General features: G+C 68.6%; 60 protein-coding genes and 1 tRNA gene (2 of these 61 cut by a window edge). 31 read left to right on the forward strand and 30 right to left on the reverse strand.

What is annotated here, in order from left to right:
• The 3 genes from AB0K73_RS06820 to AB0K73_RS06830 form a co-directional block, all read right to left on the reverse strand.
• A protein-coding gene (locus tag AB0K73_RS06820) for a DNA polymerase Y family protein (RefSeq protein WP_360511933.1) crosses the window boundary here: on the reverse strand, positions 1-307 show its beginning. 1,238 nt of this gene lie to the left of the window's left edge; 307 of the gene's 1,545 nt are visible here — the first part of the coding sequence; its start codon is at positions 305-307; its stop codon lies off the left edge, out of view.
• Positions 304-1,038, reverse strand: a complete 735-nt coding sequence (locus AB0K73_RS06825) for a hypothetical protein (protein WP_360511935.1) — start codon at positions 1,036-1,038, stop codon at positions 304-306. The genes AB0K73_RS06820 and AB0K73_RS06825 overlap by 4 nt, the downstream gene beginning before the upstream one ends.
• Positions 1,039-1,171: 133 nt before the next feature.
• Positions 1,172-1,255: transfer RNA gene (locus AB0K73_RS06830), tRNA-Leu, on the reverse strand.
• A gap of 114 nt (positions 1,256-1,369) precedes the next feature.
• On the opposite strand from AB0K73_RS06830, the gene AB0K73_RS06835 reads away from it, so the two are divergent.
• Complete coding sequence (locus AB0K73_RS06835) at positions 1,370-2,695, forward strand: M20/M25/M40 family metallo-hydrolase (protein ID WP_360511937.1); 1,326 nt, start codon at positions 1,370-1,372, stop codon at positions 2,693-2,695.
• 37 nt (positions 2,696-2,732) lie between these two features.
• The gene (locus AB0K73_RS06840) at positions 2,733-3,560 is read left to right on the forward strand and encodes an undecaprenyl-diphosphate phosphatase (RefSeq protein WP_360512296.1); all 828 of its coding nucleotides are present in this window, start codon (positions 2,733-2,735) and stop codon (positions 3,558-3,560) included.
• Between the two features lie 47 nt (positions 3,561-3,607).
• Here AB0K73_RS06840 and AB0K73_RS06845 read toward each other — a convergent pair whose 3' ends face one another.
• Positions 3,608-4,549 carry a PAC2 family protein gene (locus AB0K73_RS06845; RefSeq protein WP_360511939.1) on the reverse strand — a complete coding sequence of 314 codons (942 nt, stop codon included), beginning with the start codon at positions 4,547-4,549 and terminating at the stop codon, positions 3,608-3,610.
• 75 nt (positions 4,550-4,624) lie between these two features.
• On the opposite strand from AB0K73_RS06845, the gene AB0K73_RS06850 reads away from it, so the two are divergent.
• The 9 genes from AB0K73_RS06850 (at position 4,625) to lnt (ending at position 14,739) form a co-directional block, all read left to right on the forward strand.
• Positions 4,625-5,299, forward strand: coding sequence for an HAD family phosphatase (locus AB0K73_RS06850; RefSeq protein ID WP_360511942.1), 675 nt, complete (start codon positions 4,625-4,627; stop codon positions 5,297-5,299).
• On the forward strand, positions 5,296-6,381 hold the full coding sequence (locus AB0K73_RS06855) for a tRNA (adenine-N1)-methyltransferase (RefSeq protein WP_360511945.1): 1,086 nt from the start codon (positions 5,296-5,298) through the stop codon (positions 6,379-6,381). Before AB0K73_RS06850 ends, AB0K73_RS06855 begins: the two co-directional genes overlap by 4 nt.
• 43 nt (positions 6,382-6,424) lie before the next feature.
• Positions 6,425-7,360, forward strand: coding sequence for an FKBP-type peptidyl-prolyl cis-trans isomerase (locus tag AB0K73_RS06860; RefSeq protein WP_360511948.1), 936 nt, complete (start codon positions 6,425-6,427; stop codon positions 7,358-7,360).
• A gap of 50 nt (positions 7,361-7,410) precedes the next feature.
• The gene (locus tag AB0K73_RS06865) at positions 7,411-8,439 is read left to right on the forward strand and encodes a WYL domain-containing protein (RefSeq protein ID WP_360511950.1); all 1,029 of its coding nucleotides are present in this window, start codon (positions 7,411-7,413) and stop codon (positions 8,437-8,439) included.
• Entirely contained in the window at positions 8,439-9,506 is a 1,068-nt protein-coding gene (locus AB0K73_RS06870; protein WP_360511952.1) for a WYL domain-containing protein, read from the forward strand. The genes AB0K73_RS06865 and AB0K73_RS06870 overlap by 1 nt, the downstream gene beginning before the upstream one ends.
• 98 nt (positions 9,507-9,604) lie before the next feature.
• Positions 9,605-9,868, forward strand: a complete 264-nt coding sequence (gene tatA / locus AB0K73_RS06875; RefSeq protein ID WP_360512298.1) for a twin-arginine translocase TatA/TatE family subunit — start codon at positions 9,605-9,607, stop codon at positions 9,866-9,868.
• Positions 9,869-9,933: 65 nt separating this feature from the next.
• Positions 9,934-10,686: a twin-arginine translocase subunit TatC gene (tatC, locus tag AB0K73_RS06880; RefSeq protein WP_360512300.1), complete on the forward strand. Its 753-nt coding sequence runs from the start codon at positions 9,934-9,936 to the stop codon at positions 10,684-10,686.
• 25 nt (positions 10,687-10,711) lie between these two features.
• Entirely contained in the window at positions 10,712-13,141 is a 2,430-nt protein-coding gene (locus AB0K73_RS06885; protein WP_360512302.1) for a DEAD/DEAH box helicase, read from the forward strand.
• Positions 13,142-13,170: 29 nt separating this feature from the next.
• Entirely contained in the window at positions 13,171-14,739 is a 1,569-nt protein-coding gene (lnt, locus tag AB0K73_RS06890; protein ID WP_360511954.1) for an apolipoprotein N-acyltransferase, read from the forward strand.
• Here lnt and AB0K73_RS06895 read toward each other — a convergent pair.
• From AB0K73_RS06895 to AB0K73_RS06915, 5 genes are all read right to left on the reverse strand, one after another.
• A complete protein-coding gene (locus AB0K73_RS06895; protein WP_360511956.1) occupies positions 14,696-15,058 on the reverse strand; it encodes an RNA polymerase-binding protein RbpA in 363 nt (120 codons plus the stop codon). The genes lnt and AB0K73_RS06895 overlap by 44 nt on opposite strands.
• A gap of 86 nt (positions 15,059-15,144) precedes the next feature.
• Complete coding sequence (locus AB0K73_RS06900; protein WP_360511958.1) at positions 15,145-15,897, reverse strand: glycerophosphodiester phosphodiesterase; 753 nt, start codon at positions 15,895-15,897, stop codon at positions 15,145-15,147.
• Between the two features lie 9 nt (positions 15,898-15,906).
• The gene (locus AB0K73_RS06905; RefSeq protein WP_360511960.1) at positions 15,907-16,872 is read right to left on the reverse strand and encodes an SPFH domain-containing protein; all 966 of its coding nucleotides are present in this window, start codon (positions 16,870-16,872) and stop codon (positions 15,907-15,909) included.
• A gap of 30 nt (positions 16,873-16,902) precedes the next feature.
• Positions 16,903-17,382: an NfeD family protein gene (locus AB0K73_RS06910; protein WP_360511963.1), complete on the reverse strand. Its 480-nt coding sequence runs from the start codon at positions 17,380-17,382 to the stop codon at positions 16,903-16,905.
• A gap of 67 nt (positions 17,383-17,449) precedes the next feature.
• The gene (locus tag AB0K73_RS06915; protein WP_360512304.1) at positions 17,450-17,920 is read right to left on the reverse strand and encodes an NfeD family protein; all 471 of its coding nucleotides are present in this window, start codon (positions 17,918-17,920) and stop codon (positions 17,450-17,452) included.
• A gap of 146 nt (positions 17,921-18,066) precedes the next feature.
• On the opposite strand from AB0K73_RS06915, the gene AB0K73_RS06920 reads away from it, so the two are divergent.
• A complete protein-coding gene (locus tag AB0K73_RS06920) occupies positions 18,067-18,834 on the forward strand; it encodes an SDR family oxidoreductase (RefSeq protein ID WP_360511965.1) in 768 nt (255 codons plus the stop codon).
• A gap of 126 nt (positions 18,835-18,960) precedes the next feature.
• Here AB0K73_RS06920 and AB0K73_RS06925 read toward each other — a convergent pair whose 3' ends face one another.
• Complete coding sequence (locus tag AB0K73_RS06925; RefSeq protein ID WP_360511967.1) at positions 18,961-19,569, reverse strand: DUF308 domain-containing protein; 609 nt, start codon at positions 19,567-19,569, stop codon at positions 18,961-18,963.
• A gap of 182 nt (positions 19,570-19,751) precedes the next feature.
• Between AB0K73_RS06925 and AB0K73_RS06930 the strand changes: the two genes are divergently transcribed.
• From AB0K73_RS06930 to AB0K73_RS06940, 3 genes are read left to right on the forward strand one after another with little or no spacing between them, the layout of a single operon-like run.
• A complete protein-coding gene (locus tag AB0K73_RS06930; RefSeq protein WP_360511969.1) occupies positions 19,752-20,201 on the forward strand; it encodes a helix-turn-helix transcriptional regulator in 450 nt (149 codons plus the stop codon).
• 4 nt (positions 20,202-20,205) lie between these two features.
• A complete protein-coding gene (locus tag AB0K73_RS06935; RefSeq protein ID WP_360511972.1) occupies positions 20,206-20,616 on the forward strand; it encodes a VOC family protein in 411 nt (136 codons plus the stop codon).
• A gap of 2 nt (positions 20,617-20,618) precedes the next feature.
• Positions 20,619-22,967: an excinuclease ABC subunit UvrA gene (locus tag AB0K73_RS06940; RefSeq protein ID WP_360511975.1), complete on the forward strand. Its 2,349-nt coding sequence runs from the start codon at positions 20,619-20,621 to the stop codon at positions 22,965-22,967.
• 16 nt (positions 22,968-22,983) lie between these two features.
• Here AB0K73_RS06940 and AB0K73_RS06945 read toward each other — a convergent pair whose 3' ends face one another.
• The 6 genes from AB0K73_RS06945 to AB0K73_RS06970 form a co-directional block, all read right to left on the reverse strand.
• Positions 22,984-24,549 (reverse strand): FAD-dependent monooxygenase, encoded by a 1,566-nt coding sequence (locus tag AB0K73_RS06945; protein ID WP_360511977.1) that lies wholly within the window; start codon positions 24,547-24,549, stop codon positions 22,984-22,986.
• On the reverse strand, positions 24,546-25,046 hold the full coding sequence (locus tag AB0K73_RS06950) for a hypothetical protein (RefSeq protein ID WP_360511979.1): 501 nt from the start codon (positions 25,044-25,046) through the stop codon (positions 24,546-24,548). Before AB0K73_RS06950 ends, AB0K73_RS06945 begins: the two co-directional genes overlap by 4 nt.
• 201 nt (positions 25,047-25,247) lie before the next feature.
• Positions 25,248-25,691, reverse strand: a complete 444-nt coding sequence (locus tag AB0K73_RS06955) for a hypothetical protein (protein WP_360511982.1) — start codon at positions 25,689-25,691, stop codon at positions 25,248-25,250.
• A gap of 114 nt (positions 25,692-25,805) precedes the next feature.
• The gene (locus AB0K73_RS06960; protein ID WP_360511984.1) at positions 25,806-26,960 is read right to left on the reverse strand and encodes an epoxide hydrolase family protein; all 1,155 of its coding nucleotides are present in this window, start codon (positions 26,958-26,960) and stop codon (positions 25,806-25,808) included.
• 70 nt (positions 26,961-27,030) lie between these two features.
• A complete protein-coding gene (gene dgt, locus AB0K73_RS06965; RefSeq protein ID WP_360511986.1) occupies positions 27,031-28,545 on the reverse strand; it encodes a dGTP triphosphohydrolase in 1,515 nt (504 codons plus the stop codon).
• Positions 28,546-28,693: 148 nt separating this feature from the next.
• Positions 28,694-30,178 carry a PLP-dependent aminotransferase family protein gene (locus AB0K73_RS06970; protein ID WP_360511989.1) on the reverse strand — a complete coding sequence of 495 codons (1,485 nt, stop codon included), beginning with the start codon at positions 30,176-30,178 and terminating at the stop codon, positions 28,694-28,696.
• Here AB0K73_RS06970 and AB0K73_RS06975 point away from each other — a divergent pair.
• The 3 genes from AB0K73_RS06975 to AB0K73_RS06985 are packed head-to-tail and all read left to right on the forward strand — an operon-like array spanning position 30,177 to position 32,260.
• Positions 30,177-31,100, forward strand: a complete 924-nt coding sequence (locus AB0K73_RS06975; protein WP_360511992.1) for a DMT family transporter — start codon at positions 30,177-30,179, stop codon at positions 31,098-31,100. The two genes, AB0K73_RS06970 and AB0K73_RS06975, sit on opposite strands and share 2 nt — an antisense overlap.
• 39 nt (positions 31,101-31,139) lie before the next feature.
• Positions 31,140-31,769 (forward strand): GntR family transcriptional regulator, encoded by a 630-nt coding sequence (locus AB0K73_RS06980; protein WP_360511994.1) that lies wholly within the window; start codon positions 31,140-31,142, stop codon positions 31,767-31,769.
• Positions 31,766-32,260: an OsmC family protein gene (locus AB0K73_RS06985; protein ID WP_360511996.1), complete on the forward strand. Its 495-nt coding sequence runs from the start codon at positions 31,766-31,768 to the stop codon at positions 32,258-32,260. Before AB0K73_RS06980 ends, AB0K73_RS06985 begins: the two co-directional genes overlap by 4 nt.
• Before the next feature lie 27 nt (positions 32,261-32,287).
• Here the strand turns inward: AB0K73_RS06985 and AB0K73_RS06990 are convergent, their stop codons facing one another.
• The 3 genes from AB0K73_RS06990 to AB0K73_RS07000 form a co-directional block, all read right to left on the reverse strand.
• Positions 32,288-33,265: a serine hydrolase domain-containing protein gene (locus AB0K73_RS06990; RefSeq protein ID WP_360511998.1), complete on the reverse strand. Its 978-nt coding sequence runs from the start codon at positions 33,263-33,265 to the stop codon at positions 32,288-32,290.
• A 20-nt stretch (positions 33,266-33,285) separates the two neighbouring features.
• Complete coding sequence (locus AB0K73_RS06995; RefSeq protein ID WP_360512000.1) at positions 33,286-33,867, reverse strand: CGNR zinc finger domain-containing protein; 582 nt, start codon at positions 33,865-33,867, stop codon at positions 33,286-33,288.
• 319 nt (positions 33,868-34,186) lie between these two features.
• A complete protein-coding gene (locus AB0K73_RS07000) occupies positions 34,187-34,435 on the reverse strand; it encodes a hypothetical protein (RefSeq protein ID WP_360512002.1) in 249 nt (82 codons plus the stop codon).
• 22 nt (positions 34,436-34,457) lie between these two features.
• Here AB0K73_RS07000 and AB0K73_RS07005 point away from each other — a divergent pair, with 22 nt between their 5' ends.
• Entirely contained in the window at positions 34,458-34,931 is a 474-nt protein-coding gene (locus AB0K73_RS07005) for a MarR family transcriptional regulator (RefSeq protein ID WP_360512005.1), read from the forward strand.
• A gap of 131 nt (positions 34,932-35,062) precedes the next feature.
• Here AB0K73_RS07005 and AB0K73_RS07010 read toward each other — a convergent pair whose 3' ends face one another.
• Positions 35,063-35,377, reverse strand: coding sequence for an NIPSNAP family protein (locus tag AB0K73_RS07010; protein WP_360512008.1), 315 nt, complete (start codon positions 35,375-35,377; stop codon positions 35,063-35,065).
• A gap of 196 nt (positions 35,378-35,573) precedes the next feature.
• Between AB0K73_RS07010 and AB0K73_RS07015 the strand changes: the two genes are divergently transcribed.
• Positions 35,574-36,341: an SDR family oxidoreductase gene (locus tag AB0K73_RS07015; protein ID WP_360512010.1), complete on the forward strand. Its 768-nt coding sequence runs from the start codon at positions 35,574-35,576 to the stop codon at positions 36,339-36,341.
• A gap of 111 nt (positions 36,342-36,452) precedes the next feature.
• Here the strand turns inward: AB0K73_RS07015 and AB0K73_RS07020 are convergent, their stop codons facing one another.
• The 3 genes from AB0K73_RS07020 to AB0K73_RS07030 all read right to left on the reverse strand — a co-directional run bounded on the left by AB0K73_RS07020 (position 36,453) and on the right by AB0K73_RS07030 (position 38,772).
• Positions 36,453-37,058 (reverse strand): dihydrofolate reductase family protein, encoded by a 606-nt coding sequence (locus AB0K73_RS07020; protein ID WP_360512013.1) that lies wholly within the window; start codon positions 37,056-37,058, stop codon positions 36,453-36,455.
• Entirely contained in the window at positions 37,055-37,897 is an 843-nt protein-coding gene (locus AB0K73_RS07025) for a metalloregulator ArsR/SmtB family transcription factor (RefSeq protein WP_360512015.1), read from the reverse strand. Before AB0K73_RS07025 ends, AB0K73_RS07020 begins: the two co-directional genes overlap by 4 nt.
• Before the next feature lie 245 nt (positions 37,898-38,142).
• Positions 38,143-38,772, reverse strand: a complete 630-nt coding sequence (locus tag AB0K73_RS07030; protein WP_360512017.1) for a TetR/AcrR family transcriptional regulator C-terminal domain-containing protein — start codon at positions 38,770-38,772, stop codon at positions 38,143-38,145.
• 57 nt (positions 38,773-38,829) lie between these two features.
• Between AB0K73_RS07030 and AB0K73_RS07035 the strand changes: the two genes are divergently transcribed.
• Positions 38,830-39,633, forward strand: a complete 804-nt coding sequence (locus tag AB0K73_RS07035; RefSeq protein ID WP_360512019.1) for an alpha/beta hydrolase — start codon at positions 38,830-38,832, stop codon at positions 39,631-39,633.
• A gap of 75 nt (positions 39,634-39,708) precedes the next feature.
• Here AB0K73_RS07035 and helR read toward each other — a convergent pair whose 3' ends face one another.
• A complete protein-coding gene (gene helR / locus AB0K73_RS07040) occupies positions 39,709-41,853 on the reverse strand; it encodes an RNA polymerase recycling motor ATPase HelR (RefSeq protein WP_360512021.1) in 2,145 nt (714 codons plus the stop codon).
• Positions 41,854-42,041: 188 nt separating this feature from the next.
• Between helR and AB0K73_RS07045 the strand changes: the two genes are divergently transcribed.
• Together AB0K73_RS07045 and AB0K73_RS07050 are read left to right on the forward strand one after the other, a co-directional pair.
• Complete coding sequence (locus AB0K73_RS07045) at positions 42,042-42,392, forward strand: metalloregulator ArsR/SmtB family transcription factor (RefSeq protein WP_360512024.1); 351 nt, start codon at positions 42,042-42,044, stop codon at positions 42,390-42,392.
• A gap of 2 nt (positions 42,393-42,394) precedes the next feature.
• On the forward strand, positions 42,395-43,006 hold the full coding sequence (locus tag AB0K73_RS07050) for an SRPBCC family protein (protein ID WP_360512027.1): 612 nt from the start codon (positions 42,395-42,397) through the stop codon (positions 43,004-43,006).
• A 51-nt stretch (positions 43,007-43,057) separates the two neighbouring features.
• Here AB0K73_RS07050 and AB0K73_RS07055 read toward each other — a convergent pair whose 3' ends face one another.
• Positions 43,058-43,447, reverse strand: a complete 390-nt coding sequence (locus AB0K73_RS07055; protein ID WP_360512030.1) for a VOC family protein — start codon at positions 43,445-43,447, stop codon at positions 43,058-43,060.
• Between the two features lie 101 nt (positions 43,448-43,548).
• Here AB0K73_RS07055 and AB0K73_RS07060 point away from each other — a divergent pair, with 101 nt between their 5' ends.
• Positions 43,549-44,490: a WYL domain-containing protein gene (locus AB0K73_RS07060; protein ID WP_360512033.1), complete on the forward strand. Its 942-nt coding sequence runs from the start codon at positions 43,549-43,551 to the stop codon at positions 44,488-44,490.
• A 3-nt stretch (positions 44,491-44,493) separates the two neighbouring features.
• Here AB0K73_RS07060 and AB0K73_RS07065 read toward each other — a convergent pair whose 3' ends face one another.
• On the reverse strand, positions 44,494-44,826 hold the full coding sequence (locus AB0K73_RS07065; protein WP_360512036.1) for a hypothetical protein: 333 nt from the start codon (positions 44,824-44,826) through the stop codon (positions 44,494-44,496).
• 67 nt (positions 44,827-44,893) lie between these two features.
• Between AB0K73_RS07065 and AB0K73_RS07070 the strand changes: the two genes are divergently transcribed.
• Positions 44,894-45,199 (forward strand): SDR family oxidoreductase, encoded by a 306-nt coding sequence (locus AB0K73_RS07070; RefSeq protein WP_360512038.1) that lies wholly within the window; start codon positions 44,894-44,896, stop codon positions 45,197-45,199.
• 22 nt (positions 45,200-45,221) lie between these two features.
• Here AB0K73_RS07070 and dhaM read toward each other — a convergent pair whose 3' ends face one another.
• From dhaM to dhaK, 3 genes are read right to left on the reverse strand one after another with little or no spacing between them, the layout of a single operon-like run.
• A complete protein-coding gene (gene dhaM, locus AB0K73_RS07075) occupies positions 45,222-45,965 on the reverse strand; it encodes a dihydroxyacetone kinase phosphoryl donor subunit DhaM (protein WP_360512041.1) in 744 nt (247 codons plus the stop codon).
• Position 45,966: 1 nt separating this feature from the next.
• Positions 45,967-46,614, reverse strand: coding sequence for a dihydroxyacetone kinase subunit DhaL (dhaL, locus tag AB0K73_RS07080; RefSeq protein ID WP_360512044.1), 648 nt, complete (start codon positions 46,612-46,614; stop codon positions 45,967-45,969).
• Positions 46,615-46,623: 9 nt separating this feature from the next.
• Positions 46,624-47,625, reverse strand: coding sequence for a dihydroxyacetone kinase subunit DhaK (dhaK, locus tag AB0K73_RS07085; RefSeq protein ID WP_360512047.1), 1,002 nt, complete (start codon positions 47,623-47,625; stop codon positions 46,624-46,626).
• A gap of 220 nt (positions 47,626-47,845) precedes the next feature.
• Between dhaK and AB0K73_RS07090 the strand changes: the two genes are divergently transcribed.
• Positions 47,846-48,619 carry an MIP/aquaporin family protein gene (locus tag AB0K73_RS07090; protein ID WP_360512050.1) on the forward strand — a complete coding sequence of 258 codons (774 nt, stop codon included), beginning with the start codon at positions 47,846-47,848 and terminating at the stop codon, positions 48,617-48,619.
• Between the two features lie 103 nt (positions 48,620-48,722).
• Positions 48,723-50,243 (forward strand): glycerol kinase GlpK, encoded by a 1,521-nt coding sequence (gene glpK / locus AB0K73_RS07095; RefSeq protein ID WP_360512053.1) that lies wholly within the window; start codon positions 48,723-48,725, stop codon positions 50,241-50,243.
• A gap of 76 nt (positions 50,244-50,319) precedes the next feature.
• On the opposite strand, the gene trpD is transcribed toward glpK, so the two are convergent.
• The gene (trpD, locus tag AB0K73_RS07100) at positions 50,320-51,372 is read right to left on the reverse strand and encodes an anthranilate phosphoribosyltransferase (protein ID WP_360512056.1); all 1,053 of its coding nucleotides are present in this window, start codon (positions 51,370-51,372) and stop codon (positions 50,320-50,322) included.
• A 129-nt stretch (positions 51,373-51,501) separates the two neighbouring features.
• Between trpD and AB0K73_RS07105 the strand changes: the two genes are divergently transcribed.
• The 4 genes in view from AB0K73_RS07105 to AB0K73_RS07120 are tightly spaced (at most 51 nt apart) and all read left to right on the forward strand, a layout consistent with a single transcriptional unit that may run on beyond the window.
• Complete coding sequence (locus AB0K73_RS07105) at positions 51,502-52,140, forward strand: heme-copper oxidase subunit III (RefSeq protein ID WP_360512060.1); 639 nt, start codon at positions 51,502-51,504, stop codon at positions 52,138-52,140.
• Between the two features lie 51 nt (positions 52,141-52,191).
• Complete coding sequence (locus AB0K73_RS07110) at positions 52,192-52,983, forward strand: c-type cytochrome (protein WP_360512062.1); 792 nt, start codon at positions 52,192-52,194, stop codon at positions 52,981-52,983.
• Positions 52,984-53,021: 38 nt separating this feature from the next.
• Positions 53,022-54,098, forward strand: coding sequence for a Rieske 2Fe-2S domain-containing protein (locus AB0K73_RS07115; RefSeq protein WP_360512064.1), 1,077 nt, complete (start codon positions 53,022-53,024; stop codon positions 54,096-54,098).
• Positions 54,095-55,209, forward strand: partial view of a ubiquinol-cytochrome c reductase cytochrome b subunit gene (locus tag AB0K73_RS07120; RefSeq protein WP_360512066.1) — the 5' portion only. The gene runs 526 nt beyond the window's last position; 1,115 of the gene's 1,641 nt are visible here — the first part of the coding sequence; the start codon lies at positions 54,095-54,097; the stop codon falls past the right edge of the window. Before AB0K73_RS07115 ends, AB0K73_RS07120 begins: the two co-directional genes overlap by 4 nt.

A 55,209-nucleotide genomic window follows, 5' to 3' on the forward strand; every position in this document is an offset into this window, starting at 1 on the left:
CCGGCCGGATGAGCTGCACGCCGGGCACGGCGGCCTCGACGGCCCGCACGACGGGTTCGAAGACCCGGGCGTCGAGGTCGGCGTCGTAGTTCTGCACGATGAGCCCGGGGGAGCGGTACTGCGCTTCGCGGAGCTTCAGCCCTCGGGCGACACCGTCGCGGCGCGCGGCGGGGGAGCAGGCGAAGACGAGGCCGGCCTCGGTGAGCGCGATGGGCGCGGTCGGGTCGAGGCCCGTCTCACGGCAGGCGGCGAACACCGGCCAGTCGGGGCACCAGAGCACGATGGTGCGGCCGAGGTCGGTCGTCATCCGGTGGCCCTCCGCTCGAAGTCGTCGAGGCGGATCGGCTCGGCGAGACCGGGCGTCGAGTCCGCGGGCACCGGAGCGAATTCGAGGTGACGCCCGGGAAGCCGCAGCCTCGAGCGGGAGCGGCGCACGAACTCGCCGCGGCCGGCCGCGCTCACCACGACCTCGCGCTCGGCGAGATGCCCGTGGCCCTGCTCGAGCCCCTGCCACTCGCTCGCCTCCACGCCGAGCCGGGCGTCGCTGCCGGGCCACTCGCCCGCGACGAGCAGGGTCGTGCCGCGCTGGCGGAGCCTCGCCTGGAGGCGGCTCGCCTCGGCGGGTGAGACCCGGCCGGCGGGCCGCACCGCGACGACGGGGATGACGTCGGCGAGCGCCGCCACGACGGTGAGCCACTGTCGCCCGGGATCGGGCACGAGCACGAGCCGGTCGAGGGCGATGCCGAACCGCGCCGCGGCTTCGACGCCGAACTCGGGCATGCCGGCCACCGCGACCCATCGACCGCTCGAGCTGGGCCCTGCGAGGAGGGCCATGAGCAGGGTCGTCGACCCCTCGACCTGCACGACCGTGCCCTCGCGGAGCGTTCCGCCGGGCAGCACTGATTCGAGGGCCGGATGCGTCGGCACGGCCTTGGAATCCAGACGCGTGGCCTGCATCCCGCGGATGCGGGCCTGCAGCTCCTCGACGCGCGCCGGCCCGGTCGCCTGCGCGGCCGGAGCGGGTCGGGGAGTGGTCATCGTCATCCCTCAATGTTCGAACACATGTTCGAATGAGGCAAGTCCGCGATGCCGTCCGTCCACCCCGCATTCGGGGCACCCCGGGAAACGAAGAAGGCCCGGATCAACATGATCCGAGCCTTCTCACAACGCGTGCGCGAGGGGGGACTTGAACCCCCACGCCCGTTAGGGCACTAGCACCTCAAGCTAGCGCGTCTGCCATTTCCGCCACCCGCGCGTTGTGTCGGGCCCTTCGGTCTCCCGCAGGCCCGAAAGAAGACATTAGCACGGATTCCGGGGGGCCTCGAACCGGCGTGGCCACCCATCAGGGGCGCCCGCTACGGTGAAACGCATGGCCCCGACATCCGCAGAACGACCGCCGAACGACGAGCTCGACGAGACCGCGGAGATCGCGCGGGACCTCATCCGATTCGACACCTCGAACTACGGCGAGGGCAAGGCCAACGGCGAGCGCGAGGCCGCCGAATACGTCGAGGCGAAGCTCGCCGAGCTCGGTCTCGCGCCGCACCTGTTCGAGTCCGAGCCGCGCCGCACGAGCGTCGTCGCGCGCGTGCCGGGGCGCAACCCCGAGAAGCCCGCCCTCGTGCTGCACGGCCACCTCGACGTGGTGCCCGCCGACGCGCGCAACTGGAGCGTCGACCCGTTCGCGGGCGAGATCCGCGAGGGCATGTTGTGGGGTCGTGGCGCTGTCGACATGAAGAACATGGACGCCATGATGCTCACCGCGCTCGGCGACATCATCGGCGCCGGCTCGCTGCCCGAGCGTGAGATCGTCGTGGCGTTCTTCGCCGACGAGGAGGCCGGCGGCGGGCTCGGCGCGAGCTGGCTGGTCGACCATCATCCCGAGCTGTTCGCGGGCGCCACCGAAGCGATCAGCGAGGTCGGCGGCTACTCCATCACCGTCGACGGCACGCGCGCGTACCTCCTGCAGACGGGGGAGAAGTCCCTCATCTGGGTGCGGCTCATCGCACGCGGAGTCGCCGCGCACGGCTCGCGCCTGATCCGCGACAATGCCGTCACGAAGCTCGCCGAGGCCATCGCACGCATCGGCCGCCGCGAGTGGCCGTTGCGGCTGACGGGCACCACGCGCGAGCTCCTCGACGAGATCGCAGGCGTGCTCGGCGTCGATCCCGAACGCACCTCGCCCGATGAGCTCGCCCTCGCCACGGGCTCGGCGTCGGGCTTCATCACGGCAACGCTCCGCACCACCGCGAACCCGACGGTGCTCAACGCGGGCTACAAGCACAACGTCATCCCCGACCACGCCGAGGCGCTCGTCGACATCCGCACCCTGCCGGGCGAGGAGGACGCGGTGCTCGCCGAGATCCAGGAGCTCGTGGGCGACGACATCGAGATCCGGATCGTCCATCGCGACATCGGCCTCGAGACCTCCACGACCGGCCCGCTGGTCGATGCGGTGCGGCGCACCATCGGGCTCCACGACCCGGGCGCCCCCGTCTTCCCGTACCTGCTCTCGGGCGGCACCGACAACAAGTCGCTCAGTCGCCTGGGCATCGCCGGCTACGGGTTCGCCCCGCTGCGCCTGCCCGAGGGACTCGACTTCCCGGCGATGTTCCACGGCGTCGACGAGCGGGTTCCGCTCGACGCACTATCCTTCGGTAGGCAGGTCCTGCGCGACCTGCTGCTCGCCTACTGACCACGACCGGTCTCGATTCCCGACTCTCGGAAGGCCCATCTCCACCGTGCTCGAAGCGATCATCCTCGGCCTCGTGCAGGGCCTCACCGAGTTCCTCCCGATCTCCTCGAGCGCCCACCTGCGCATCCTGGGGGAGTTCCTCCCGAACGCCGAGGACCCGGGCGCCGCCTTCACCGCGATCACCCAGATCGGCACCGAGGCGGCGGTCGTCGTGTTCTTCTGGCGTGACATCGTGCGCATCATCTCGCACTGGTTCAAGGCGCTCTTCGGCCGCATCCCGCGCAACGATGCCGACGCGCGCATGGGTTGGCTCATCATCGTCGGCTCGATCCCGATCGTGGTGCTCGGCATCCTCTTCCAGGACCAGATCGAGACCACGTTCCGCTCGCTCTGGATCGTGGCGACCATGCTCGTCGTCTTCGGCATCATCCTCGGCCTCGCCGACTGGGCCGGCGCGAAGAACCGCCGGCTCGAGCAGTTGAACGTGCCGCACGGCGTGCTCTTCGGCTTCGCGCAGGCGCTCGCGCTCATCCCCGGCGTCTCACGTTCGGGGGGAAGCATCACCATGGGCCTGCTGCTCGGCTACGAGCGGGCCGCGGCGGCGCGGTACGCGTTCCTCCTCGCGATCCCCGCCGTGTTCGGCTCGGGCTTCTACCAGTTGGTGAAGAGCTGGGGCGAGCCGGCCGTCTACGGCCCCATCGAGACGGCCGCTGCGACGCTCGTGGCGTTCGTGGTCGCGATCCTCATCATCGCGTTCTTCATGAACTGGATCTCGAAGCACAGCTTCCTGCCGTTCGTGATCTACCGGCTCCTGCTCGGCGGGTTCATCTTCTTCCTGCTCGTGACAGGCACCGTCGACGCCTGACGCATCCGCCTACGGCGAGCGGATGCCGCAGCCGATGTGTTCGCGGCTCAGCCGCCGTCGCGCGGCCGCCGGGGCTCGTCGCGCGGCCCGTCGCCACGGCCGTCGGCGCGACCCTCGGGCCCGTCGCCGCGCCGGCGGAGGTATCGCTCGAACTCCTGCGCGATCGCCTCGCCGCTCGCCTCGGGCGCGTCGACGGCGTCGCGCGCCTGCTCGAGCTGCGTGATGTAGCCGGCCATGTCCTCGTCGTCGGCGGCGAGCGCGTCGACCCCGGCCTCCCACGCCTTGGCCTCCGTCTCGAGGTTGCCGCGTGGAATGCTGAGCCCCGTCAGCTCCTCGACCTTGCCGAGGAGCGCGAGCACGGCCTTGGGGGAGGGCGCGTTGTGCACGTAGTGGGGCACCGACGCCCACAGCGACACCGTGGGGATGCCGACGCGTTCGGCCTGGTCGGCGATCACGCTGAGGATGCCGACGGGTCCTTCATAGCTCGAGCGGTCGACGCCGAGCGCCTGGCGCACTTCGGCGTTCTCGCTCGAGGCGAACACCGACAGCGGGCGCGTGTGCGGGGCATCCGCGAGCATGGCGCCCAGGAGGACGATGCCCTCGATGTCGGCGGTCAGCGCGGCGTCGACGAGCTCGGCCGCGAATCCCTTCCAGCTGCGGGCGGGCTCTGCGCCGATGAGTACGTGCAGGGTCTCTGCGCCCGGGCCGGTGACCTGTTCTTCCTCGTCGGACGTGGGCATGCCGCTCGGTCCGAGGATCGCCGCTCCCGGCCAATCGAGGCGGCGGTTCCCGTCTTCGCCCACGACGACGGTGGGCCGCGTGAACTGGTAGTCGAAGTAGAGCTCGGGGTCGACCGCCGCGATCTCGACGAGTCCGAGACGTTCGACCAGGAGCTTGGCCGCGCCGGTCGCCGCCTCCCCGGCGTCGTTCCAACCTTCGAATGCGACGACGAGCAGCCTTCCGCCCTCGAAACCGGCCGGCTGTTTCACTCCTGGTGCCCCGCTTCCCGCCCCGGTGAACCCGGGACACCTCCACAATAGGCCGTGCCCGTAGACTTGCGGGTTGTGACTACTCGCCTCCCCGCCGCCGTCCTCTGGGACATGGACGGCACCCTCGTCGACACGGAGCGCTACTGGATGGCGGCCGAGGAGGAGCTCGTGGAGTCCTTCGGCGGCCGTTGGACCCACGAAGACGGCCTCGGCCTCGTCGGCAGCGGGCTGTGGGAGGCCGCGGCGGTCTTCCAGTCCGCAGGCGTCGACCTCGACGCCGACACGATCGTGGCACGGCTCAGCGCACGGGTGCAGGAGCAGCTCGCCGAGCACGGCGTGCCGTGGCGGCCCGGCGCCCGCGAGTTGCTCGAGGCGCTGCGCGAGGCATCCGTTCCCACCGCACTCGTCACCATGTCGGTGCGGTCCATGGCCGACGACGTGGTGCGCGCCATCCCGTTCCACGCGTTCGACGCCATCGTCACGGGCGACGCGGTCGAGCATGCGAAGCCGCATCCCGAGCCGTACCTGAAGGCCGCCGAGGAGCTCGGCGTCGACGTGGGCGAGTGCGTCGCCATCGAGGACTCGCCAGCGGGCCTCACCTCGGCGTGGGCGGCCGGCACCATCGCCGTGGGCGTGCCGAACATCCTCTCGCTCGATGAGGCACCCGCGCACGTGCTCTGGCCGACGCTCGAGGGTCGCACCGTCGCCGACTTCGGCGCCCTCCTCGACGCGAGGCGGGCACGAGCATGACCGGGAGTCGCGGCGAGCGATCGGGCCCGTTCCGCGCGGGCGACCGCGTGCAGCTCACCGGCCCGCGCGGGCGGATGCACACGATCACCCTCGAACCCGGCAAGCTGTTCCACTCCCACAAGGGCCCCATCGCGCACGACGACCTCATCGGCCTGCCCGACGGCTCCGTCGTGACGAACCAGGTGGGCGTCGAGTACCTCGCGCTTCGCCCGCTCCTCAGCGACTTCGTGATGTCGATGCCGCGCGGCGCGGCGATCGTGTATCCCAAGGACGCCGCGCAGATCATCGCCCAGGCCGACATCTTCCCGGGCGCGACGGTCGTCGAGGCGGGGGTCGGGTCGGGTGCCCTGTCGCTGTGGCTGCTCCGCGCGATCGGGCCGGTCGGGCGCCTGCACTCGTTCGAGCGACGTGACGAGTTCGCCGAGGTCGCGCGCGGCAACGTCGCGACGTTCCACGGCGCCGACCCCGAGAATTGGTCGATCACCCTCGGCAACCTCGCGACGGCACTGCCCGAGCAGGTGGCCGAGGCATCCGTCGACCGGGTCGTGCTCGACATGCTCGCCCCGTGGGAATGCATCGACGCCGTGTCGACCGCGCTGAAGCCCGGTGGCGTGCTGCTCTGCTACATCGCCACCGTGACGCAGCTCTCCCGGGTGGCCGAGGCGATCCGCGCAACGGGCTGGTACACCGAGCCGCAGGCGAACGAGACGATGGTGCGCGGCTGGCACGTGCAGGGGCTCGCGGTGCGACCCGACCACCGCATGATCGCGCACACGGGCTTCCTCCTCACGGCGCGGCGGCTCGCACCCGGCACCGAGCTGCCCGAGCTCAAGCGACGCCCGTCGAAGTCCGACTTCAGCGACGAGGACTTCGAGGCGTGGACGCCCGGCGCCCTCGGCGAACGCCAGGTGAGCGACAAGGCGCTGCGCAAGCGCGTGCGAGCAGCGGATGCCGCGGCCGCGCGCTCGCGCGCCGATTCCGAGCCCGAGGCGCCTGACGTTCCCGATGCCGACGACGCCGACGACGCTGACGACTCCACCGACTCCACCGACGCCGCCGGCCCCTCGGGTGAAGCCCGGTAGGCTACCAACGCCCCTCCGCGACCCATCGAAGAATCGAGGATCAGTGCGCTCGTCATTCGCGCTCATCGCCACCGCCGGACTCGTCGCCGTCGCGCTCGCAGGCTGCGCCACGGCGCCCGGCCCCGAGGCCACTGCCGGGCAGTCGTCCGACGTCGTGAACGTGAAGGGCGACTTCGGCGAGAAGCCGCGGGTCGATTTCCCGACGCCGCTCGTGCCGGGCGAGACGCAGTGCACCGAGATCATCGCGGGCGAGGGTGAGCATGTGCAGGAGGGCCAGCAGGCACTCATCGGGCTCGCGGTCTACAACGGCACCACCGGTGACGAACTGCAGACCGCCGGATTCGGCGACGAGGATCCCCTCGCCATCACGTACGCACCCGATGCCCTGCCCGGCCTGAACAAGGCGCTCTCCTGCGCTCAAGTGGGTTCGCGGGTCGTGGCGGTCGTGCCCGAGGAGGACGCCTTCGGCGATCAGGGCAATCCCTCGATCGGGATCGAGCCCGGCGACAGCATCGTCTTCGTCATCGACGTCGAGAAGGTCTTCCTCTCGCGCGCCAACGGCTCCGTGCGCCTCACTCGCGACGAATTCCCTGCGGTCGTGCTCGCGCCCGACGGGCGGCCGGGCATCACCGTGCCGAAGTCGAACCCGCCCGAAGAGCTCGAGGTCGAGGTGCTGAAGCAGGGCGTCGGCGAGAAGGTCGAAGACGGCGATTCCGTGGTCGTGCACTACACGGGCGTGCTGTGGGACGACAACTCCGTCTTCGACTCGAGCTGGGAAACGGGCCGACCCGCCACGTTCGTCGTCGGCGAGGAGGGCAACGTGATCCCGGGCATGTCCGAAGCGCTCGTGGGCCAGACGGTCGGCTCTCAGGTCGGCATCATCGTGCCGCCGTCGGAGGGCTACGGCGACGAGGGCAACGCGAAGATTCCCGGCGGTTCGACGCTGTTCTTCGTGGTCGACATCCTGGGCGTCGCCTGACCCGGCCGGCAGCGGTCGAGGGTCGCCGCCGCATGAGTATGATCGCTCGTGTGGCTGGCGCAGGGAGTAAGGGAGAGTCGAGGATTCCGGTCGAAGACCGGCTCTTCAGCCTCGTGCTCGCGCTCCTCGCCACCGAGACAGGCCTCCTGAAGTCCGAGATCCTCTCGTCGGTGCGCGGCTACGCCGAGCGGTACGCCGAATCGGGTGGCAACGCCAATCTGGAGCGCCAGTTCGAGCGCGACAAAGACGACATCCGCGAACTCGGCATCCCCCTCGAGACGGTCGAGTCACCCGACCGTCCGGGCGACAACCAGGCACTGCGATACCGCATCCCGAAGGGCCAGTACGACCTGCCCGACGAGGTGCGGTTCACGCCCGACGAGCTCACGCTGCTCGGCCTCGCCGCCGAGGTGTGGCGCGAGGCCTCGCTGTCGGCCGATTCGCAGCGCGCGCTCACGAAGCTGCGCTCGTTCGGCATCGAGCCGCGCGACCCGGTGATCGGGTACGCACCCCGGCTGCGGGTGCGCGATGCCGCGTTCGAGCCGTTGCGGCAGGCGCTCGATCGCCGTCAGACCGTGCGTTTCCGGTACTTCAAGCCTGGGGAGGCGGAGCCGCGCCTGCGCACCGTGAACCCGCTCGCGGTCGTGCTGCACGAGAGCCGTTGGCACCTGCACGCATACGACCGCGACGCGGCAGGCCCCCGCACCTTTCTGCTCTCCCGCATCATCGGCGAGGTCGAGCCGGTTCCCGGCCTGACCTTCGATGCGCCGCCGCCCGGCATCCAGGACCGTATCCTCGCCGAGCTCGACGAACTCAGACTCAGCAACGCCGCCGATCTCGAGGTGTCGGCCGGCACCGACGCGGAGGTGCGCCTCGGCAAGCGCGCGGTGCTCCGCGACGAGGACGCCGGGGTCATCCGCCTCCATTACACCGATGCCGCGGTGTTCGCCGATGAGCTCGCCGCGTACGGCCCCGAGGTGCATGTGGTGAATCCGGCATCCCTGCGCGAGGCGGTGCGACAGCGTCTCGCCACCGTCGCCGCCGCCCACGGCGGCGAACGCCACGAAGGAGCCCCGTGATGGCCGCCCGTCGCGCCAGGCCGCTGAAGGGCCCCGACAAGCTCGTCTTCCTGCTCTCGTTCGTGCCCTACCTGCTGGAGCAGCGCGTCGTCGCGGTCTCCGACGCCGCGGCGCATTTCGGTATGACCGACGAGGAGATCCGCGACGCCGTGCGCCTCATCGCGACGTCGGGTCTGCCCGGTTCCACGGGCACGTACCAGCCCAACGACCTGTTCGACATCGACTGGGAGTCGTTCGAGGACGACGACGTGATCGTGATCGTGCACCACGTCGCGATCGACGACGCGCCGCGGCTGTCGGCGCGTGAGGCGGCGGCGCTCATCGCGGGCCTCCAGTACCTCTCCGCGTCGCCTGAGAACGCGGGCAGCGCTTCGCTCGCCTCCCTCATGGCGAAGCTCACCGCGGGTGCGTCCGCGACGCCGAGCCGACTCGCCGTCGCCGAAACCGAGGCCGACTCCTCGCTCGCCGCCATCCGCGAAGCCGTCGCCGTCGGACGCCAGATCGAGTTCGACTACCTGAACGCCCGTGGAGAGGGCAGCAGGCGTCGAGCGGATCCGCTGCGGATCATCTCGCAGGACGCGGACTGGTACCTGCAGGCGTTCTGCCATACCCGCCAGGACGTACGGAACTTCCGCGTTGACCGGATGAGCGACCTCGTGGTCACCGACGAGCCGGTGGGCGACCACTCGCAGCATCAGGTCCCCGACACGCTCTTCCAGCGGTCGGACTCCGACCTCGACGTGGTGGTCGACGTGTCGCCGTCGACCCTGCCGCTGCTGGCGGATTACCTCGCCGATTCGCGTACCCGCGAGGTCGACGGGCGCCTGCGGGTGACACTGCGACTCGCGCACGTGCACGGGCTGAAGCGGCTCGTCGCCGGACTCCCGGGTCTCGTCACGGTCGTCTCGCCGCCCGAGGCTCGAGCGGCGGTCGCGGAGTGGGCAGAGGCCGGCCTCGCCGGATACCGCGCCGACGAGGAATCCGCCGACGAGGGATCCGCCGACGAGGAATCCGCCGACGAGGGATCCGCCGGCACGGCCACGACGACCGGGCCCGACGAGCCGTAACAGGCCGCCGGCGGGACGATGGACAACGGGTTCGTCCGTCAGGCGCACAGGGCGGTTAGACTGACGTGACGAACCCCCGGAGAACGGACGGACACCCTATGTGGCAAGGCTTCACTGGTTGGCACGCGCTGATCATCCTCGTGGTCATCCTGCTGCTCTTCGGCGCGCCCAAGCTCCCGGCCCTCGCCAAGAGCCTCGGCCAGTCGATGAAGATCCTGAAGAGCGAGGTGCGTTCCGACAAGGACGAGACCGCCGAGGGCACTGCGGCGCGTGATACGGCTACGCCTGCGGCGCCCGAGGCGAGCGGCACCGCCGGCGTCCAGGCCAAGAGCGACGAGGCCGACTCCGGCAAGAGTCGCTGAACCTGATGTCCGCGACGAAAGATCGCGGGGAGAAGACCCGCGGGGAGAAGAACCGCGAGAAGCGGATGTCGCTCGGTGAGCACCTCATCGAGCTGCGCAAGCGCCTGTTCATCTCGGCGATCGCGATCGTGCTCGGTGGTGTGCTCGGCTGGATCCTGACGGACCTGTTCGTGTGGGAGGCGATCCAGGAGCCGGTCTACCGCGTCGCCGAGGCCCGGGCGGATGAGACCAGCATCATCTTCCCGACGATCTCGAGCGCGTTCGACCTTCGGCTGCAGATCGCGCTGACGCTCGGCATCGTGGTCTCGAGCCCGGTGTGGCTGTACCAGATCTTCGCGTTCCTCGTTCCCGGCCTCAACACCAAGGAACGCAAGTTCACGTTCGTGTTCTTCGCCACCGCCATCCCGCTGTTCTTCGCGGGCTGCGCGGCCGGCTGGTTCGTGCTGCCGAACATCGTGAAGCTCATGACCAGCTTCGTGCCCGAGGGCGGCGCGTCCCTGCTCACCGCGAAGGAGTACATCGACTTCGTGCTGAAGCTCGTGGTCGCGATCGGCGTCGCCTTCGTGGTGCCGGTGTTCGTGGTACTGCTGAACTTCGCCGGCGTGCTCAGCGCGGCGGCGATCATCAAGTCGTGGCGCATCGCCATCCTCGTGATCGTGCTCTTCACGGCCCTCGCAACGCCCTCGGCCGACGTCGTCTCGATGTTCATGCTCGCGATCCCGATGATCGCGCTGTACTTCGCCGCGTGGGGCATCGCGCATCTGCACGACAAGCGGGTCGAGCGAAGGAACCGCCTCGAGTTCGGGGCTGCCGTCTAGCAGCGCTGTCTAGGCTGGAGGGGTGATGAGCCTCTCTCCGGCCGAACGGTATGCGATCTCACGCGAGCAGCGTCGGAAGCCACGGCTCGCGGAGTTCGCCGCTCGACTCCGTTTCGACCTCGACCCGTTTCAGCGGGGCGCGTGCTCCGCGCTCGATGAGGGCCACAGCGTCCTCGTCGCGGCACCGACCGGTGCCGGCAAGACCGTCGTCGCCGAGTTCGCCGTCTTCCTCGCCATGCAGGAGCCGGGCGCGAAGGTGTTCTACACGACGCCCATCAAGGCCCTGAGCAATCAGAAGTACCAGGAGCTCGCCGAGGAATGGGGGCCCGCAGAGGTGGGCCTGCTGACCGGCGACACCAACATCAACTCGAGCGCCCGCATCGTGGTGATGACCACCGAAGTGCTCCGCAACATGCTGTACGCCGACTCGCCGCTCCTCAGCCGGCTGGCGTACGTGGTGATGGACGAGGTGCACTACCTCGCCGACCGCTTCCGCGGCGCCGTGTGGGAGGAGATCATCATCCACCTTCCCGAGGAGGTGCGGCTCGTCTCGCTGAGCGCGACGGTGTCGAACGCCGAGGAGTTCGGCGACTGGCTGCAGGCGGTGCGCGGCGATACCGACGTGATCGTCTCCGAGGACCGTCCGGTGCCGCTCGAGCAGCACGTGCTCGTGAAGGCGAAGCTCATCGACCTGTTCGACTCCTCCGGCCAGGCGTCGACCAATCGCGTGAACCCCGAACTGCAACGGCTGGCGCGGTCGGGCGGCCGTTCGATCTCGACGCGGTCGACGCGCGGCCGCCGGGGCAGCGATCGGGGGCGGTTCCACCAGCAGGCGCAGGCGAACGGGCGGATCGACCGGCCCGATGTCGTGGAGCTCCTGCATGGCAAGCACCTGCTCCCGGCGATCGTGTTCATCTTCTCGCGGGCGGGCTGCGACCAGGCCGTCCGCCAGGTGCTCCGTTCCGGCATCCGGCTCACCGACGGTGCCGAGCGCGACGAGATCCGCTCGATCGTCGAGGAACGCGCCCGGATGCTGCGCGACGAGGACCTCGCCGTGCTCGGGTACTGGGAGTGGCTCGAGGGACTCCAACGCGGCGTCGCCGCGCATCACGCCGGGATGCTGCCGGCCTTCAAGGAGATCGTCGAGGAGCTGTTCCAGCTGAAGCTCCTCAAGGTCGTGTTCGCCACCGAGACCCTGGCGCTCGGGGTGAACATGCCGGCGCGATCGGTGGTGCTCGAGAAGCTCGAGAAGTTCAACGGCGAGGCCCGTGTGCCGATCACGCCGGGGGAGTACACGCAGCTGACCGGCCGAGCCGGCCGACGCGGCATCGACGTCGAGGGACACTCGGTCATCCAGTGGGTCGACGGGCTCGATCCCGAGTCCGTCGCCTCGCTCGCCTCCCGGCGCAGCTACCCGCTGAACTCGAGCTTCAAGCCGACCTACAACATGGCTGTGAACCTCATCGACCAGTTCGGGCGCGAGCGCACGCGGCAGATCCTCGAGCTCTCGTTCGCGCAGTTCCAGGCCGACCGGGCGGTCGTCGACCTCGCGCGCACGCTGCGCAAGCAGGAGGAGTCGATGGCGGGCTTCGAGGAGGCGATGCGCTGTCACCTCGGCGACTTCGGTGAGTACGCCGCCATCCGCAGGCGCATCGGCGAACTCGAACGGCAGGGATCGAAGGGCAATCCCACCCATGCCCAGCGCGAGCGGATGCAGCGAGAGCTGAACGGTGTGCGCAAGGCGATGCGCGCGCATCCGTGCCACGGCTGCGCCGAGCGGGAGCAGCATGCGCGATGGGCCGAACGGTGGTGGCGCCTCAAGCAGGAGCACGACCAGCTGTCACGTCAGATCCGCACCCGCACCGGCCAGGTCGCGAAGCGGTTCGACCGGGTCACCGAAGTGCTCGAATCGCTCGGCTACCTCGAGCGCAGCACGAGCGGCGAACTCGTCTCGGCCGCGCCCGGTCGCACGCTCAAGCGCATCTACGGGGAACGCGACCTCCTCGTGGCCGAGAGCCTGCGCCTCGGCCTCTGGGATCGCCTCGACGTGCCGTCGCTCGCCGCGATGGCCGCGGCACTCGTCTATGAACCGCGACGCGACGACCGCGGTGAGCAGTTCCGGATGCCCCGCGGCCGGTTCCGTGACGCCTACGATCGAACGACGGATGTCTGGAGCGAGCTCGACGACCTCGAACGCGAGCACCGCCTCTCGGGCACCGAACAACCGTCGCCGGCACTCGCCCTGGCCATGCACGCCTGGGCGAGCGGTGCAGACCTCGGCAAGGTGCTCGCCGACACGGAGCTCGCCGCCGGCGACTTCGTGCGGCTCACCAAGCAGGTCGTCGACCTGCTCGACCAGATCTCGATCGTGGCCGATGCCGAGCTGGGGGCCACCGCTCGTGCGGCCATCGACGCCGTTCGCCGGGGTGTGGTGGCCTACGGCACCGTGGCCTGACGGGGCGGGCGTTCGCCTAGGCTGATCTGGTGCCCGAACGCGAACCGCGACCCCTCCTGCCGCTCTGGGCTGCGGTCCTCGCGTCGATCGCCGGCGGTCTCGTGTACGACCTGGGATTTCCGGGCGCGAGCATCTGGCCGCTCGCCTTCGTCGGCATCGGGCTCGCACTCGTCAGCCTGATCGGCCGCTCGTCGTGGACGGCGTTCCACCTCGGGCTCGTCTTCGGCCTTGCGTTCTACCTGCCGCAGGTCTCGTTCACGGCGCTCTATCTCGGGCCGATTCCGTGGCTCGCGCTCTCGATCATCCAGTCGTTGTTCGTGGCCGGCGGCGCCGTGCTGATCACGCTCGCCTACCGGTGGGTGCCCCGTGCGAGCGCGTCGCGCTGGGCCCCGCTCGTCTGGCTGCCGCTGCTCGTCGCCGGCCTCTGGATCGTACGAGAGGCGGCGACGGGATCGATCCCGTACGGCGGGTTCCCGTGGGGGCGCGCGGCGCTGAGCCAGTCGGAGAGCCCGTTCGCCCAGGTCGTCTCGTGGGTGGGTTCGACCGGCCTGGGCCTCATCATGGTCACCCTGGTCGCGGGGGTCATCGAGTGGATCCGGTTGCGCGGCTGGCAGGACCTGCGGTCGGCCATCCCCGTCGCGGCGCTCATGATCGTCGCTGTGGCGGTGCCGGCGTGGCCCACCGAGCCCGTGGGCGATCTCCGGGTCGCGAGTGTGCAGGGCAACGGTCCAGCCGGCTACTTCGACGAACGCGAGCCAGGCGACCTGCTCGCGGCGCAACTCGAAGCGACACAGCCGATCCTCGACGAGCCGGGCGTCGACGTGCTGCTGTGGCCAGAGGGCGGATCCGACATCGATCCGACGCGCAGCGACGCGGCGGCGCGCACCTTCGATTCGCTGAGCCAGGAACTCGACGCGCCGGTCGTGCTCAACACGGTCACGACACGCGAGGAGCAGTTCTACAACACGTCACTCCTGTGGGTCGCGGGGGAGGGAGCCGTCGACAGCTACGACAAGCGCAACCCCGTACCCTTCGGCGAGTACATTCCCGACCGTTGGTTCTTCGACGCGATCGCCGGCGACCTCACGGGCCTCATCCAGCGTGGGTACTCGCCCGGCACGAACGCGCCGGTGTTCGACCTCGGCGATGCCGTCGCGGGCCTCGCGATCTGCTTCGACGTCATCTACGACAGCCTGATCTGGGAGGGCGCGCGAGACGGCGCACAGGTCTATCTGTTCCAGACGAACAACGCCGACTTCCGAGGCACCGACGAGAACGAACAGCAGCTCGCCATCGCGCGACTGCGGGCGATCGAGACGGGCCGGTCGGTGGTGAACATCTCGACGGTGGGCACGAGTCAGGTCATCGACCCGACGGGGCGCACCATCGATTCGCTGCCGGCCTACGAGAAGGGCGCCATGGTGACCGACGTCGAATTGCGCGAAGGACTCACACCCGCAGTGATGCTCGGCACAGGGGTGCCGGGCCTGGCCGTGGCGAGCGCGCTCGGCGGTCTCGTCGCGGCAGGCATCCTGGCGCGTCGTGCCGCTGGGGTCAGGCGCTCTTCTGCTGGCCCCGCCGCGCGCGCAGGTAGTTGAGGCGCTCCTCGAGGATCTCCTCGAGCTCGGCGCGGGTACGGCGCTCGAGCAGCATGTCCCAGTGGGTGCGGGCGACCTTCTCACCGGAGCGGTCGACGTCCACGGGCTTCGAGTCGACGAGCAGCGTGGCGGCGGCGCCGCAGTAGCGGCACTCCCACGACTCGGGCAGCTCGGCTTCGGTCGAGAAGGTCATGACGGTCTCACGACTGCACGTCTCACAGCGGTAGGTGTAGTCGGCACGACCGGCGAAGACGACGCCCTCTTCACTCTGCAGGCTCTGTGCACCGATTCGCATGCCTCGTAGGCTCCGGTCCGCCATGGCGTACTCCTCTCGATCGTCTTCTAGGTATAGACGATCAAGCTGGACATTCCCTTGCCGGTAACTGGGTGATTGCCGGGGAATTCTCAGCTTCGTGAGGCGATGAGGGGTATGGCGAGGTCGGCCCGATCGGTGACGAGTCCATCGACACCGAGATCCAGGAGCCGCGCCATGTCGGCGGGGTCGTTGACGGTCCAGACATGCACCTCCGCACCGGCGCGATGCACGGCCTCGATGAAGCGTGGTGTGACGAGCCTGACCGAACCCACGCGCTCGGGAATCTGCAGTGCGGCCGCACCACGGCGCGCCAGTCCGACGGCCGCCGGCCACCGGAGCATCGAGGCGAGCCGGGTGGTGAGGACGCCCCGACTGCCGGCCGACGTCACCGATTCGGGAACGAGCACGCCGAGTCGGAGCCGGCGATGCTCGGAGAAGCTCGTGAGCAGCACCCGCGACGCCGCCCGAGTCCGCTCAATGGCCGCGACGGCGGGCGTGACGGCACCCGCCACCTTGATGTCGATGTTGAATCGGAGGTCGGGGAACGCGTCGAGGGCCTCCTCGAGCGAGGCGAACCCCTGCCCGAGCCCGAGGTCGACGCGCCGCAACTCATCCATCGTGAGTCGGGACACGTCGATCTTCCGGCCCGCGACCCGGGCGAGCGAGGGATCGTGCGCGATGACCGCGACGCCGTCGGCCGTGACGTGCACATCCGTCTCGATGTAGGGCGCGCCCACGGCCACGGCGCGCTCGAAGGCGAGGAGGGTGTTCTCGGGCGCATCGATCGCCAGGCCGCGGTGCGCGAGCACGCGCGGGGTCGGCAGGTCGAAGTACGTCGACACGAGGTCGGTTTACGGGCGGCGGTCGAACGGGTCGGCGCCCGGCGCGTCCGGCGGGGTCGTGGCATCCGTCGCCCCGCCCGCCTGCGGCGCGAACGCGCGGCCGATGCCCTTCAGGGCCTCGGTGAGCTCGCTCGGCACGATCCACAGCTTGTTCGCCTCGCCCTTGGCGATCTGCGGCAGCATCTGGAGGTACTGGTAGCCGAGCAGCTTCGGATCGGGGTCGCCCTTGTGGATGGCGTCGAACACCGTGAGGATCGCCTCCGCCTCGCCCTGGGCGCGCAGCACCGCGGACTTCGCATAGCCCTCCGCCTCGAGGATGGCGGCCTGCCGCTGCCCCTCGGCCGTGAGGATGGCCGACTGCTTGGTGCCCTCGGCCGTGAGGATGAGCGCCCGGCGGTCGCGCTCGGCGCGCATCTGCTTCTCCATCGAGTCCTGGATGGAGAGGGGCGGGTCGATCGCCTTGAGCTCCACGCGCGACACGCGGATGCCCCACTTGCCCGTGGCTTCGTCGAGCACGATGCGCAGCTGTCCGTTGATGTTGTCGCGGCTCGTGAGGGCCTCTTCGAGGTTGAGTCCGCCGACGACGTTTCGAAGCGTGGTGGTGGTCAGCTGTTCGACCGCCCCGAGGTAGTTCGCGATCTCGTAGGTCGCGGCCCTGGCATCCGTCACCTGGAAGTAGACGACCGTGTCGATCGAGACCACGAGGTTGTCTTCGGTGATGACCGGCTGCGGCGGGAAGGAGACGACCTGCTCCCGCATGTCGACCAACGGGCGCACCCGGTCGATGAACGGCACGAGGATGTTGAGGCCCGGCGAGAGCGTCTTGTGGTACCGCCCGAGTCGTTCCACCACGCCCGCGTACGCCTGCGGAATGATCCGGATCGCGCGAACCAGCACCACGATCACGAAGATGGCGACGACGATCAAGAGGACGACGACGAAGATCTGGCCGACGAACCCATCGATGCTGATCATGCGGTGCTCCTGTGCGGTTGGGAGTGGAGGTCAGGCGCTGACGTCGCGCTCGACGGGGACGATGACGACGGTCGCTCCGTCGACGAGGACGACCCTGACGGATGCCCCGGCGCCGACGACGCGCTCGTCGACGGTGTCGGGGGCGAGACGGGCCGTCCAGGTCTCACCGTTGGCGAGCTTGACGAGACCGGTCGTGTCGGAGACGGAGGACACGACGCGGCCCGACATGCCCTGGAGCGCCGCGATGTTGCTCGGCGTGTCGTCGGCACCGCGGCGCATGTAACGCAGCAGCACGGGGCGGATCGTGAGGATCAGGAGCACCGAGACGGCCGAGGCGACGAGGATCTGCACCCACCACTCCCAGCCGAGGAGATCGGCGCCGAGCCCGGCGACCGAGCCGAACGCGAGCATGAGGAAGGTGAACTCGAGCGTCAAGAGCTCGATGATCACGAAGACGAGGATCAGGATGAGCCAGACGATCCAGACGTACTGGGTCAGGTCCACCAACATGCGATCGCCCCTTCGACGTCCTCCTGCTTCGAACCTAGCACCGCGCAACCACGAGGTGCTGGGTCGCTCACGGGTTCGTCGTACTCCGTTCGACGGGCACGACGACCGCCGTCGCCCCGTCGATTCCCGTGACGAGCACACGACGACCGACGGCGACATCCGCCTGCTCGGTGATGGGTGACAGCCGCGCCGTCCACACGTCGCCGTTCTGAAGGCGGATCTGACCACCCGACGGCGTCACCGTGCGCACGACGGAGCCCTCCGCGCCGATCAGGGCGTCGATGTTGCTGCGCGCCGGATCGCCGCGCTGGCGGAGCATCCGGAGCAATGGCGGCCGCAGCGTGAGGATCAGCGCCAGTGAGACGACCGCCGCCACGACGAACTGCGCCCACCACGGGATGCCGAAGAGTCCCGACAGCAGGCCCGTCACGCTGCCCAGAGCCAGCATGAGGAACGTCATCTCGAGCGTGAAGACCTCGATGGTCGCGAACACGAGGATCAGCACCAACCAGACGATCCAGGCGTACTGGGTCAGCACATCCAATTCGGTCTCCTTCGCCGGAAGCCGCCGTGGCTCGCTCCGAAACTAGCAGGCGGCAATCGCCGGGAGGCGAGTTGATAGTCTCGGTTCGGCGCATCGCCAGGACCGCCGGGTCCGCCACCAGAGCCACGAGGAGCCACGCCGTGACCAATCCACTCGCACCAGGATCGCTCGACGGCCGCGTCGCCCTCGTGACCGGTTCGTCACGCGGCATCGGCGCCGACACCGTGCGGTACCTGGCGGGCGCCGGGGCATCCGTCGTGGTGAACTACCGCAGCAAGGCGCCGCGCGCCGAGAAGGTCGTCGCTGAGATCGAAGCGGCCGGCGGGCGCGCGATCGCGGTCGGGGCGGACCTCACCGACGCCGCCTCGGTGGCGTCGATGTTCGAGCGTGTCGTGTCGGATTTCGGTCCGATCGACATCCTCGTGTTGAATGCCTCGGGCGGCATGGAGACCGGCATGGGTGAGGACTACGCCATGCGTCTCAACCGCGATGCGCAGGTGAACGTGGTCGAGGGGGCGCTGCCGCACCTGGCCCCCGGCGCCCGCATCGTGTTCGTCACGAGCCACCAGGCGCACTTCATCCGCACCACGCCCACCATGCCCGAATACGAGCCGGTGGCGCTGTCGAAGCGTGCCGGCGAGGATGCGCTGCGGGCGAAGCTGCCGGAACTCGAGGCCGCGGGCATCGAGCTCGTGGTCGTCTCGGGCGACATGATCGAGGGCACCATCACCGCGACGCTCCTTGAGCGCGCGAACCCCGGCGCCATCCAGGCGCGCAAGCAGGACGCCGGACGCCTCTACAACGTGTCGGAGTTCGCCGCCGAGGTCGCACAGGCCGCCGTGGATCCCGTGCCGGCCGATCACACCCGGTATGTCGGCGACACGACGGGTTTCGTTCGCGAGGGCTGATTTCGGTCAGCACCATAGGTGTGACGTCGCGTCGATGCATCCGTCGCCGTCGACACGAAAGCCGGACGCGAGCCTGTTGACTCGCGACCGGCCTCGATCGCCCGGATGCTGGCGGATGCCCCGGCTCTACGCCGTGGCGTTCACCCCGCGGCCGAACGTGAACGCGCGCACGATCTGCATGATGCCCAGGATGATCAGGGCGATGCCCGTGATGATGAACAGCACGACGGCGCCCCATAGCGGCGAGAAGAGCAGCGTGATGCCCGCGACGACGCTCAGGATGCCGAAGAAGATCGCCCATCCCTTCGACGGCGAGTCGCTCGACTGCGCCAGTGCCACGACGCCCTCGATGATCCAGAGGATGCCGACGAACACGCCGAGGAAGATCCCGAGGATGATCGCCGACTCGGTGGGGCTCACCAGCACGATGATGCCGCTGATGATGAAGAGGACGCCGAGAATGATGTCGAGTGCCCTCGCACCCCCGGTGATGCCCTTCGAGAAGATACCCAGGCCGAGGTACGCGATTCCGGCGATGAGGAAGTAGATCCCGACCATCACCGTGAGGGCGATCGCCGATCCCTTCGGCCAGAAGGTGATCAGCAGGCCGATGATCAGGGCGGCGGCCCCCGAGACGCCGAGCGCCGTGCGCACCGTGTTGATGCTTGACTTGGACAGGTTCGCTGAATCCAGGCTGAAGGCAGCGAACATCGTATTGGACTGCGGTGTCGACATGACAAGGTCCTTTCCGAACGACCACGCGGAGCATTGCAGGGTCAGGCTAAGCCTCCTCATTAGCTGGGTGTTGGATGTGAGACCGTTCGGCTGCGGCGTGTCGTCGGGAGTTCGGGGGGCGTGGTGCCCCGACGGAGGTCCGACGCTGGACAACGTCGGTGGGACGTGCCACGATCTGGCAAGTGAGCAGGACCATCGATGCCGAGCAGCGCCTGCACGATCTCGTGCGGCTGCGCCGGGTGCGCGATCGCATCGACCGCGAGTACGCGCAGCCCCTCGACGTCGAGGCGTTGGCACGCGGAGCCAATATGTCGGCGGGTCATCTCAGTCGTCAGTTCCGCCTGGCCTACGGCGTGTCGCCGTACTCATATCTGATGACGCGTCGCATCGAGCGGGCGATGGCGCTGTTGCGCCGCGGCGACCTCAGCGTCACCGAGGTCTGCTTCACGGTCGGATGCTCCTCACTCGGCACCTTCAGCACCCGCTTCACCGAACTCGTCGGGGTGCCGCCGAGTGTGTACCGGGAGCAGGAGGCGCAGGCCACGACCGGAATGCCCGCCTGCACCGCCAAGCAGGTCATGAGGCCGGTCAGGAATCGAGAAGCGCAGCCCGTCGAGCCCCGGCTAGCGTGACGACATGGACCTCACGATTCACCACAGCTTCCTTCCACACACCGACCCCGACGCCTCGATCGCGTTCTACCGCGACCTCCTGGGTTTCGAGGTGCGCAACGACGTCGGCTACCAGGGCATGCGCTGGATCACGGTCGCGCCCGTCGACCAGCCCGACACGTCGATCGTGCTGCATCCGCCGGCGGCCCTGCCCGACCTGACCGAGGACGAGCGCCGCACCATCGTCGAGTTGATGGCGAAGGGCAGCTACTTCGGTGTGAATTTCGCCACCGACGATGTCGACGAGACCTTCGCCGAGCTCGAGGCGGGCGGAGCCGAGGTCGTGCAGGAGCCCACCGACCAGCCGTACGGGGTGCGGGACTGCGCGTTCCGCGACCCCTCGGGCAACATGATTCGAATCCAGGAGCGCGTCTGAGGATGCATGTCGCCGACAGCCACGATCTCATCCGCGTGCGGGGAGCCCGCGAGAACAACCTCAAAGACATCAGCGTCGAGATCCCGAAACGTCGGTTGACGGTGTTCACCGGGGTCTCGGGATCGGGCAAGAGCTCGCTGGTCTTCGACACCATTGCCGCCGAGTCGCAGCGCATGATCAACGAGACCTACAGCGCGTTCGTGCAGGCCTTCATGCCGTCGCTCGCGCGCCCTGACGTCGACGTGCTCGACGGGCTCACGACCGCGATCCTCGTCGACCAGGAGCGCATGGGGGCGAACGTGCGCTCGACGGTCGGCACGGCCACCGACGCGAATGCGCTGCTTCGCATCCTGTTCAGCCGGCTCGGCCAGCCTCACATCGGATCGCCGCAGGCGTTCTCATTCAACGTGCCCTCGGTGCGGGGGAGCGGTGCGATCACGATCGAGCGCGGCGACGAGGAGACCCTCGAACGCACGTTCACGGTGCTCGGCGGTATGTGCCCGCGTTGCGAGGGCATGGGCACGGTCACCGAGATCGAGCTGTCGCAGCTCTTCGACGAGAGCAAGTCGCTTGCCGAGGGGGCGATCACCGTCCCGGGTTACACCGCCGACGGGTGGGCGACCCGTGTGTATTCCGAGTCGGGGTTCTTCGATGCCCGCAAGCCCATCCGCGAGTTCACCGACACCGAGCGGCACGACCTGCTCTACCGTGAGCCGACCAAGGTCAAGGTCAACGGCATCAACCTCACCTACGAAGGGCTCGTTCCCAAGGTGCAGAAGTCGATGCTGTCGAAAGACGTCGACGCGATGCAGCCGCACATCCGCGCCTTCGTCGAGCGTGCGGTGACGTTCGCGGCGTGCCCCGAGTGCGGCGGCACTCGACTGAATGAGGCAGCCCGGGCATCCAGGATCAACGGGATCAACATCGCCGATGCGTGCGCGATGCAGATCAGCGACCTCTCCGATTGGATCGGCGACCTGCACGAGCCATCCGTCGCGCCGCTGCTCACCTCGCTCCGAGAACTGCTCGGCTCGTTCGTCGAGATCGGCCTCGGCTACCTCTCGCTCGACCGCTCGTCGGGCACGCTCTCGGGCGGCGAGGCGCAGCGCACGAAGATGATCCGGCATCTGGGTTCGTCGCTCACCGACGTCACCTACGTGTTCGACGAGCCGACGGTCGGTCTGCACCCGCATGACATCCAGCGGATGAACCGCCTGCTGCAGCAGCTTCGCGACAAGGGCAACACGGTGCTCGTCGTCGAGCACAAGCCCGAGGCGATCGCGATCGCCGACCACGTCGTCGACCTCGGTCCGGGCGCCGGAGCGGCCGGGGGAGAGGTGGTGTTCGAGGGCACCGTCGAGGCCCTGCGGGCGAGCGGCACCCTCACGGGCCGACACCTGGACGACCGGGCTGCGGTGAAGCCCTCGGTCCGAACCGCAACGGCAGCCCTCGAGGTGCGTGGCGCCCACGCGAACAACCTGCAGCACGTCGACGTTGACATCCCGCTCGGGGTGCTGGTGGTCGTCACCGGGGTCGCCGGTTCGGGCAAGAGCTCGCTGATCCAGGGGTCCATGTCGGGCCGCGACGGGGTCGTGACGATCGACCAGGCCGCGATCCGAGGCTCACGCCGTAGCAACCCGGCCACGTACACGGGGCTGCTCGATCCGATCCGCAAGGCGTTCGCGAAGGCAAACGGCGTGAAGCCCGCCCTGTTCAGCGCCAACTCCGAGGGCGCCTGCCCGAACTGCAACGGTGCCGGGGTCATCTACACCGACCTCGGGCCGATGGCGAGCGTCGCCAGCACGTGCGAGGTGTGCGAGGGCAAGCGTTTCGATGCATCCGTGCTGGAATACCGGCTCGGTGGCCGCGACATCAGCGAGGTGCTCGCCATGCCGGTCACCGAGGCCGAGGAGTTCTTCCGCACCGGGGAGGCGCGAACGCCGGCGGCGCACGCGATCCTCGAACGACTCGCCGACGTCGGGCTCGGGTACCTCGCCATCGGCCAGCCGCTCACCACGCTCTCGGGCGGCGAACGGCAGCGGCTCAAGCTCGCCACCCGGATGGGGGAGAAGGGCGGCGTCTACATCCTCGACGAGCCCACCACCGGGCTGCACCTTGCCGATGTCGAACAGCTGCTCCGGTTGCTCGACCGGCTCGTCGACTCCGGCAAGTCGGTCATCGTCATCGAGCACCACCAGGCAGTCATGGCGCACGCCGACTGGATCGTCGACCTCGGGCCCGGCGCGGGCCACGACGGCGGCCGCATCGTGTTCGAAGGCACGCCCGCCGACCTCATCGCAGCCCGCTCAACGCTCACGGGCGAGCACCTCGCGGCCTACGTCGGCGCCTGAGCGAGATGCGCACCGACTAGGTCCTCGCCCCGACGAGGCTCAACCAGTCAGCGAGCCGACGGTCGGCCACTCCGCACCGGAACCCGACGTATCCGTCGGGACGCGCCGCCACTGCGGCCCGACCCGGATGACTCATGAGCCGGTGCACGTTGACGTGCTGTCCTGCCGTCACGGTGGCACCGTGATCGCCCTGCCAATAGGCGTCGCGTTCGAGGAGGACGTGGATGCCGGGTGTCGCCGTCAGGTCGTGGAGCCGAGTCGCGCGACCATCGACGACCACGTCCTGGTCGGGCAGCCGGTCGCCCGGACGGGGCCAGGCAGACGCCCGTGGTGGGGCATCCCGCGAGATGCTGCTGTTTCGGTAGCGCACGTACGGCTGGGAGAGCAGCCGGATGGCGGCGGCGGTGAGACGACGCCGGCGAAGCAGACCCGGAAGCAGCGGGGCGGTTGCCGGAAGCACGAGGTCGCGGATGAGTCGGGCGGCAGGGTTGGGCGACGCCTCGGCGAAGAAGATGAGGCGAGTCAGGGCCAGGACCTCACGAGCGGCGCGACGGCGCTCCTGGTCGTAGGACTCCAGCAGCAGCTCCGATGCACTGCCGCTGGAGACGATCCCGAGCTTCCATCCGAGATTGACGGCGTCGAGGATCCCGTTGTTCATGCCCTGGCCGCCCGCCGGGGAGTGGGCGTGCGCAGCGTCTCCCGCGAGGAACAGCGCCCCGCGCCGGAAGGGCTTCGCCACTCGACGCTGGAGGGGAACCCGTGCAGACCAGCGAACCTCGTCGATGGTCGCCCCAAGGCGAGACCCCTCGATGAGTCGGCGGAGTTCCCCGGGCGGCACGCTCTCGCCGAGCTGCCCGAACGCCGCGTCCGATTCCGGATCGGCGCGACGGGTCGCCAGCATCCGCCACGTCGCGCCCTCGCCGAGCGCGAACAGGAACGCCAGGCCCGGACCGCCGACGGCAACGTGGAGGACGCCAGGGTCCAGGTCACCGCTGACCTCGACATCAGCGAGGAGCGCCTCCACTCGGTACGGCGCGCCGCGCCACGCGGCTCCGGCAACCCGGCGCACGGTGCTGGACTGTCCGTCGCACCCGGCGACGAAGCGACACCTGTGGAGCTCCTCCGTGCCGTCGACCGCGCGAAGGGCGGCGCGCACGAGGTTCTCCTCAGCCGGCACGGACTGGAGACCGAGGAACTCGATACCCCACTCCACGACGACACCGCGCTCACGCAAGGCGTCCCAGAGCACCTCTTCGACGTCGGCTTGCCGTACGAGCGTCAGATGCGGGAAAGCCGTGTCGGGAAGGTCGACGTGGCCGAGTCCCGCCTCGACGACGCGGCGACCGACGTGGACGAGTGCCCGAGGAGCCGTGTCGGCCCGGTCCAGGAGGTCGGCGGTGACGCCGAGCGGACGCAGGCACTCGAGCGCCCGAGCATGAAGCATCATCGCGCGTGTCCGCCGGACGCGCTCGATGCGGCGATCGACGATCCGCACGGAGGCGCCGTGGGCATGAGCCTCGAGTGCGGCGGTCAAACCCGTCGGGCCGGCTCCGACGATGAGGACGTCCGTGTCGGTGCTCATGGCGCGGCGATCAGACGCCACCAGGACGGTTCGGACCCCGCGACGTCGGTCGAGTTCATGAGCGTCGGATCTGCGAGCACCTCGTCGCGATGCAACCCCGGGAGGACCTGATAGCGGATCGAGCCTCGCACTGATCCGAGCTCCAGTACCCTCCAGAGTGCGGAGGCATAGTCCCGGGCGCGCTCTGCGCCGTCCCACTCGTAGAGTCCCCGATAGACACCGGTTTCGTCGTGCGTGCACCACAGCTTGGACACGTACCCAGGGAACCCGATGAACAGCGGGGTGTTCAGGATGCTCTCGAGTTCGAACAGGCGGTGCATCCGACGGCCACGGAGCAGGCGGAGCTGGAAGGCGATGACGAGCACGCATGGCTCTGTGGGCGGGCGACGATCGACCGTCGTCTCGCGGTAGACCCGGGCGGTGTTCCCATCGGCGAAGCGCAACACGCGGCCCACTTCGCCGCGAGGCAGGTGCACCCGCCCGCGCAGGAGCAGCACCAGACTCGCTCCGACGCAGCGTGCGACCGCGCGCCATGCCCGGCCCCGCGGCGCAGGTCCAGAGCCACTCGACATCGTCCCACCTCCCGTGCGTGATCCGTCGTCTCCCAACCGTCCTATCGTCACTCGCGGGCTCGGGTTGCACAGGGCCTTTCGACCCCATGACATCGGATCAGCTCGGTGCGTCGAACCTCCGGGATGTCAGCCGACGGCCGTGCGCACGAGCTCGGTGAGCTTCTGCTCGACCGCCGGCGTCCAGTTGCGAACCGCGAAGGCGACGGGCCACAGGTCGCCATCGTCGAGGTTCGCCTTGTCCTCGAAGCCGATGGTCGCGTAGCGCGTGTTGAACTTCTTCGCCGGCTGGATGAACAGCATCATCTTGCCGTCGGCCTTCGCAAAGCCGGGCATCCCGTAGTAGGTCTTGGGAACGAGGTCGGGCGCGACCTCGGTGACGACGCGGTAGAACCCCTCGGCGAGTGCCTTGTCGTCGGGCTCGAGCTCGGCGATGGCGTCGAGGACCGCCTTCTCGCCCGCGGCCCGGTTCTTACCGGCCTTCTCCTGTTCGCGGAGTTCCTTGGCGCGTTGCTTGACCGCGTCGCGCTCCTCCTTGGTGAGCCCTGCGGATGTGTCGTTCTTGTCGGCCATCGTCGTTCCCCTTTCCGGGATCCTCGTCTTCGACGCCGCGCCCGGCGGGGCGTCGGCTTCAGCGTATTCCGGCGCCCCGCGGCGTGCTTCTTCATTCCTGATCGATCACCGGAGTCACCGGAGTGCACGGAAGAACGTGCGCACGTCCTCGATGAGGAGCTCCGGGACCTCCATCGCCGGGAAGTGCCCGCCGCGATCGAATTCCGACCAGTGGACAACGTGGTGATCGCGTTCTGCGATCGGGCGGATTCCGAAATCGCCGGGGAACACCGCCACGCCGGAGGGCACCTCGGACCGTTCGGTCTGCTGCCCCCAGCTCGACTGGCCCTCCTTGTAGAGGCGTGCAGACGACGTGGCCGTTCCGGTCAGCCAGTAGACGCTGACGTTCGTCAGGAGCTGATCGAGATCGACGGCGTCCTCGGGGAGCTCGGCGGAGGGATCCGTCCACTCCTTGAACTTCTCGACGATCCAGGCGAGCTGCCCGGCGGGGGAGTCGGCGAGTCCGAATCCCACGGTCTGCGGGCGCGTCGACTGAAGGATCGCGTACCCCGTGCCATCCTGCATCTGCGCCTGCAGGGCACCGAGCCGTGCGAGTTCGGCGTCGTTCAGTTCGGCGAGTTCCGACGGGTCTCCGGTCGGGAACCCGAGGCCGCCGTTGACGTGGACTCCCACAACGTGTTCCGCGTCGATGCGGCCGAGGGTCGGCGAGATCACCGAACCGGTATCGCCGCCCTGCGCACCGTACCGTGTGTAGCCGAGCCGTCCCATCAGCTCGGCCCAGGCCCGGGCGATCCGCGCCATGTCCCATCCTGCTTCCCGGGTGGGACCGGAGAACGCGAAGCCGGGCATCGACGGAGCGATGACGTGGAACGCGTCGGCGGGGTCGCCGCCGTGTGCCCGGGGATCGGTGAGCGGACCGATGATGTCCATGAACTCGACGATCGAACCCGGCCAGCCGTGCGTGATGATCAGCGGCAGCGCGTCGGGCTCGGGGGAGCGGACATGCAGGAAGTGGATGTTCTGCCCGTCGATCGTCGTCGTGAACTGCGGGAACTCGTTGAGCTTCGCTTCGTGTGCGCGCCAGTCGTACGAGGTGCGCCAGTACTCGGCCAAATGCTGGAGGTAGCTCACGGGTACCCCGTAGGTCCACCCGACGGCGGGGAGTTCGTCGGGCCACCGAGTGCCGGCAAGCCGTCGGTTCAGGTCGTCGAGGTCGGCCTGCGGGATGTCGATTCGGAAGGGCTGGATCTCTGTACCGGTGGTTTCCATGTCTCCGACGCTACGGATCATTGCGGACAGTTCCTGTCCGCATACGCAGGACACCTGCGCCGGGACCCCGTCAGAGGTTCTGCCCGATGTCCCACAGGCGGTCGGGTCGCCCATCGATCGCCTCCGAGACCGCGAGCGCCTGGTCGTCGGAAAGTGACGCGACGTAGTCGATCACGCCACGCCCCACACCGAGACTGAGCACGTCGGACGCCTCGGGGATCGGGATGCCCTCGGGTCGGGCCGCCCGCAGTCGCGCGTAGCCGTCGGCCGCGATGTCGACGAGCTCCCGAAGCCGTTGGGGCACACGATGCCGGTCGTAGTCGTCGGTGATCCAGGCAGCGAGGCCCTTGACGGCCCGCGTCAGCACCCGACTGAGCCCGCGCTGGTACATCACGATGTCGGCCCGGTCGAGGATGAAGTGCCGGTGCACGAACTTCAGGATCTCCACCTCGTGCCACGCACGCCGATCGAGCGTCACGAGCCCCGAGCGCACCACGTCGGCGGGGGCCGGCACAACCGAGGTCTGCAGATGTCCGATCCACCGGTTGGTGAACGACGAGAGCGCGCGCTCCGAGGCGATCGACCCGTCGAACGGGGTGGCGAGCAGACCGTCGACGAGGTCGTCGGCCACGACGTCGACCGCCTCGGCGAATGCGTCGTCGTCGGCGACCCACGGGTCATCGCGCCGGAACTTGCGGCGGAGCAGCTCGAGTGCCGATCCCGGTGGCGCCGCACGTTCCGACAGCGCAGACTCGTCGAGCCGGCGAAGCTCAACGGCCCCCGAGATCCAGCCCCGGAACTCGCGTGCGACCGCTCCGTGGCTGAGCAGCCCCGCCCAATAGAAGTCGTCGACGTCGTGGATCGAGTACGCGATGTCGTCAGCGATGTCCATGATCGAGCACTCGAGCGACTGCTCCATCGGAGCCAAGCCACGCCGGGCGGCGACCAGGTCGTCGGCGTCGACGTCGTACGCCGAGAACTTCACGACCTCGACGCCGCCGTCGACGCTCCGGAGACCGCGGGGGAGACCGTTCCCGAGATCGGATGCGTCGACGAACCGCGTCCACGGATATTTCGCCACCGCAGTTCGCACGGCAGCCGTGAGATTCAGCCCCCGTGGCGCGGCCTCGCTCACGTCGAGCGTGGTGATGATGCGGTATGTCTGCGCGTTGCCCTCGAAGCCGTCGGAGATTCCGAAGGTCTCGCGCGCCAAGCGGTCGAGCACACGTTCGCCCAGGTGCCCGAACGGCGGGTGACCGAGGTCGTGGGCGCTCGCGGCGGCCTGCACGACGACCGCGTCGCAGCCGTGCTCGCGCACGAGGTCGCTCGCCGGTGACGAGGCATCCGTCAACCCGACCGCGATGGCTCGGGCGACGGCGGTGACCTTGATCGTGTGCGTGAGCCGGTTGTGGATGAGTGGGCCGGCGCCCGGTTGTGCGATCACCTGCGTGACCGCCGAGAGGCGCGAGAAGTACGGCGAGAAGCGGATGCGCTCGAGGTCGAGGCGGAACTGCGAATGCTCGCCCGTGACCTCGACGCTGCTGCGCGGCTCGGCGACCATGCGGGTGGCGCGTTCGCGGTTCATCCGATGCCTCCTTCGGACTGCGAGGCCGACGGATGCCGCCCTCGCTCGATTCCCAATCTACGGCGGGGGTCAGGATCGGATGACGGGATCATCCGTCCTTGACCCCCGATGTCGTCAGTTGGAAGCCTCGCGAACGAGCTCGGTGACGCTATGCGGGCGCGTCGTCGCGAGCTTCTCGATGTCTGATCGATCCGGATGTCGCTCTCGTGCGGCCTTCTCCATGCTCGGCCACGCCCCGAATGGCTTCCGCGATCACGCGGGCGGCCTCCGGGAATCGTTCGGGATCGGGCCCCGAATAGTTGAGCCGCACGTGCGGCCCAGAGGGCTCAGCGGGGAACCATTCGGCGCCAGGGGAGACGATGACTCCACGGGACTCGCAGTGGACTGCGAACCGATCCGCATCGATGTCGCCGGGAAGGCGCACCCAGAGATTCAGGCCGCCGAGCGGCATCCGTTCGATGTGCGCGTTGGGCGCATGCTCCCGCAGGCTGTCGACCAGCAGGTCGCGTCGTGCACGCAGCTGATGCCGGAGTCCGCGGAGGTGTGCGCGCCATCCGGGTTGCGTGACGACATCGAGCGCGGCCGCCTGGAGCAGGCCGCTCACGTACATGCCCTCTGCGGCGCGCTCAGCGAGGATTCGGTCGCGCGCGGGCCCGCGCGCGATGAGGGCCGCCACACGCAGTGACGGAGAGACGCTCTTGGTCAAGGACCGGAGATAGATCACGTGCCCGTCATCGTCATGGGCAGCTATGGGATGCGGGTCGGTGTCGATCGCCAGGTCATGCGCCCAGTCATCCTCGATGAGAAAGGCGCCGTGTCCCCGAACGACCTCGAGGATGCCCAGTCCGCGATCGGTGGACCATTGCGCGCCAGTGGGGTTGGCGTACGTCGGCTGAGCGTAGAACGCACGCGCGCCGCTCTGCATGAAGGCACGGGCGAGATCGTCAGGTTGCGGCCCGTCCGGTCCGGACGGGATCGGCACGAGCGTGACGCCCGCCTGCGCGGCCGCGAGGATCGCACCCCAGTAGGTCGGAGACTCGATGAGCAGTGGCCGCCCGGGGCCGACGATGGCGCGGAAGATCGAGCTGAGCCCACTCTGGCTGCCGGGAAGAATCAGCACATCACGACCGGTCGGCGCCGCCACGCCGTCGGGTGTGGCAGCTGAGAGTTCGGTCGCGAACCACGCCTGCAGCTCGGGGAGACCGGTGGCGGGGGAGCGGGTCATCGCCGCTTCGGTGCGCGTGGCGCGGGCGATCGCCGCGCGCACCAGCCGCTCGGGCAACAGCTCTCGAGCCGGGTACCCGGAGTGGAGCGCAATGGCGTCGGGCGCGACCGTTCGCTGCGTCGACGACAACGCGGAGACGCGCGAGGGCAACGATCCGAGCGCCGCCGTCTGCCACCCGTAGTCGACCAGTCGCGTCATGCGTACTGTGCGGACGAAGGTACCCACTCCTGGCCGACTCTCGATCAGGCCGAGCGACGCGAGCCTGCGCATTGCCTTCTGCACGGTGACCGGGCTCGCCCCGTACTCCGCCACCAGCGCGCGGTTCGACGGCACCTGCGCGCCGGGCGGAGCGCTCGCGATCCATTCGCGCACTGCGGCGACAATCCGACCGGTGCTATCATTGTTCATGTCAGGCCAGAGTAGCGCTATCCGATCCAGAGTTCTAGTGCTATCAAGCCACGCCGGCGTGTGGTGGGGGCTCCTGGGTGTCACCGCGTTCTCGTTCACCCTGCCGTTCACCCGCGTCGCAGTCGGCGGGCTGTCGCCAGTGTTCATCGGTTCCGCGAGAGCCGTTATCGCCGCTGTTCTCGCGACAGTCGTGTTGATGCTGGCTCGACAGCGCTGGCCGAGCTCGCGCCAGTGGGCTCGCCTTGCGATCGTGGCGGGCGGTGTCGTGGTGGGCTTCCCACTCCTGAGTTCGTTCGCGCTGACGACGGCCCCTGCCAGTCACGGCGCCGTCGTGGTCGGACTGCTGCCCGCCGCGACGGCGGTGATGGTGGTGATCCGTACACGGGAACGGCCGCCCGGCTCGTTCTGGGTGTTTGCAGCGCTCGGAGCGATCAGCGGCGTCGTGTTCGCGTCGCTGCAAGGCGGGGGACTGGGGCAGGTGCACCAGTCGGATCTGCTGCTGTTCGGAGCCGTCGTCGCCGCAGCGATAGGGTACGCAGAAGGCGGCCTGCTGGCCCGCGAGCTCGGCTCATGGCAGACCGTCTCGTGGGCGCTCGTGCTCGCAGCACCATTGATGATCGCCTTCGCGGCGGTCTCGGTGCTCGCGGAGCCACCCGAGGCCACACCGGCCGAATGGTCGGCATTCGCATATCTGGCGGTCGTGAGCATGTTCCTCGGCTTCTTCGCGTGGTACCGCGGCCTCGCGATCGGGCCGATGGCCCAAGTCAGTCAGGTCCAGCTTGTGCAGCCCGTGATGAGCATTCTGTGGGCAGCCGTCATCCTGGGGGAGTACCTCACGTGGCCGACGGTGCTCGGCGGCGTCGCCGTCATCGTCTGCGCAGGCTTGGCCGTGCGCACCCGGCTCAGCCTGCGTGGGCGTTGATTGCATGCACTAAGCGATAGTGCATGCAATACTGATCGAATGACGGTCTATGCGCGACTTCGGGAACTCGTCGTCACGGGCGACCTCGACGGCCAGGCGAAGGTGAGCGAGTCGTCCCTTGCCGACCGGCTCGCAGTCAGCCGAACCCCGGTACGGGAGGCGCTACAACGGCTCGAGGGCGACGGCCTCGTGATCGCCCAGGGCCGCGGGGTGCGCGTCCGGCGCAGGCTGGGGGAGGAGCTCGCCTGGGTCTACGAGGCGCGCGCGGCGCTCGACGCCTTCGCCGCGGCGGCACTCGCCGAACGGCAGCTCGCCGGCCACCTCGAACCTGCCGCACTCGCCGAACTCGACCGCTTCGCGGGCGAGGCGGATGCCGCGAGCCGCGCGGGCCACCTCGCTGAGGCCACGATGCTCAACCGGCGTTTCCATGAACGCATCGCCGAACTCGCGGGCAATCCCGTCATCGTCGAGTCACTCGTGCGGCACTGGGACCAGATCCAGATCTCGACTCGAACCCGCCTCGTCGAGCCCGATCGCACTCGCGCCGTACACGAAGAACACCTCGAGTTGCTGGGGGCCATCCGCCATGGCGACCCTGCCCGTGCCGCCACCTCGGCCCGCGATCACGCGTTGACGACCCGCGACCTGGCCACGAAGGAGAATGCATGAACCGCGAGCACCACTACAAGCTAGAGCTGGTTTGGACCGGCAATGATGGGGAAGGCACCCGAACGTACCGCGGCTACCGGCGCGATCACGTCGTGGGGGCCCCAGGGCTCCCCGACCTGCCCGGGTCGTCCGACCCGGCCTTCCGGGGCGATCCGAGCCGGTGGACCCCGGAGCAGCTCCTCGTCGCCTCGCTCAGCCAGTGCCACATGCTGTGGTACCTGCATCTCGCGGCAACGAACGGCATCGTCGTCGTCGGTTATGAGGACGCTCCGACCGGCACGATGGTCGAGCACGTCGATGGCGATGGAGTCTTCCGCGAGGTCGTGCTTCACCCCACGGTGACCATCGCCGAAGGCGACCCCGAACTCGCCCAAGCGCTGCACGGCCGCGTGAATGACGTCTGCTTCATCGCGCGCTCCGTGAACTTCCCGGTGCATCACGAACCTGTCCTGCTCCGAACGGAGGATGTGTCGGGCCGCTCCGCCGGATGACCCCAGCCGAAGGCAGCGGACGCCGGTTCAGACCCCTGACACGACCGCATTGTCGAGTTCGTCCAGATTCACGCCCGGGCGTATCGAGAGGTTGGTGAGCAGCACGAACGCGACTCCGGCCGTCGGGTGCACCCAGAACTCGGCGCCCGACCATCCGCCGTGGCCGTAGACATCGCGATCGATGAGCCCGGGCGCGCGGGTGCGAAGATTCCAGGTGAAGCCCCAGTCCTGCCCGCGTTCCGCGGTGTAGGGATCCAAGCGCGGGATGTCGCCGGTGAGCGGGCGACGCATCATCGCGAGCGTCGCGGGGCGCACGATCTCGCCGGCATCCCGAAGCAGCGCCGCGGCGATCTGGAGCAGGTCTTCGGCGCGGCCGATGAGTCCAGCGCCCGGATGACGCAGCGCGACGAATTGCTGCAGATTCAGTCCGTCGTCGGCGGCGTCGGCGATATCGTGCGGATTCGACGCCTCGTCGAGCGTGAGTCCGGTGGCGCCTACCGGACTCACGACGTCGGCGACGGCAGCGTCCCAGGTGCGCGCTGTGCGCGCATGGATCATGCGAGCGATGCCCTCGAACGCGATCGTGGAGTACCGCGACGCGCTGCCTGCGGCGAAGTCGCGTGGGCCGAGGAGTCCTGCCTCGAGACCTTCGGCGGTGTCCATCGGCGGCTCGGCGATGCCCGAGGTGTGACTTGCCAGGTGCCGCAACCGCACCACGTCGTCCCGATCACCCCCGAACGTCGGCACGTCGTCCTGCAGTGGGGTCTCAGGGGTAGCGAGCCCTGCCTCGATCATGCGCGCGGCGGCGAGACCGACGAGGGGTTTCGTGATCGAGAACAGCCGGTAGTGGTCCTCCACGCGTGCAGGGCGGGTGCCGGTCGTACCGAACGCGTCGACAGCCTCGATGCCGGAGGCCGTTACGACTCCGAGCACGGCGGTCGGCAACGCGCCTGAATCGACCTTACGTCGTGCCCAGTCGAAGGCATGGGTGAATGGCGCGGACATCTCAGCTCCTGATATCTCGGTTACTGCGGCTGGTGGGGTGCGGCGATGGACTTGCGCCGGCGGTATGCGCGGCGTGACTTCTCTCGGCTTCCGCAGACGCTGCTGGCGCACCACCGGGAGGCGTGGTTCTTCGAGTGGTCGTAGAACAGCCAGCGGCACCTGTCGCGCGCACACACCTTGAGCCGCGACCAGGTCCCGTCGTCCATCGACAGGCGGACTGCATCGACGATGGGGGCAAGCGCGCGACCGATCGGTGTCGTGCCGACGATCGTGGGAATCCCACCGAGAACGACGACTTTGAGTTCGAGGTCGTCGACGACGGCCGCGAATTCGTGCGCGACCGGGTGCGTCGGATGGTCGCGGACGTCGACCATGTCCCGTATGGCCTCGCGCAGCCCGATCGCGACCGCCCGGTCGGACTCGTGCAGGCCGGTCTGAGCCAGGCCGACGCTCTGAAACCACCGGGCCATGGATCGGACGGTGGCGAACTCGTCGAGCTCATCGGCCTCGATGTCGATGCTGTTCACGAAACCCTGCACGACAGCCAGCCGGCCCGGAGCGGGCGCACGACCTCCGGGCTGTTCGGCGTCTTTGGCGAGCACGAGAAAACCCTACCAGCAAACGCCGTTTACTGGAGTGAATTCATGACGAGCGAACACACATTGATGATGAGTGTGTCGGACACCGGCCCCGGAACTCGCGAGCGACCGCTCCGTGACCGAGCAGCACCGCAGCGAGAAGCGGAGACGCTCGAGGTCGAGGCGGAACTGCGAATGCTCGCCCGTGACCTCGACGCTGCTGCGCGGCTCGGCGACCAGGCGGGTGGCGCGTTCGCGGTTCATCGTCCTTCGGGTGGCGAGTTCGACGGATGCCGCCCCCGTCCATTCCCGATCTACGGCGGGGTGCGACCGCTCGGCCGAACTACGCGGCCGGCTTCGGGCAGTAGAGCTGCGTGCGCTCGCCGGTGCGGTCGACGCGGTGCTGATCCATCGGCGCGCTGCAGATCGGGCAGCGAGGATCGGCGGGCGGAACATACGGGGCCTCAGGTCGGCCGATGCCGATCTGCGCCGGCCCGGTGAACATGTACACGACCCGGTTGAGCCGGTTGAAGAATCCGCGCTTGCCGACGAACGGGTTCATGCTGTCGAATCCCGATTCCGTATGTGCCATAACAGTTAGTATACTAACGATTATGAGACGCGTGACCACGGCAGAGCTCGGCGGCGATGTGCTCTCGCTCGAACGTCAGCTCTGCTTCGCGCTGGCCGTGACGTCGCGATCGGTGATCGCGGCGTACCGGCCGATCCTCGAACCACTCGGCCTGACGCATCCGCAGTACCTCGTCATGCTGACGCTGTGGCAGCGGCAGCCGCGATCCCTGCGGGAGATTGCCGTCACACTGCGTCTCGAACCCGCCACGCTCTCACCGCTGGTGAAGCGGCTCGAGGCCGGGGGACTGGTGGCACGGGCGAGGTCCGCCGATGACGAGCGTCAGCTGGCACTCAGGCTCACGCCAAAGGGGGAGGCGTTGCGTCACGACGCCGAACAGGTTCCGGACAAGGTGGTCGAGTCGCTCGGCGTCGACGTCGATGAACTCATCGACCTGCACGCGCGGCTGACCTCGATCCTCGAGCGCATCGCACCGTACCCGACCGAAGCGGAATGAGCGGCACACCTGGTCGAGCCCGTGCGGCGCGCCGGCGGATCCTTCGATGAGGAGCGTCGCGGACAACCCGGTCGCCACACTCAATCGTGCCGTCGCACAAACCTGGGTGCATTCGACGGACCGCGCCGTTCTCAGTCTTGGGTGGCGAGGAGCGGGCGCATGAAGCTGCGGTCGTAACGGAGGACGCAGCCGCTTTCGTCTCGAATCTTGTCTGCCGCGATGAAGTCCGGATCGATTCCGAACAACTGGCGGTAGTCCTCGTAGTCGGCGAGTGATGGGAACGAAAACAGGGCGAGGGCTCGGTCGCTCGCCCCTTCGCTGGGCAGGAAGTAACCGTGGTGGGTTCCGCCATGTCGGTCGACGAGGGAGATCCACGCTCGGGCGAACTGCTCGAAGTCTGCGATCTTCGTGGGGTCGATCGTGTACTCGACGACGCAAGTGATCATGTCTCCCAAGCTAGAACAACACGAAGGGCAGACGGGTGGTCGGGACATCCGCCACCTGACCGCCGCTCGTGAAGGAAGTGCTCGCATGCGTGGCGCCATACCGAAGGGCACGGCCCCGGATGTCACAAACGGTCGCGTTCTGCCGTCTCATGTTCGGGTTCTGAGCGAACTCAACCACTCGAACAAGGAGCTGAAGATGAGCGAACAGACGGCGCAGCGAAAGATCGCGCTGGTCACCGGAGCGAACAAGGGCATCGGGCGTGGGGCCGCGGAGCAGCTCGCGGCGCTCGGAATGACGGTGCTGATCGGGGCGAGGGACCCGCAGCGCGGTGAGGAGGCCGCGGCATCCCTGCGGGCGGCAGGCGGCGACGTGCAGGCGGTCACGCTGGATGTCACGGAGCCTGACAGCATCGCCGCAGCCGCGCAGCAGCTCGACGAGCGCTTCGGTCATCTCGACGTGCTGATCAACAACGCCGGGATCACCGGGTCAGGGCGGGTCTCACCCATGGACGCCGTCGACCAGATCCCGAGCACGGTGGACGTGGACATGGTTCGAGCCGTGTTCGAGACCAACGTCTTCGGGGTGATCGCCGTGACGAACGCGATGCTGCCGCTGCTGCGGCAGTCACGAGCTGCGCGGATCGTCAACGTGAGCAGTGAGGCCGGCTCTCTCGCTCTCAACAGCATTCCCGGGGGGCCGCTGTCGTCGCTGCCGGCATCCGCGGCGTACTCGCCGTCGAAGACGGCGCTGAACGCGGTCACGGTGCAGTATGCCAACGACCTGCGGAAGGACGGCATCCTCGTCAACGCCGTCACGCCCGGCTACGTCGACACGGACATCAACGATCACAACGGATTCATGACCGTCGCGCAGGGTGCAGCACCGATCGTGCGTCTGGCCACGATCGATGATGACGGACCCAGCGGTGGCTTCTTCAGCGAGGCAGGTTCCGTTCCCTGGTGAGATCGGCAGTGGAGCGCGGCGGGTCGCCGCGCTCCACTCGAAGCGAAACGCGTCGCGGGGGAGAAGTGGCGGCGCCGTTCCGAGGAGACACTCCGTCGCGCTCGGTGTTCCTCAGGCAGCGTCGCGCAGCCGGTCGTAGGCCAGGGAGATGACACCGTGTTCGTCGGTTGCCGTGGCGGCGAGCTTCCATGTCGTTGACGGAAGCCCCACTTCGAAAAGGCGGGCACCACCCCCGAGAATCTCCGGGAAGACGATGAGTGAGAGCCGGTCGACGCGATCGGCAGCGAGCAGCGCCTTGATCACACTGGCGCTCGCGAACACCACGATGTCGCCGCCCTCCTCGGTCTTCAGCCGGTCGACGACGTCTTCGGCGGGCTCGTCGAAGACACGGGTGCGTTCCCATGGTGCCTCGCGGAGGGTGCTCGAGAGCACGACCTTCTCGACGTCTCGGAGCCAGGCGCCGTAGGCCCGGTCTCGGGGGTCGGCGTCCGCTTGATCGGCGACCGTCGGCCAGTAGCTCATGAACCCCTCGGCGTTCGTTCGGCCGAGGAGTGTCGTCGTGGCCGGCTCCCAGAGTCTGGTGAGGTGATCGCGAGAGATGTCGAGCGTCACGTACGGCATCGCCCAGCCGAAGTCCTGCGGGCCACCCGGACCGATGTAGGAGCCGTCGATGCTCAGGCTGGTGTTCACGACGACACGGCGTTCGTTGGCGTTCAATGTGCTTCCTTACTACTCATATCGGTGTTCGCAGCGACGGTCGCGGCGAGCTTGTCGAGGGTCTGGTTCCAGCCCAGCTGGATGCCCGCGATGAATTCCGCGGAAGGAACCGTGCTGTCGTTGATCCGCAGCCGAACTTCGAGATCGGTGTTCTCGCCTGCATCTGCGAGCGAGTACGTGTAGTGCGCGGTGAATGCGGTCGTGCCATCGGGCAGCACGGGGGAGAGGCGGAATTCCAGGAGCTCCGCTTGCTTCGCGGCGTCGATCACTCCCTCGGACCGGCCGATCACGCCGTCGTCGCCCGAGTGGTCATCGACGTCGGCGTACACCTGCACGAGACGGTCGCCGGCCTCGGTGCCGAACTCGACATGCGCAAGCCGCAGATCGTCAGTCGTCCACCATTCGGGGAGTAGCGACGGCTCGGTCAGGTGACGCCAGACGCTGTCGCGGGACGCCGCGAGTGTGCGGCGGAACACGTACTCTCGTTCGTCGGCCCAGTGGTCGCGGTCGGCAGCGAGGGTCTCGGCCTCAACCGCCGTGAAGTACTGGTCGAACGCATCTCGACCTGCCCGGTGGGTTTCGGCGAGCGCCGCGACTCGATCCAGCTCGGTGACAACAGCCCGGAGCGCCTCGATCTGCAGCGCGAAAATGCGTCGATGCCCGGAACGGCGGGCGATGACGAGTCCCGCCCGCTCCAGCGTCTGCAAGTGCTTGGTCGCCTGCGGCTGTCGCAAACCGGCCAGATCGGCGACGACGCCGACCGAGCGCGGCCGCTCCGCGAGCAACTCGACGATGCGGAGCCGGGCGGGGTCCGCGAGCGCAGAGAGTTGGTCGTTCATGCCTTAACTATTCACTTTTGTGAATAGTTAAGTCAAGGGGTCCGATGTCATTGCTCTCTCGTCACCGCGACGCAAGAAAAGCTCCCGGCGGCCTCCGCAAGGCCGCGTTCACCGACGATCCCATTGCGCCCCGAACATCGTGCTGAGAGAAGGCGTGTGAGATGCGACATCCGTGTGCGTGAACAGGTAGGCCGATAATGCACATTATGTCGGTTCGCCCATTTCCAAACATGCTGGTCGCCCACTCACCGGCGTCGGGTCGCGTGAATGCCGGCGATGATCACATCGAGTCCGCGCTCGAACGCACCATCCCCGAGGCTGGAGGCACCCTCTCGCAGGGCGGCGGCGATCGTGGGCGGAACCGAGGGCGGCTCGAGAGGCACAGCGTCCGACGATCGCATTGGTCGCTCGGCCTGCTCCTGCATGAGGAAGCCGAGGGTGAACTGCGAGAGGGCCGCAATCGCGGCGAAGGCCTCCGACGGAGTGAATCCGGCGATGACGAGTGCTTCCAGCTCGGCATCGAGATCCGTGATCGTCTCGGCGGACAGTGACGTCACGCCGGAGACGAGCATGACGCCGTCCCGATGGGAGCGCACCGCGTCACGATAGCCGTGAGCTCGACGCCGCAGCCAGGCCTCCCACGATTCGCCGGCCCTCGGCGGCCCCATGCCCGCATCGCGGATGATGCGATCGGCCATGGCGTCGAGCAGTTCCCGCTTGGTTCGCACGTGCCAGTAGAGCGCGGGCGACTGGACGCCCAACTCGTCCGCCAGCCGGCGTACGGTGAACCCATCCAGCCCCACCTCATCGAGGAGGCGCAACGCCGCGTCGACGAGCAGGTCGCGAGTGATGCCGGGGCGGATTCGAGCAGTCATATCCATTCGAGCTTAGCAGTGCTAAACTCACCACTTAGCACTGCTAAGGAGGATGGGATGTTCACGACCGCGGCCGCAGACGGTACCCAGATCGAAGCCGAGGACATCGGGCGCGGGCCGGCGGTCATCGTCGCGGGCCCGGGGTCTGACTCGGGCACGTCCTGGAGCGCGGTCGCCGAGCAACTCGCCGGCCGCCTCCGCGTGCTCCAGCTCCACCGGCGCCAATACCGACTCGACCTGCGACAGCCAGGCGGCGTGACGATGGCGGTCGAGGCATCCGACCTCGTCGACGTGATCACCGCAGTCGGTCCACCTGTCGTCGCAGTGGGGCACTCGTCGGGCGGCGTCGCGCTCCTGGAGGCGATGCTCCGCGCTCCCGAAGCCTTCCTCGGCGCATGCCTCTACGAGCCGGCCGTGACCATTGCCGACGAGCCGTGGGACGAGCCGCTGGGGGCGGCGCTTCGCGCGATCGAGGCGAACCGGCCCGGGCGCGCCATGACGATCTTCTCCCGCGACATCGTCAAGATGCCCGGATGGATCTCCACGGTCGGGGGTGCACTCGTCGCCGCGACCCCACGATACCGTCGGCTGGCACCAGCACAGATCTACGACACGAAGGCCATCCACGATCTCGGAAACCGGCTCGATGCCTATCGCGCCATCGCGCTACCCGTCCTGCTCATCTCCGGCGAGCGAAGCCCAGCACATCTCGGCGAGCGCATCGACGCCCTCCTGAGTGTGCTTCCGAACGCCGAGAAGTCAGTCCTGCACGGCACGGGACATACTGCGAATCGGCGGGCGCCGAAGCAACTCGCCGAGGTCGTCGGCGCGTTCGCCGAACGAATGTACGTCACCCGCTGACGTGGCGGGAGCCGCTCCCCCGTGATCTCTCCGAGGCCCACTACCCCGGCGCACGCTCAGCGCGGCGCTCGGTCGTCACGGGCTCGTGAGGATCACGAGCTGCTCCGTCGCCCGGGTCATCGCGACGTATCGATCGACGGCACCCTCGATCCCTGATCCGAATGACTCCGGATCGATGAGCACGACGAGATCGAACTCCAGTCCCTTCGAATGCTCCGGTCGCAACGAGCGCACGCGCGACGTCGATTCGAACGACGAGCTCCCGATCACGCACGCGATTCCCTCAGGATGCGTCGCGAGCCAGGCCTCGAGAATCGAGTCCAGCTCCGAAGCGGCGGCGTGCACGACGGCACGTCCGTTGCTCCGGATGGAGGTCGGCACGTTGGCATCGGGAAGCACTGCCCGGATCACCGGCTCGGCCTCGGTCATGACCTCTTCCGGCGTGCGGTAATTGATGCTCAGCGAGGCGACCTCCACCTGCCCGAGGCCGACTCGCCGCAGGCGCTCCGGCCAGGACTCCGCGAACCCGTGCCGAGCCTGGGCGCGGTCCCCCACGATGGTGAAGCTTCGAGACGGGCATCGGCGCAGCAGCATCTGCCACTCCGCGTCGGTGAGTTCCTGGGCCTCGTCGACGATGACATGGGCGAACGGACCGGCGAGCACGTCGGGGTCGATACTCAGAAGGCCCCCGTCATCGTCCAGGGTGTTCTGGAAGTCCTGCCCGCGAAGCATCGTCATCACGAGCATCTCGGAGTCGTCAGCGGCGATCAGGTCATCGACCACATCGTCCATGAGCTTCCGATCGGCGGCGAGCGCCGTCTCTCGCCGGCGTCGCAGGCGAGCGGCGTCCGGGTCGCCGATCCGCTGTCGAGCCGCATCGAGGAAGGGCAGATCCGACACCGTCCAGGTCCGCGCCTCCGAGCGCTGCAACATGCCGACCTGCTCAGGATCCAACCACGGAGCACACCTCCGCAGGTAGGCGGGCACCGTCCACAGGTCTCCCACGACGCCGGCCGGGTCGAGCAGCGGCCACGCCTTCGCGAATGTGGTGGCGAGCTCCTCGTTCTGCAGCAGTGCGCGGCGCACCAGGTGAGGCGGAACCTCCTCGTCCTCGAACTGGTCGATCAGGATGTCGAGCAGCGCCTCCCACACCTCATCGCGAGCTTCGTTGTGGGCGGTGCCGGGCTCCGCCGCACTGAAGGCCTCGGCCCACTCCCCCGGACCGATCCAGAGGTCGGCCCAGGGCGTCTCGATGGTCAGTTCCTCGGTCGGCGGCTCCTCGTAGAACCTGACGGCCGCCTCGATCACGCCGACCAGCTCTCCCGAGGACTTGAGGAGCGCGACATCGGGTTCCGCCTCAGGTCTCGTCGCCGCCCCTTCGACGACGAGGTCGTTGAGCGTGCAGATCTGCACGCTCTCCTCACCGAGGCTCGGCAGCACGTCGTCGACGTACGCCAGGTAGGCCGGGGTCGGGCCGACGAACAGCACTCCCCCGTGGCTCGGCGCCAGTCGCGGGTCGGCGTAGAGGAGATAGGCCGCTCGATGCAGTGCGACCACGGTCTTGCCGGTGCCCGGCCCCCCGTCGACCACCAGCGCGCCGCGGGAGCCGGCGCGGATGATCGCGTCCTGGTCCGCCTGGATGGTGCTCAGCACGTCCCGCATGCGGGGCGATCGGCTACTGCCCAGGCTGGCGATGAAGGCCGACTGGTCGTCGAGCGCCGCGTGCCGCGCGAAGCCATCAGGGGTGAACACCTCGTCCCAGTAGTCGCTGATCCGGCCCCCGGTCCACCGGTACCTTCGGCGGCTCACGAGGCCCATCGGCTTCGCGTGGGTCGCGGCGAAGAAGGGCTCGGCCGCGGGCGCCCGCCAGTCGACCAGGAGACGTCGGCCGCTCGCATCCGTGAGTCCCCGACGACCGATGTAGACCGTCTCGCCGTCCTCGCCCACGATGCGGCCGAGGCACAGGTCCAGGCCGAACCGGCGCAGCAGGCGCAGCTGCGCGGTCAGACGATGGATCTCGAGGTCGCGATCCATCGCCGCCTGTCCGGTGCCGCCGCCGGACTTCCGCTCGGTGTCGAGGCGCCGGGTGAGCTCGGCGGTCGACTCCCGAATGCGCTCGGCGATGGCCTCGAAGTGTCGCTCGTCGTCGGCGATCAATGACGGGTCGGCCTTGGCGGCGAGTCGATCGGGAAGGTTGAAGGCGCGCTGATTCGCAGTCACGATCGACGATTCTCGGGCACGACCCCCGTCTTGCGGCAAGCCCCCCACCCGCCGTTAAACTGGAAATGCAAGGACGCATCGAAGCTCAGGATGCCGCGTCGCCGATGGCGTCGAACCGCATCCCGAATGGTCGCCGAATGTGTATATAAGTCTGGACTTAACTAAGTTGCGGCTGATACTCTCCCCCTGTGCACGCGTTCGACATCCTCGGAGACCCGGTCCGCCGGCGGATCCTCGAGTTGCTCCTCGAGGACGAGCAGTCGTCGGGTCAGATCGTGGCTGTCATCGCCTCGGAATTCGGCATCAGCCAACCCGCGGTCTCGCAGCACCTGCGGGTGCTCCGCGAGAACGGGTTCGCGCGCGTCCGCGCGGAGGGTACACGCCGCCTCTACGCCGTGGAGGCCGCTCCCCTGCAGGACGTCGATCGCTGGCTCGAGCCGTTCCGTGCCTTCTGGAACCAGCGGCTCGACGCGCTCGGCACCGAGCTCGCCCGGGGGCGCCGTGACGATCGCAAACCTCACTCCTCGAAAGAAGACTGACCATGTTCGACCTGTTCGAAGAGCTCGCCGCCATCCACCGTTCGGTGGTACGCGACGAGGCGGCCGAGACCGTCTCGGTGACCGTGGCCCGAACCTACGATGCCGACCGCGACGACGTGTGGGATGCGTTGACCAACCCCGAGCGCATTCCGCGCTGGTTCTATCCGATCACCGGCGAGCTCGTGCCCGGAGGCACGTTCCAGCTCGAGGGCAATGCCGGCGGTGAGATCCGCCGATGCGACCGTCCGACGGCGTTGCAGGTGACGTTCGGCGCGCCCGACAGTGTGCTCGACGTCCGCCTGGCCGCCTCGGGCGACGGCACGACGCTCGAGCTCGTCCACACCGTTCCGATCGCCATGGCCGGAAGCGGCGCCGGCGCGCTGTTCGTCGGCCCAGGCTGGGACGGTGCGCTGCTCAGCCTCGGCATCCAGCTCCGCGGTGAGTCTGCCGGTGACCCGCTCGAAGCGGCCAACTCCCCCGAGGTGATCGAGTTCAATCGCGGCTCGATCGACCGGTGGACCGAGGCCGTCGAGTCGTCGTCGACGGCCTCGGCCGAGGAGATCGCCGGCGCACGCGAGGCCGCCGTCGCCCAGTACACCGTGGTGCCTTCCTGAGCTGACGGATGCCCCGGCCCGGATGCCCCGGACCAGGGCGGCCCCGGGCGGTCAGGCGCCGGCGAGCACGTCGAGGTAGTGCTGGTTGTACATGACGCCCAGCACGTTTCCGAAGGGATCGACGACGGCCGCGGTCACGAAACCGGGCCCGCGTTCGATGGGCGGCTGGTAGGTCGTGGCGCCGAGTTCGAGCAGACGCTCGTAGGTACCCTGCAGGTCGTCGACGTGCCAGTAGACGATCTCGCCACCCGGCTGCTCGGGACCGTTCGCGCGGTACTTCGCGTCGATGATGCCGAGCTCGTGCTGGTGGTCCCCGACTCGGAACTCGAGGTACCCGGGACGCTCGTAGTACGGCTCGATGCCGAGCACCTCCGAGTGCCAGGCGGATGCTGCGGCAAGGTCGGATGCGTAGTAGTTGACGGTGGCGAATCCTCTGAGCATGACGTGCTCCTCCGGTGTGTTTGTCGGTGTCGATCTGTTGAATCCATCCTCGAGCGCAGAAGTGCTCATCTCATGACTACTTTTCAGGCGAGAATCGGAACATGCGCGCTGACCGTCTCGTCGCCACCCTGCTCACCCTGCAGGCTCGCGGGAGGGTGACCGCCGCCCAGTTGGCCGAGGAACTCGAGATCTCGGTCGCCACCGCACGCCGCGATCTCGAAGCACTCTCGGCCGCGGGCATCCCCGTCTACCCGCAGCCGGGCCGGGGTGGCGGCTGGCAGCTCCTCGGCGGTGCACGCACCGACCTCAGCGGACTCACCGCCCCCGAGGCGCGAGCGCTGTTCCTCCTCGTCGGCCCGGCGGCATCCGTCGACCCCGATGCCAAGGCGGCGCTGCGCAAGCTCGTGCGCGCCCTGCCGGAGACCTTCCGAGCGGATGCCGCATCCGCCGCCGAGGCGATCGTCATCGATCCCGACGACTGGGGCAGACCGGCCACCGAGCGCCCGGCGCTCCTTTCCGTGCTCGAGTCGGCCGTGGTCGCACGCCGCCGGGTGCGTCTCCGATACGCCGCCTGGAACCGGGACCCGGCCGACCGGCTCGTCGACCCCTGGGGCCTCGTGCGCAAGCATGACCGCTGGTACCTGCTCGCCGGGGTCGAGGGGGCGGAGCGCACCTACCGTGTGGATCGGATCCTCGAGGCCGAGGTGACGGATGCGCCGGCCGAACGCCCCGACGGACTCGATCTCGCCGAGGTCTGGGAGCGGGTCACGGCGGCGGTCGACGAGCAACGCGCCGCCGCCACCGCGACGATCCTCGTCGACACCGGCATCGTGCCGCTCCTGAGCACCCAGTTCGGTCAGCGGGCCGTCGACGACGAGCCGGTGGATCCCATCCGTTCACGGGTGCGTGTGACCGCCCCGACCGAGCAGTTGCTCGCCCGTGGGCTCGCCGGCTGGGGCGAGTACGTCGAGGTGCTCGAGCCGGCCTCGGTGCGCGACGAACTGCGGCGCCTCGGCGAGGCGCTCGTGCGCAGGAACGCGTGACGCTCAGCCCGGCGAGCTGCGCTGCTCGAACTTCTCCCGCCGGCGGCCGGAGGCCGGCATGCCGAGTTCATTGAGCGGACCGGTGTCCTCGCGCTCGGGCAACCGTTGATCGGTCGGGCAGATGAGCACCGTGCTCGGCGTCGAGTGATCGACGACGTGCTCGAACATGGGATGCCCGCAGATCGGGCATGCTCGCTCATCGAGCGGCGTGGTGTCTTCGTCGCGGTCGTCGACGATCGGCGGTGGCCCGAACGCGGGCATCAGGGCCCGGTCGACGCGATCGAAGAATCGTGTGAACGTGTTGCCCTCAGGCGGGCTCGCCTCTTCGCGTGCCATGGCCCTGATGGTACGCCCGCTCCCCCGGCCGCGCCAGAGCGCCGAGTCCGCGGCATAGGCTGCCATCATGGAGCCGAACGACGCGTCCCGCCCGGTCACGATCATCACGGGCGGGAGCCGCGGCATCGGCGCAGCGATCGCCGAGCGACTTGCCGCCGACGGGCACGACCTCGTCTTGACCTACCGCGATCGGACGCGCACCGAGATCCATGCCGCCGCGGGACGGCCGAACGCGCCCGAGGAACGCGCCCCGCGCATCCCCATGCGACGACCGGGCGAGGTGCATGAGATCGCCGGTGCAGTTGCGTACCTCTTCTCGGCGGATGCCTCGTACACGTCGGGCGCCGACATCCGCGTCTCAGGCGGGAAGTGACGCCGAGCCTGCGGGCCGGGGGCTAGTGCTCGCCGAACCCCGACTCCGCCAGGGCGGCGATCGCGTCGACGGCCGCTCGGCCGTCGGGGTCGTCGGTCGCGATGTCGACCGTCGCACCCTTCGTGAGCCCGAGCGACATGATGCCGAGCAGGCTCTTCGCGTCGGTGCCGTTCACGGTGACCTTCTGCGAGAACGTGCTCGCGAGCTTCACGAGCTCGGCGGCCGGGCGGGCGTGCAGGCCGTCGGCGTTGACGAGGGTGATCCGTCGGTGATGAGCAGCCGCGGCCGGCTCGGCGCCGGAGACCACGGCAGCAGTTGCCTCCGCACCGGATGCCGCGACACCGTGGTCCCCACCGGCATCCGTGACACCGGCATGGCCCCGTGCGCTCTCCGCGGCGGCGACCACCCGGTCGAGGTCGTCACCTGCCTCGGCGGCCACCGCGGCGGCGACACCGCCCTCCACGAGGGGGGCATCGACGATGCGCACCCGGTCGCGCTGCTCGTCGTCGAGGAAGTCGAGAGCCGTCTCGGCCGTGAGGATCGCCGAGCCGAGGTCGCACAGCACGATCACCCCGGCGCCCGCATCCGCTTCGGCGATGCCGGCGCTGACGAGGTCGAAGCTGGTGCCGATACGCCCGTCGTCGGTGCCACCCGCGCCCACGAGGGTCGCGGTGGGCGCCATCTGCCTGGCGAGCTCGACCAGCCCCTCGGCGATGCGTGCCGAGTGCGAGACGAAGACCACGCCGACTCTGCCGGATACCGCCACCTCAGGCTCCCGCGGCGCCGGATGCCGCTTCGGCGGCCGCGCGAAGCAGCAGGGCCGTCGACTGGGCACCCGGATCGCGGTGTCCCGCCGACCGTTCTCCGAGGTAGCTCGCCCGTCCCTTGCGGGCGACGAGCGGGATGGTCGCATCCGAACCCGCCGCCGCGGCATCCGCTGCCGCCTCGAGCACGCCCGCGACATCCGACCCGTTCGACGCGGCCGCCTCTGCGGCATCGACCGCCGGTGTCCAGGCGTCGACCATGGTCTTGTCGCCCGACTCCGCCTTGCCGCGCAGCACGATGCCGTCGCGCGCGGCGGTGAGCACGGCCGCGATCGCCGGGCCGTCGAGCGAGGTCGCCGAGCCGGCGGCGACAGCGCCCTTGAGGTAGGCCGTGCCGTACAGCGGACCGGCCGCGCCGCCGACCGTGGAGATGAGCGTCGTCGCGACCAGCTTCAGGACATCACCGGGCGTCGACCCCGCAGGGAGGTCGTCGAGCTTCGGCAACACTGCCTGGAATCCGCGATCCATGTTCTCGCCGTGGTCGCCGTCGCCGATCTCGCGGTCGAGCGTGATCAGCTCGATGCGGTGCTCGGCGATGACGTCCGCGCTCCGCCTGACCCAGTCGACCGCCCAGGTGATGTCCAACGCCACAGTGCTCCCCTATCGTCCCCACCGGAGTGCCGCCGTCTGCACCGGGGCATCCCACAGTTCGATCATCTCGTCATCGAGTCGTAGCACCGTGATCGACATCCCCTGCATCTCGAGCGAGGTGATGTAGTTGCCCACGAGCGAACGGGTGACCGTGACGTTGCGGCCCTGCAGCACCTCGTCGGCGCGGCGGTAGGCGACGTAGAGCTCGATGAGCGGCGTACCGCCCATGCCGTTCACGAACAGCAGCACGCGGTCGCCGTCGGCGGCGCCGAGGTCGTCGAGCACGGGTTCGATGAGCCGGTCCACGAGCTGGTCGGCGGACTCCAGATTGATGCGCTCGCGGCCCGGCTCGCCGTGGATGCCGATGCCGACCTCGATCTCGTCTTCGGCGAGCGTGAAGCTCGGTTCGCCGGCGTGCGGCACGATGCACGGCGTGAGGGCGAGCCCCATCGATCGCACGTTCGCGTTCACCCGCTCGGCGATCTCGGCGACCTGGTCGAGCGAGTCGCCGCGCTGGGCCGCCGCACCGGCGATCTTCTCGACGAGCACTGTGCCGCCGACGCCGCGACGACCCGCGGTGTAGAGCGAGTCCTTCACGGCGACGTCGTCGTCGATCACGACCGCACGCACGGTGATGTCCTCGGCCGAGGCGAGGTCGGCGGCCGTCTCGAAGTTGAGCACGTCGCCCGTGTAGTTCTTCACGATATGGAGGACCCCCGCACCGCCGTCGACGGCCTTCGTCGCGGCGAGGATCGGGTCGGGCGTCGGCGACGTGAAGACCGCGCCGGGTACCGCAGCGTCGAGCATGCCGAACCCGACGTACCCGGCGTGCAGCGGCTCATGACCGCTTCCGCCGCCGCTCACGATGCCGACCTTGCCGCCGACGGGCGCGTCGGCGCGGATGACATGGATCGGGTCCATCGCGACGCGCACGATGTCGGCGTGGGCGAGTCCGAAGCCGGCGACCGACTCGTCGACGACGCGCTTCGGATCATTGATGATCTTCTTCACGGGTATCCCTTTCCCCATTGCTGCCGCACGTCGAGCGGCCGTGCATCGACGTCGACGCAGCACTCCCCCGTCAACCTACGCCCGCGCCGCAGGCGGCCGGAAGGGCCTCCGCGGAAATCGGAGGAACCATTCCCACCTGAACGCTCCCTGAGTATGGTGGGCTGTGTTCCGCCCCTCGGCGAAGCCCGGTGGGCCAAGCGAAAAAGGATGGAAGGTCAACGTGGACGATCTCGGTGTGCTGTTCCTCTCCGAACTGGTCGGAACCGCGATGCTGGTGCTCCTCGGTTGCGGGGTCGTCGCCAACGTCGCCCTCGCGAAGACGAAGGGCTTCGGCGGAGGGTTCCTCATGGTGAACTTCGGCTGGGGCTTCGCGGTCTTCGCCGGTGTCATCGTCGCCTATGCCTCAGGCGCGCACATCAACCCGGCGGTCACGCTCGGCCTCGTCGCGAACGGCGCCACCGAGTTCGGCAACCCGTCGTTCGGCACCACGGTGCCGGTCGAGGTGCTGTCGGTGCTCGCCTTCATCGGCGCGCAGCTGATCGGCGGCATCCTCGGTGCCGTCATCGTCTGGCTCGGCTACAAGCAGCACTTCGATGACGAGCCCGAGCCCGCGCCCAAGCTCGGCGTGTTCTCCACCGGTCCCGCGATCCGCTCCGTGCCGTGGAACCTCATCACCGAGATCATCGGCACGTTCGTGCTCGTCTTCGTGGTCATCGGCTTCGGCCGCCAGGGGGATGCCTCGGGCCTCGCGTCGCTCGGCGCACTGCCCGTCGCCCTGCTCGTGGTCGGCATCGGCGCGTCCCTCGGTGGTCCCACCGGGTATGCGATCAACCCGGCACGTGACCTCGGACCCCGCATCGCGCATGCGATCCTTCCCATCCGCGGCAAGGGCTCGTCCGACTGGTCGTACTCGTGGATCCCCGTCGTCGGCCCCATCGTCGGCGGTCTGCTCGCCGGCTGGGCCGCCATCCCACTCCTGCCGCTGCTCGGGTGAACCCGGCGGGGCCGGTCCACGAGGACCGGCCCCGCTGCGTTTCCGCAGGCACACCCTGCCTCGCCGACGCCGGCGAGGCATCCGAACCATCTGAGAGGAAGTCATGGCTGACTACATCCTGGCGATCGACCAGGGCACGACGTCGTCGCGCGCGATCATCTTCGACAAGCGGGGCTCCATCGTCTCGACCGGACAGCTCGAGCACGAGCAGATCTTCCCCAAGGCCGGATGGGTCGAACACGACCCGATGGAGATCTGGCGCAACACCCGCGAGGTGATCGGCCAGGCCCTCGGCAAGGCCGACCTCACGCGCCACGACATCGCCGCAGTGGGCATCACCAACCAGCGCGAGACCGCCGTGGTGTGGGACAAGAACACCGGCGAGCCCGTGTACAACGCCATCGTCTGGCAGGACACCCGCACCCAGCCGATCGTCGATCGCCTCGCGGCCGACGGCGGCGTCGAGCGCTTCAAGCAGGACGTCGGCCTCCCGCTCGCCACGTACTTCTCGGGCACGAAGATCGTGTGGATCCTCGAGAACGTCGAGGGCGCGCGCGAAAGGGCCGAGGCAGGCGATCTGCTGTTCGGCACCACCGACTGCTGGGTCCTCTGGAACCTCACGGGCGGCACCGAGGGCGGCGTGCATGCGACGGATGTCACGAACGCGAGCCGCACGATGTTCATGGACCTCGCCTCCCTCGAGTGGCGCGACGACATCCTCGCCGCCTTCGGCGTGCCGCGCTCGATGATGCCGGCGATCAAGGCGTCGTCGGAGGTCTACGGCACCGTCGAACCCTCGAGCCTGCTGCGCGAGGTGCCGGTCGCGGGCATCCTGGGCGACCAGCAGGCTGCCACGTTCGGGCAGGCCGCGTTCGATCCCGGCGAGTCGAAGAACACCTACGGCACGGGCAACTTCCTCATCTTCAACACCGGTGAGGAGATCGTGCATTCCAAGAACGGGCTCCTCACAACGCTCGGCTACAAGCTCGGCGATGACAAGCCCCACTACGCACTCGAGGGCGCCATCGCAGTCACGGGCTCGCTCGTGCAGTGGGTGCGCGACAACCTCGGGCTCATCTCGAGCGCAGCCGAGATCGAGGAACTGGCGAAGACCGTCGACGACAACGGCGGCGCCTACTTCGTGCCGGCGTTCTCGGGGCTGTTCGCGCCGTACTGGCGACCCGATGCCCGTGGCGCGCTCGTCGGCCTCACCCGGTACGTGCACAAGGGCCACATCGCTCGGGCGGTGCTCGAGGCGACCGCCTTCCAGACCCGAGAGGTGCTCGACGCGGTCAATGCCGACTCGGGTGTCGACCTCACCGAGCTGAAGGTCGACGGTGGCATGATCGCGAACAACACGCTCATGCAGTTCCAGGCCGACATCCTGGGCGTGCCCGTGGTGCGTCCGGTCGTCGCGGAGACCACGGCCCTCGGTGCCGCCTACGCCGCGGGCCTCGCGGTCGGATTCTGGTCGGACCTCGACGAGCTTCGCGCCAACTGGCAGGAGGACTCGCGGTGGGAGCCCAAGATGGATCCCGCGGAGCGCGACCGTCAGATGCGCCTGTGGAAGAAGGCCGTCACGAAGACGTTCGACTGGGTCGACGACGACGTGTCGCACGGCTGACGCCCCACGACGGACACGAGAGGCCCCGCGACATCCGCGGGGCCTCTCGTCTGTTCGCGACCAGATGGAGGCGCGCTCACCGCCGGGTGGCGGTGATCCACTCCTCGAGCTTGCGCTCGGCGGCGCCGCTGTCGATGGCCTCCTCGGCCACGGCGAGCTTGTCGTGGAACCGGTCGAGCACGGCGCGCTGGAACTGCGTGGGGTCCTTCGCGAGCTCGAACGCCGCGAGTCCGGCGGCCGCATTGAGCACGACGATGTCGCGCACGGGGCCGCGTTCGCCCCCGAGCACACGGTGCACGATCGCCGCGTTGTGCGCGGCGTCGCCGCCCACGAGCTCCTCGATGGTCGTGCGCTTGATGCCGAGTTCGCGCGGGTCGAGGTCGTGCTCCTTGACCATGCCGCGCGAGACCTCCCAGATGTGGCTGTGGCCCGTGGTCGTGAGTTCGTCGAGGCCGTCGTCGCCGCGGAAGACGAGCGCCGTGGCCCCGCGGGTCTGGAAGACGCCGACGATGAGGGGCACGCGGTCGAGGTTCGCCACGCCGACCGCCGACGCCTCGGGTCGTGCCGGGTTGCACAACGGCCCGAGGAAGTTGAACACCGTCGGCACGCCGAGCTCGGATCGCACCGGCCCCGCGTGGCGGAAGCCCGGATGGAATGCGCCGGCGAAGGCGAAGGTGATGCCGGCCTCGCCGAGCACCTCGGCCACCCGCTCGGCGGGCAGCGCGAGGTCGAGCCCGAGTGCGGCCAGCACGTCGGACGAGCCCGACGACGAGCTCGCGGCCCGGTTGCCGTGCTTGATCACGGGGACTCCGGATGCCGCAGCCACGACCGAGGCCATGGTCGACACGTTGACCGTGCCGAACCGGTCGCCGCCCGTGCCCACGATGTCGAGCGCCATCGGGTCGACGGGGAGCGGAACCGCGTGCTCGAGCACGGCATCGCGGAAGCCGACGATCTCGTCGACCGTCTCGCCCTTCACGCTGAGTGCGATGAGGAACCCGGCCAACTGCGCGGGGGTGACCGTGCCGGTCATGACCTGTTCCATGCACCACGCCGCATCCGACACGCTGAGGTCCTCGCCCTCCAGGAGCGCGGAAATGATCGTCGGCCAATGCTGTCGGGTGGGCATGGAATGATCCTACGGCCCCGATTCTGGGCGGATTCCCGGCTCCGGCACTCCGGAATCTCGGGACACGTCGACGCGGGTACGGACACAGGTGTCCGGCCTGACGAAAACTCAGGCGCGATTTCAGCCATAATGGTGTGCGTGACGAGCACCTCAATCACTTATCAGGCGAGCGCGCCCGTGATCAAACGACCGAACACCGTCGCGGTGGGCACGATCGTCTGGCTCGGCAGCGAGGTCATGTTCTTCGCTGGTCTGTTCGCGATCTACTTCACGCTGCGGTCGATGTCGCCCGAGCTGTGGGAGTTCGAGGCGAATCGCCTGAACTTCCCGTTCTCGCTGACGAACACGATCATCCTCGTGCTGTCGTCGTTCACGTGCCAGTTCGGCGTGTTCGCGGCTGAGCGCCTGCAGCCCTACTCCACCGGCTGGAAGCCGACGCAGTGGGGCATGGTCGAGTGGTTCTTCCTCACCTACGCCATGGGCGCCATCTTCGTCGCGGGTCAGATCTGGGAGTACGCCACCCTCGTCTCCGAGGGCATCGCGATCGACTCGAACGCCTACGGCTCCGCGTTCTACCTCACCACCGGCTTCCACGGCCTGCACGTCACGGGTGGTCTGATCGCGTTCCTCCTCGTCATCGGCCGCGTGTTCGCGGTCAAGAACTTCGGCCACCGCGAGGCCACGAGCGCCATCGTGGTGTCGTACTACTGGCACTTCGTCGACGTCGTCTGGATCGGCCTGTTCCTCGTCATCTACGTCCTCAAATAAGTCCGCAGCAGGAGCGCCACGAACAGCATGACCGTGAACAGGAAGAAATCGATGAACCGCTCGAAGCGCACCGGCCGCCGGAGTCCGATCGCCACCATCGCACTGCTGGCGCTCGGCCTGGTCTTCACCGGTGGGGCATATGCGGCGCTGAGCACCGGCTCGGTGGCACAGGCCGAGGCTGAGCCCAACTCGCAGGAGACGATCGAGGAGGGCAAGAAGCTCTTCCAGGCGAACTGCGCAACCTGCCACGGCCTCGATGCGCAGGGGTCCTCCGAGGGCCCGAGCCTCATCGGCGTCGGCGCGGCATCCGTCGACTTCCAGGTCGGCACGGGCCGCATGCCGATGCAGATGCAGGGCCCGCAGGCGCAGGTCAAGCCGCCGCAGTTCACCGATGAGCAGGTCAAGCAGCTCGCCTATTACGTGGCGTCGCTCGGCCCCGGCCCCGACATCCCCGCCGACAGCCTCGTCAACGGCGGCGGCGATGCGGCCAACGGCGCCGAGCTGTTCCGCATCAACTGCGCGATGTGCCACAACGTGGCGGGCGCCGGCGGTGCGCTCACCGAGGGCAAGTTCGCCCCCGCGCTGACGGATGTCTCGGGCGTGCACATCTACGAGGCCATGGTCACGGGCCCCCAGAACATGCCGGTGTTCAACGACCTGAACATCTCGCCCGAAGACAAGCGCGACATCATCACGTACCTCAAGTACGTCCAAGACAACCGCTCCCCCGGCGGTTTCGAGCTCGGCTCGCTCGGTCCGGTCGCTGAGGGCCTGTTCATCTGGATCTTCGGTCTCGGCGCGATCGTCGCGATCACCGTGTGGATCACGGCGAAGTCCAACTAGCGCACGCACAGCATCGAAGCAGTTGAAGAAGGAGAACCATGGCCCAGGACGACCACAGCGGCGTTGAGCTCGTCGCTGCCGACTCGTCGCACGCCGAGCAGGAGTTCGCCGGTTCCACCGGAACGGCAGTCATCCCCCACGATGCGTTCGCGAACCCCGGCTTCGAGCCGCACCGTCCCCGTGTCACCGACGAGGACCCCAAGCGCGAGGGACGCGCACAGCGCACGGTGTTCACGCTGTTCTACATCTCCATCCTCGGCAGCGTCTGGGCGATCGCGGCGTACATGCTGTTCCCCATCGAGTCGAACGACGTCGGCGCCGTGCGCCTGAACAACATGTTCATCGGAATCGGCGTCACACTCGCGCTCCTCGGCCTCGGCTTCGGTGCGGTTCACTGGGGCAAGTCGCTGATGACCTCGGCCGAGTCGATCGACACCCGCCACCCCATCTCTTCCTCGGCCGCGACCCAGCAGGGCGCAGTGGAGGTCTTCCGCCAGGCCGACGAGGAGTCCGGCTTCAGCCGTCGCACGGTCATCCGCAACAGCCTCATCGGTGCCCTCATCGTATTCCCGCTGCCGGCCGTCGTGTTGTTCCGCGGCCTCGCCCCGCAAGACCAGGACCCGGTCGCGCTGCTGAACCACACCATGTGGAAGGAGGGCACGCGCCTGGCCCTCGACCCGTCGGGCGTGCCGATCAAGGCTGCCGACGTCACGCTCGGCAGCGCCTTCCACGTGATCCCCGAGGGACTCAACGACCTCGAGCACGGCAAGCTCGAGGAGAAGGCCAAGGCCGCCGTGCTGCTCATGCGACTCGAGCCCGGCGACCTCAAGGAGTCCCCCGAGCGAGCCGACTGGTCGTACCAGGGCATCGTCGCGTACTCCAAGATCTGCACGCACGTCGGATGCCCCGTGGCCCTCTACGAGCAGCAGACGCACCACCTGCTCTGCCCCTGCCACCAGTCGCAGTTCGACGTGACGAACCACTGCGAGGTCATCTTCGGCCCGGCCAAGCGCCCGCTGCCGCAGCTTCCGATCGCCGTCGACGATGAGGGCTACCTCATCGCACAGAGCGACTTCACCGAACCCGTTGGCCCGAGCTTCTGGGAGCGCAATTGAGCACCGCATCGACCCGATCAACCGCGCCTGAGAAGCGCTCCTTCACGGCGGCGGCATCGGAGTACGTCAACGATCGGACCGGCATCGCCGTCGCGATCAAGGGCCTCGGCCGGAAGGCCTTCCCCGACCACTGGTCGTTCCTCCTCGGCGAGGTCGCCCTCTTCAGCTTCATCGTCGTGCTCGTCTCGGGCACGTTCCTGACGTTCTTCTTCCAGGCCTCCATGGCCGAAGTGGAGTACGACGGCTCCTACGTGCCGCTCAAGGGCGTCGAGATGTCGGTGGCGATGGCGTCGACCCTCGACATCTCGTTCGACATCCGTGGCGGGCTCTTCGTGCGCCAGATGCATCACTGGGCGGCGCTGCTGTTCGTGGCTGCGATCGGCCTGCACATGCTGCGCGTGTTCTTCACCGGCGCGTTCCGCAAGCCGCGCGAGATCAACTGGGTGTTCGGCTTCATCCTCTTCATCCTCGCGATGGGTGAGGGCTTCACCGGCTACTCGCTCCCCGACGACCTGCTTTCGGGCAACGGCCTGCGGATCATCGACGGCATGATCAAGGGCATGCCCGTGATCGGCACGTGGACCTCGTTCCTGCTCTTCGGCGGCGAGTTCCCGGGTACCGACATCGTCGGACGCCTCTACGCGCTGCATATCCTGCTGCTGCCTGCGCTCATCGTCGCCCTCATCGCGGTGCACGTCGGATACGTGTTCATCCACAAGCACACGCAGTTCGCCGGCCCCGGACGAGAGCCGACCAACTCCGTGGGCCCGCCCATCCTGCCGATCTACGCGGCCAAGGCCGGCGGCTTCATGTTCATCATCTGGGGCGTGATCTCGCTCATCGCGGCGCTGTTCACCATCAACCCGATCTGGAACTACGGCCCATACGACCCGTCGCCGGTCTCCGCCGGCACGCAGCCCGACTGGTACATCGGCTTCGCCGACGGTGCCCTGCGTCTGATCCCGCCGGGTTGGGAGTTCGTCTTGTTCGACCGCACGTGGTCGTTCAACATCCTCGTGCCCCTCATCGTGCTCGGTGGCTTCATCGTCACCGTGCTGATCTACCCCTTCCTCGAGGCGTGGATCAAGGGAGACCACCGCGAGCACCACAT

Source organism: Agromyces sp. NPDC052230 (genome assembly GCF_040679595.1).
Taxonomy (GTDB): Bacteria; Actinomycetota; Actinomycetes; order Actinomycetales; family Microbacteriaceae; genus Agromyces.

Coding starts and splice junctions, on each gene's coding strand:
- AB0K73_RS06825 (WP_360511935.1), bottom strand. CDS start 1,038: ATGACCACTCCCCGACCCGCTCCGGCCGCGCAGGCGACCGGGCCGGCG.
- AB0K73_RS06835 (WP_360511937.1), top strand. CDS start 1,370: ATGGCCCCGACATCCGCAGAACGACCGCCGAACGACGAGCTCGACGAG.
- AB0K73_RS06855 (WP_360511945.1), top strand. CDS start 5,296: ATGACCGGGAGTCGCGGCGAGCGATCGGGCCCGTTCCGCGCGGGCGAC.
- AB0K73_RS06870 (WP_360511952.1), top strand. CDS start 8,439: ATGGCCGCCCGTCGCGCCAGGCCGCTGAAGGGCCCCGACAAGCTCGTC.
- tatA (WP_360512298.1), top strand. CDS start 9,605: ATGTGGCAAGGCTTCACTGGTTGGCACGCGCTGATCATCCTCGTGGTC.
- tatC (WP_360512300.1), top strand. CDS start 9,934: ATGTCGCTCGGTGAGCACCTCATCGAGCTGCGCAAGCGCCTGTTCATC.
- AB0K73_RS06885 (WP_360512302.1), top strand. CDS start 10,712: ATGAGCCTCTCTCCGGCCGAACGGTATGCGATCTCACGCGAGCAGCGT.
- AB0K73_RS06895 (WP_360511956.1), bottom strand. CDS start 15,058: ATGGCGGACCGGAGCCTACGAGGCATGCGAATCGGTGCACAGAGCCTG.
- AB0K73_RS06905 (WP_360511960.1), bottom strand. CDS start 16,872: ATGATCAGCATCGATGGGTTCGTCGGCCAGATCTTCGTCGTCGTCCTC.
- AB0K73_RS06910 (WP_360511963.1), bottom strand. CDS start 17,382: ATGTTGGTGGACCTGACCCAGTACGTCTGGATCGTCTGGCTCATCCTG.
- AB0K73_RS06925 (WP_360511967.1), bottom strand. CDS start 19,569: ATGTCGACACCGCAGTCCAATACGATGTTCGCTGCCTTCAGCCTGGAT.
- AB0K73_RS06935 (WP_360511972.1), top strand. CDS start 20,206: ATGGACCTCACGATTCACCACAGCTTCCTTCCACACACCGACCCCGAC.
- AB0K73_RS06940 (WP_360511975.1), top strand. CDS start 20,619: ATGCATGTCGCCGACAGCCACGATCTCATCCGCGTGCGGGGAGCCCGC.
- AB0K73_RS06945 (WP_360511977.1), bottom strand. CDS start 24,549: ATGAGCACCGACACGGACGTCCTCATCGTCGGAGCCGGCCCGACGGGT.
- AB0K73_RS06955 (WP_360511982.1), bottom strand. CDS start 25,691: ATGGCCGACAAGAACGACACATCCGCAGGGCTCACCAAGGAGGAGCGC.
- AB0K73_RS06960 (WP_360511984.1), bottom strand. CDS start 26,960: ATGGAAACCACCGGTACAGAGATCCAGCCCTTCCGAATCGACATCCCG.
- dgt (WP_360511986.1), bottom strand. CDS start 28,545: ATGAACCGCGAACGCGCCACCCGCATGGTCGCCGAGCCGCGCAGCAGC.
- AB0K73_RS06975 (WP_360511992.1), top strand. CDS start 30,177: ATGTCAGGCCAGAGTAGCGCTATCCGATCCAGAGTTCTAGTGCTATCA.
- AB0K73_RS06970 (WP_360511989.1), bottom strand. CDS start 30,178: ATGAACAATGATAGCACCGGTCGGATTGTCGCCGCAGTGCGCGAATGG.
- AB0K73_RS06980 (WP_360511994.1), top strand. CDS start 31,140: ATGACGGTCTATGCGCGACTTCGGGAACTCGTCGTCACGGGCGACCTC.
- AB0K73_RS06985 (WP_360511996.1), top strand. CDS start 31,766: ATGAACCGCGAGCACCACTACAAGCTAGAGCTGGTTTGGACCGGCAAT.
- AB0K73_RS06990 (WP_360511998.1), bottom strand. CDS start 33,265: ATGTCCGCGCCATTCACCCATGCCTTCGACTGGGCACGACGTAAGGTC.
- AB0K73_RS07000 (WP_360512002.1), bottom strand. CDS start 34,435: ATGGCACATACGGAATCGGGATTCGACAGCATGAACCCGTTCGTCGGC.
- AB0K73_RS07005 (WP_360512005.1), top strand. CDS start 34,458: ATGAGACGCGTGACCACGGCAGAGCTCGGCGGCGATGTGCTCTCGCTC.
- AB0K73_RS07010 (WP_360512008.1), bottom strand. CDS start 35,377: ATGATCACTTGCGTCGTCGAGTACACGATCGACCCCACGAAGATCGCA.
- AB0K73_RS07015 (WP_360512010.1), top strand. CDS start 35,574: ATGAGCGAACAGACGGCGCAGCGAAAGATCGCGCTGGTCACCGGAGCG.
- AB0K73_RS07025 (WP_360512015.1), bottom strand. CDS start 37,897: ATGAACGACCAACTCTCTGCGCTCGCGGACCCCGCCCGGCTCCGCATC.
- AB0K73_RS07030 (WP_360512017.1), bottom strand. CDS start 38,772: ATGACTGCTCGAATCCGCCCCGGCATCACTCGCGACCTGCTCGTCGAC.
- AB0K73_RS07035 (WP_360512019.1), top strand. CDS start 38,830: ATGTTCACGACCGCGGCCGCAGACGGTACCCAGATCGAAGCCGAGGAC.
- AB0K73_RS07050 (WP_360512027.1), top strand. CDS start 42,395: ATGTTCGACCTGTTCGAAGAGCTCGCCGCCATCCACCGTTCGGTGGTA.
- AB0K73_RS07055 (WP_360512030.1), bottom strand. CDS start 43,447: ATGCTCAGAGGATTCGCCACCGTCAACTACTACGCATCCGACCTTGCC.
- AB0K73_RS07060 (WP_360512033.1), top strand. CDS start 43,549: ATGCGCGCTGACCGTCTCGTCGCCACCCTGCTCACCCTGCAGGCTCGC.
- AB0K73_RS07065 (WP_360512036.1), bottom strand. CDS start 44,826: ATGGCACGCGAAGAGGCGAGCCCGCCTGAGGGCAACACGTTCACACGA.
- AB0K73_RS07070 (WP_360512038.1), top strand. CDS start 44,894: ATGGAGCCGAACGACGCGTCCCGCCCGGTCACGATCATCACGGGCGGG.
- glpK (WP_360512053.1), top strand. CDS start 48,723: ATGGCTGACTACATCCTGGCGATCGACCAGGGCACGACGTCGTCGCGC.
- trpD (WP_360512056.1), bottom strand. CDS start 51,372: ATGCCCACCCGACAGCATTGGCCGACGATCATTTCCGCGCTCCTGGAG.
- AB0K73_RS07105 (WP_360512060.1), top strand. CDS start 51,502: ATGGTGTGCGTGACGAGCACCTCAATCACTTATCAGGCGAGCGCGCCC.
- AB0K73_RS07110 (WP_360512062.1), top strand. CDS start 52,192: ATGAACCGCTCGAAGCGCACCGGCCGCCGGAGTCCGATCGCCACCATC.
- AB0K73_RS07115 (WP_360512064.1), top strand. CDS start 53,022: ATGGCCCAGGACGACCACAGCGGCGTTGAGCTCGTCGCTGCCGACTCG.